The sequence below is a fragment of the Cupriavidus sp. 05T313 genome (genome assembly GCF_056396665.1).
The window spans coordinates 1-46,329 of the sequence record NZ_JBFTLX010000024.1; the positions used below are offsets into that span (position 1 = coordinate 1).

Sequence of the window (46,329 nt, forward strand, 5' to 3'; positions counted from 1 at the left end):
CGCCTACAGCGACCTGACGCGAGAGCGAGCACTGCCGGTCGCGATTTAGTCAGATACGAACAATGTTGAAGTCGGAATCCCAACCGGGCCTTTCGCTGAGTGACAGTCGTCGCGCGAAAAGTGAGAGGGCGACGGGCGTTCGTGTATCCAACGAAGGCCTGGATGCAAAGCTGCCCCCGTATCTCGGGAGGAGTGCGGCGCTATAGCGAGGATAAACAACAGGAACGCGGCCGGGCGCAAGGCAGTACGCCATCACCAGTCGCGCGGATGCCAGTGGCGGAACAAAAAACCGTTCTCGCCTTGGAATGGATCACGGCAAACACGAATGCGCGCGCCAAGGCTTTCCGGGCCTATATCGACAGGCCCACCGTCCCTTCCGCCCGCTGGCACGGCAGAATGCACACTATCCTCGCAGGCACGCGCGAGCCGGCGTAACGCCTTATGAAGGCCTCGCGCAGTGGACACGGTATCCGGCCATGGGTCCGCGCAACCTGTTTGGCGGCGGCGTAGTCGTGAGCCGCATCAGCGATACTTGCTATCGCGTCTTGCGAACATATCTTCAGCAGACTTCCGGGTGCCACTCGATAAGGCCGCTGCGATCTCGGCGCGCGGCGCCCTGTCCGCCACARTTCGCCAGGCGTATCACCACCCCGGATCACCTCGCATTCAATCGCGCCACGACACGTTCAGCGGCGATGGGCACGGTGCGGTCAGGCATCCGGGCCAGCCCGAGGTAAAGATCCATGTGCCTCCAGACGGCTTCCCAGGAGGACTCGTTGATCCACGGCAGGTTGAGCGCTTCATAGATCGGCACCCAGGTCTCTTGCCCTTCATGCCGGCGCCGCACCGACAACGCCGGGCTGAACTGATACCAGCCTTGCTCGAAGCGCTTGAACAGCATGCGGTTATACGCATAGTCACGGTCCACTTCGTTTCTCGCCAGGACGCCGGACAGGTGCTGGCGCTTGTTGCGCTCCGGCCGCACCACATGCGCGGGCAAGTGCTGCCAGGCCTCCAGCAGCGCCTGCGTTTCAAATGCACCGTTAGGCTTACGGTGGATGTGTGTGAATCGCGACTTGAACAATGCCCACATCGTCTGAAACAGGAAATACTCGGACAAATGCCGGTCGATGCGCACCAGCCGCTCACCGTTATTCACATCGATGCTCGGCGGCGCCAGCAATTCGTAGAGCGCCGCGAAAGGGCCTGCGGCAAACTGAGGCGAGCGGAACGCTTCCAGCATGGCCCAGTGCAATGCGTTGCGGCCATAGTGGTCAACGTTCTCGCGATCCGCGCCGCGCTCCAGCAAAGCCTCGACCAACGCCACATTGCCGGCGGCAGCGGCGGCCATGAGCGGCGTCTGGTTCATCGGCAAGCGGTGCTCAATGCCGTGGCGTTCGCATTGCCGCAGGATCTCCTTGAAATTGCCAGCAAAATAAGACGCAAAGCTCTTGCGTGCCAGGCCGCTGCGTTGCCCCGCAAAATGCTGTGCGGCGGCAAAGCCGGCCTCCTGCACGAGCCATGCCGCGAGCACCGGCTCATCGTGGCTGGCCGCAATCTCAAAGAGCTGCTGCTTGGGCTTGGCGCCCGGCGCCTGCTCCCGAAACACCTTGATCAGCAGTTCCTCCACCTTGGCCTGGTCAAACACGGGCCATGGCGGCGGCACCTCCTTGAGGATGCCGCGGCGGATCGCGTCGGCTTGTTCCTGCTTGCCCTGCAGTTCGAGCTTTCTTGCCTCCTTCTGCCAGTCTTCGAGTGTGGCCTGCCGCGCCTCCACCTTGGCCTGGCCGCCCTGGGCCAGTTCGAGCAAGCCGAACAGCGGATGCGCGGTATCGGACTCGATCAGGTAGAGGTTCTTGATCGCACGGGTAAGCGCCACATAGAGCGCGTTGACGAAAAACTTGTAGACCTCCAGCGATTTGTCGCTCTTGTCCTTGGCGCGCCGGTAGGCCAGCGTGTCCGCGGCCAGGTCTTGCTTGTCGACGCCCTCGGCAATCTCGGCAAACTCGCCACGCTGGTCGGAGACAAAGCGATAGAGCACGATATTCTCGTATTCCAGCCCCTTTGCCTCATGGATGGAAAACAGCAGGGGCGTGGAAAAGTGCTTTCTCGCCTCGGCCTTGTCCTCGTCGCGCAACACCAGCACGGCGCATTGCGTGGACTGGCGGATGCTCTGGTCAAGCTCACGCTTGACGTTGTCCTTGTCCGGCAGCAGCACCACCTGGCCAGCGTCGCCGCCTACCGCGTCGACCAGGAAGTTGCTCTCCCGGTCAATGGAACCGAAGCGGCGATGCTTGACCTTGAGCAGCGTGTTGGCAACACGCGTTGCCTCGCTGCCGTTGCGGAAATTGGCGGCAAGCACGCGCAGCGCCTGCTGCTCGGCAAGCTGCGGGTCATGCCAGAACAAGCTCTTGACCTGGCTCCAGCTGAAGAAGTTCGGGTGCACGATCTGGTTGGAGTCGCCGCACAAGAGGAACTGGCCTGGCTTCCTGAGGGTCTTGAGCACCAGCGCCAGTTGCACCATGGTGAGATCCTGGACCTCATCGATCACGATGAAATCGTACCTGGCATCCGCCAGCGGCTGCCACTCCCGGGCCACCAGATTGAGGTCGTAGAGGCCGCTTTGGGCCAGCCATGCGCGATACCGCTCGAACAGGTCGTAGATGCGCCCTCGCGCGTCCTGCGCGAAAATCGACTGCCGCACGCCCAGCGCCAGGTAAGCATCGCGATCCAGCACACCGTGCGCCCCGGCGGTGATCACACCGCGGATCTCCTCGAAAGCCTGATGCCCGTCAATCTCGCGGAAATGCTGGCGCTGGCGCTCAAACCACGCCGCGAAGTCCCGCCAGCCCGCCTCGCGGCCAGCCGGCATGCGGATCGACTCGACGAACTCCCGGTACGAGAGGAACTCCGCCTCCTGGGCTGGATGCTCGAAGCCGTTGGCGTAGTAGAGATCGCGGGCATTGCGGGCCAGATAGGCAGAGTGCGTGACATACAGCGTCGAGCCCTCCGCATGCTTGAGCTTTTCCAGGGTCAGCGCGGTCTTGCCGCTGCCGGCGGAACCGACCAGGACGAGCGGCGCAGGCTGGCGGTAGACAGACTCCTGGGCATCATCRAAGGAAATCGGCTTGTCCAGCAAGTGGATGTCGGTACGCTCAGGATGCAGGTAGCGCACAGGCACGGCCTCGCGCGCCGCCTCGGCCGCGTCGATGTCGGGGATCTTGCTTTCGTCGATCTCCGCGCCACGCAGAAAGCGGCTGTTCCGGTAATCGTGGTTCTCGATCACCTCAAGCATCAACGCACAGGCCTGCCCGTCGTGGCGCACCAGCGAGAACAACAGGCGATTGGCATCGTCCAGCCGGGCGCGGTAGAACTTGCCATGCGTGGGGCCGGTTAGCTTCTTGACCTGCGCCGCGCGGAAATCATCGCGGCCAATGGCTTCCGTGACCTTGCGGTAGCTGCTCTTGACCCGGGAGACGTCGAGGCCGATGTATTCGAGGATCTTCATAACGGTGCTGATGCCAGGGGCGCGAGCCCATCGGTTTGCCAAGGTTGGTATTTTAGAAGGAAGCAGGATCTCGAAGGGACATACAGACCGCATAGTGCACTTTCAGTGCAATTGTCCTCAGGCTGATGGTGGCGAGCAGGGCTCCCAGTACTTCACGATAGACATGCTCACCGGTGTCGAGATTCGCTCAATGCTGAACATTGTTCGCTTCACCTTGAACTCCCGCGGGCACGGTGGTCCGTGCCGGGCCAAGTGGCGCGGTCGCACTTCGTGGCGACGGTATCCGTACCGCAGTGCAGCTTGCATTCGCCGCGCCGTTGCCCTAGAAATAATTAAATATTTCCAAAAATATCGGCGGTAGTCATAGCCGCGTGGCCCCACCGGGGCTGCGGCCGCAAGCATGCCCCCATGCCAACGACCACGGAGTGCCGGCGACCCGCGACGGGCATCGCGATCGCATTCCGCAGGAGGGGGTGATCATGTCCATCACGCGCAGAGAGTTCCTGAAGGCCACCGGCGGCGCGGCCGCCGGCATTGGTGTTTCGGGAAGCTTGCCCACCCCGGCGCAAGCCGCGCCACCCCCCGCCAATCCGGGCCGGACGACGCTGCCTTTCACCCCTAAGGTGGTTGCGCACGTCGGACAGCTGCAGGTCAATACGCCGGTCAGTTTCCTCTACCCGGACGCGTCGTCGCCGTGCGTCGCCATCAAGATGGGGATGCCGGTGCCAGGCGGGGTCGGCCCCGACCGCGACGTGGTGGCCTACAGCACGCTCTGCACGCACATGGGCTGCCCGGTCGCCTACGACGCAGGCGCGCGCACCTTCAAATGCCCCTGCCATTTCAGCATCTTCGACCCCGAGAAAAGCGGCCAGATGGTGTCGGGGCAGGCAACCGAAAACCTGCCCATGGTCCAGCTGCAGTACAACGCCAGCGATGGCACGGTGAAAGCCATCGGTGTCGAGGGGCTGATCTACGGGCGTCAAGCCAACCTGCTGTGAAGGGGGCGTACTGCCATGGCAACCAACAAGGACCGGATGGCCCTGCCACCCGTGAATGCGCAGCGGACCAACCTGACCTGCCATTTCTGCATCGTCGGGTGCGGCTATCACGTCTACAAATGGCCGGAGAACATGGAGGGAGGCCGAGCGCCCGGCCAGAACGCGCTGGGGCTGGATTTTCGCAAGCAGCTGCCTGCGCTGGCGGTGGTGATGACGCCGAACATGCAGAACACCGTCACCGACCGGGACGGCCAGCGCCACAACATCCTCATCGTGCCCGACAAGCAATGCAGCGTGAACCAGGGCCTGTCGTCAACGCGAGGCGGCCAGTTGGCCAAGATGATGTACAACCCGGACGGCGTGGCCAGGGCCCGCTTGCGCAGCCCGCGCGTCTATATGGCCGACCAATGGGTCGATACCAGCTGGGATGACGCGCTGGCCCTTTACGCCGGCGTGACCAAGCGGATCCTGGATCGCGACGGGCCAGCCGGGCTGGCGTTCGATTGCTTTGACCACGGTGGTGCGGGCGGCGGCTTCGAGAACACCTGGGGAACCGGCAAGCTGATGTTCACGGCGCTCAAGACGCCGCTGGTCCGGATCCACAATCGGCCAGCCTACAACTCCGAATGCCATGCCACCCGCGAGATGGGCATCGGCGAGCTCAACAACAGCTATGAGGATGCCGAACTCGCCGATGTGATCATGGCAATCGGCTGCAACTCCTACGAGACCCAGACCAATTACTTCCTGGCGCACTGGCTGCCGAATCTGCAGGGCCAGACCATGGACAAGCGCAAGACGCGCTTCCCCGGCGAGAGCATCGCCGCGGCCAAGGTGATCTTCGTGGACCCACGCCGCACCACCACGATCGCGGTGGCGGAGCAGGCGGCCGGCAAGGACAACGTGCTGCACCTCGATATCGAGCCGGGCACCGACATTGCCCTGTTCGATGGGTTGCTGACCCATGTGGTTGACCAGGGCTGGCACGACAAGGAATTTATCGCGGGCTATACCAAGGGGTTCGACGCGGCGCTGCGCGCGAACCGGTTGTCGCTGGAGGACACCAGTCGCATTACCGGCGTCCCGGTCGACAAGCTAAGGCTCGCGGCGGAGTGGGCCTACAAGCCAAAGGCGTCCGGCCACCGGCCGCATACGATGCATGCCTATGAAAAGGGCATCATCTGGGGCAACGACAACTACCTCATCCAGTCGGCGCTGGTGGACCTGGTCCTGGCCACGCACAACGTCGGCCGGCGCGGCACGGGCGTGGTGCGCATGGGCGGGCACCAGGAGGGTTATGCCAGGCCGCCCTATCCTGGCAGCACGAAGATTTACGTGGACCAGGAGATCATCCACGGCAAGGGGCTGATCTACACGGCGTGGGGCGCCAACCCATTCCAGACCACACTCAATGCGCAGGAGCACCGCGCCGTGATCCTGCGGCGCACCGCGGTTGTGCGAGAGGCGATGGCACGCCAGCGCGGGGCCACCGTGGCGCAGATGGCCGATGCGATCTACGACGCCGTGAAGAGCAAGGGCGGGCTGTTCCTGACCAATATCAACCTGTATCCCACCAGCCTGGCCGACGCCGCCCACCTGATGCTGCCGGCCGCGCATCCGGGCGAGATGCACCTGACCTCGATGAACGGCGAGCGCCGGATGCGCTTGTCGGACAAGTTCATGGATCCACCGGGCACCGCGCGCCCGGACTGCCTGATCGCCGCCGATATCGCCAATACGCTCAAGCGCTTGTACGAGGCCGAGGGCAAAGGCGAGATGGCCGCGCGCTTTGGCGGCTTCGACTGGCGGACCGAAGAGGACGCCTTCAATGACGGCTTCCGCCAGGCGGGCCAGCCCGGCGCCGTCCCGATCGACAGCCAGGGCGGCACAACCGGTAACCTGGTCACATACGAGCGCCTGCGTGCGATGGGCAACAATGGCGTGCAACTGCCCACAAAGGAATATCGCAACGGCCAGCTGGTCGGGACCGAAATGCTCTACATGGACAGCAAGTTCGACACGCCCGACGGCAAGGCCGAGTTCAAGCCGGCGACCTGGCCCGGGCTGCCGAAGCCGGTCGCCGAGCAGAAGGCCAAGTATCACTTCTGGATCAACAACGGCCGGGTCAACGAGGTGTGGCAGACGATGTACCACGACCAGTTCAACGAGTTCGTGCGTGCGCGGGTGCCCATGGCCTATCTCGAGATCCATCCAGCGGACGCGCAAGCGCTGGGCGTGGCCTCCGGAGACGTGGTCGAAGTCTATAACGACTACGGCTCCACCTATGCCCTTGCCTACCTGGAACCAGACATCAAACGCAACCAGACGTTCATGCAGTTTGGCCATTTCAACGGGGTCATGGGGAACGTGACCACGCCGTGGACCGATCGCAATGTGGTGCCGTACTACAAGGGCACCTGGGCGGACCTGCGCCGCGTTGGCAGCATGCAGGACTTCAAGGACACCGTCAGCTTCAAGCGGCGACGGTTCGACCGCGCCTAGCGCAAACCCGGTTGGCGGCGCGCATGTTAAAGGGCGACGCTCAGCAGCCACCCGGCCGCTCCGCTGCAAATGACAACCAGCCACGGCGGAAGCTTCCAGAACATGAGCGCCACAAACGCGATCACCGCGAGCCCGAAGTCGGCGGGCCCGTGCACGGCGCTGGTCCACACGGGATGATAGAGCGCGGCCAGCAACAACCCGACCACACCCGCGTTTACGCCGGCAAGCGCCGCCTGCGTGCGCACGTTGCGGCGCAGCTGCTCCCAGAACGGCAACGTGCCGGCCACCAATAGAAACGACGGGACAAAAATAGCCACCAGGCACACCAGCGCACCGACCCACCCACTCGGCGCAACCGTCATGGACGCGCCGAGAAACGCCGCAAACGTGAAGAGCGGCCCCGGCACCGCCTGCGCTGCGCCGTAGCCCGCCAGGAAGGTGTCATTCGTCACCCAGCCGCTGGGCACAACCGCGGCTTGCAAGAGCGGCAGCACCACGTGCCCCCCGCCAAAGACCAGCGATCCCGCACGATAGAATGCGCCCGCTACCGCCAGCGTCTGATTGGGCCACGCTTGCACAGCGAGAGGCAGGCCCGCCAGCAGGATGAAGAAAACGCCCAGCAGCAAGCCCCCGACACGCCGGCTGATCGAGATCGGCAGCGGGTCGTGGGTTACATCGCGGGCTGGCTTGAACATCGCCAGGCCCACCACGGCGGACGCAGCGATCACGCCGACCTGTCCCCACGCATTCGGCCAAAGCAGGGCGACGCAGGCGGAGAACGCCGCAATGGTGATGCGGGTAGTGTCCGTGCACAGACTGCGGGCCATGCCCCAGACGGCCTGCGCGACCACGGCCACGGCCACCACCTTCAGGCCGTGCAACGCGCCCGCCGGTATCACATCGCCCCACGTGGAAATGCTGAGCGCGAACAGCACCAGGGCCACTGCGGACGGCAACGTGAACCCTACCCACGCCGCCACCGCGCCCATGAAGCCGGCGCGCGACAGGCCTATCGCCATGCCAACCTGGCTGCTGGCGGGACCGGGCAAAAACTGGCAGAGGGCAACCAGATCCGCGTAGCTGCGCTCGCTCAGCCAGCGCCGACGCGTGACGAACTCCGCCCGGAAGTAGCCCAGGTGGGCAATCGGCCCTCCAAAGGAAGTCAGGCCCAGCCGGAGGAAAGCGAGAAACACCGCCCAGGCATTGCCAATGGCATCCCCGTCCCTCTTGACCTCATTCTCGGTGGCTAGCATCCATTCAACTCCGCTTCGGTTGGCAAACAATCGATTTTCGCGATCGAAGATCGATCACCTTCCCATGCTAGCGACCCTGGATGACAAGCGTCAAACCACCGCGCCGGCGGGCACAGCCCACCGTCCAGCCGGCGTCGCCTATCGTCGACTTGGCGCCCACCTCGCCCACCTAGCCCGCATTCGTCGCCCTTGTTTTTGGCCAACACTTCCAATATTATGGAAATATGGAAGAAAACGATGCTATCCGCTCTCTCGCCGCCCTGGCCCATGGCCTGCGGCTACAGGTGTTCCGCTTGCTGGTGGTGGCCGGGCCATCCGGGTTGACGCCCGGCGCGATGACCGAACAGATTGGGGTGCCCGGCGCGACGTTGTCCTTCCACCTGAAGGAATTGATGCATGCCCGCCTGATCACGCAAGAGCGTGAAGGCAGGCACCTGATCTATCGCGCCGCGTTTGCGCACATGAATGACCTGCTTGGCTTCCTGACATCCAACTGCTGCCAAGGGGAGGCCTGTCTCGACAATGCCGCCACTACCGTTTGTGCCTGTTAAAGGGGAACTCCAATGAAGCGCTTTCATGTCCACCTCAACGTCCAGGACCTCGGCAAGAGCATTGCCTTCTACTCGAAGCTGTTCGCGGCCGAGCCCACGCGGGTCGAGAGCGACTACGCAAAGTGGATGCTGGAAGACCCACGCGTGAACTTCGCCATCTCCACCCGTGGCGGTGAGCCCGGCGTGGATCACCTGGGGTTCCAGACCGACGACGCGCAAGAGCTGGCGGCGCTGAAAGACCGCGCGGAGGCTGCCGATATGGCGCTGCTAGATGAAGGGCAGACAACGTGCTGCTACGCACGCAGCGAGAAGCACTGGGTCACGGATCCCCAAGGCATCGCCTGGGAGCATTTCCATACGCTCGGGAACGTACCGGTGTTCAGTGAAAGCCGGCCTGCGGAATCCGCCAACGCCGACTCGGCATGTTGCGCGCCGCGCGCCCCGCAGGGCAAGCCGATCGGCATCGCCGTGACATCCAGCAAGTCGTGYTGCTGAAGGCCATCATGGGCGAAAAGGTTCATCAGCCCTTCGGAGAGAATCGACCTCGCCGAATTCCCGGTGCAGATAGACAGCACGTTATGGGTCTACGACGCATCGAACTGTTCCTGTCCCTACCTATCCATAAACTCGATGCCGTTGCCCTTCAGAAGGCAGTGCGCTACATCGGGAAAAGCTGACCATCACTGGGCGGTTCCCATGACGACCAACGTTCTGATCCTTTGTACCCACAATTCGGCCCGCAGCGTGTTGAGCGAGGGCATGCTCAACCATCTGGCAAAGCAGCTTGACAAGGATGTCCGGGCCTACAGCGCCGGCAGCGCGCCGAGCGGCCGCATCAACCCGTTTGCGCTCGAAGCGCTGAGTCAGGCCGGCGTCGATGTGGACGGCTATCGTAGCAAGAGCTGGGACGAGTTCGTCGGCGATGATGCGCCCAAGATGGACATCGTGATCACCGTCTGCGATAGCGCCGCGGCCGAGGCGTGCCCATACTGGCCGGGCAGCCCGGTCAAGATGCACTGGGGGTACGCCGATCCCTCGCACGCGCAGGGCGGCGACGACGCAAAGCGCCTTGCGTTCGAGCTGACGCGACAAGCMATCGGCTACCGCATGCTGCAGCTGCTCATGCTGCCGCTTAAGACAATGGGTCATGCGCAACTGCAGGAAGCCTTGACCAAGATTGCGCGGAGCTAACTGCCATGATTGGTCTGCCACGCCAAATTGCAGGGGAAGTGATCGGTACCGCGTTGCTGCTTGCCGTGGTGATCGGCTCGGGCATCATGGCCGAGCGCCTGGCCGGCGGCAATATTGCCGTTGCCCTGCTGGCCAACACGCTAGCTACGGTAGGCGGCCTGTACGTGCTCATCGAGGTCTTCGGCCCGATCAGCGGCGCGCATTTCAATCCGGCCGTGAGCCTGGTGATGGCCGTGAAGGGCGAGCTGCCCCGGTCCGCCCTGGTCCCTTACATCGTCGCCCAGCTGGCCGGTGCGGTGCTAGGCGCCTGGCTGGCGCACGCCATGTTCGATATGAGCCTCCTGCAGTTCTCGGCCAAGATCCGCAGCGGGCCAGGCCAATGGATCGCGGAGACCGTGGCAACAGCCGGCCTGATCCTGGTCATCCTCCGCGCCCCCAACGGGCGCGCCCCGGCCATGGTGGCAAGCTACATCGGCGCGGCCTACTGGTTCACCGCCTCCACCTCCTTCGCCAACCCCGCTGCCGCCTTCGGACGGATGTTCAGCAATAGCTTCGCCGGCATTGCGCCCGCGAGCGTGCCAGGCTTCATGCTCGCCGAACTGCTCGGCGCCTGCATCGGGCTGCTGCTGCATACCGCATTGCTGCCGCGCGTGCAGGAACAGGGCCACCCAAACGTGATCGAGGCCTCAGGCCAACAGGAAGACGCGCGCGGAACGGGTGAGCCCATCTGAGGACAGGCGTCGATACGTGACGCCTGCCCGGCCAGATCCATCGTGGCAGGCTCGACAGCCTGCGCGATCCGCCGCGCAACTCACTCCGACCCAGCCGGGGCCTTTGTCCGCGCCGCACGCTTGGGCTTGCACGCAAAGGAAGGGACATCGCAGCCCTTCGGATCCCCTTCACAGCAGTGCGCCATCAGGAATCCAAGCAGCTCGTTCATCCGCTCGTAGCGCGCCTGGTAGATGACGTTCCGGCCCTCCTGCCGGCTCGCGACCAGCCCGGCATTGGCCAGCTCCTTCAGATGAAAAGACAAGGTTGCCGGCGGCAGGCCCAACGCCTCGCCAATCCGCCCGGCATGCATGCCGGCCGGGCCGGCCTGGACCAGCAGGCGGAAGATCGCCAGGCGAGATTGCTGCGCCAGCGCGGCCAGGGCTTTTACGGCGGTTTCGCTGTCCATCAGAAAGCTCGCGGTAGTGGTGCTACCGCGTATTCTCCGCCAGAACGAAGGCCAGCGGGCCGCATTCGGGAAGCCCATTCCTGCGCGGGACTTGCGCGTGGAAAGCTGCGCCGAAGGTTCGGTGCCACACAGATCACCTCCCGCACAAGAGAATAATCTTCACAAGCGCGGAGCCAGCGTGGCAGGACCCGACCACCTCACCAGAAGAGGGGGCAAAACAATATGCATCACCAAGCTGTGCGAGCCGCAAGGATTGCGGCCGTTGCCCTGTTTGCCGCTGCCGCAGCCTATGCGCAAACGCCTGCGAGCCAAGGCAACGTCAGCAAGGCGCAAAGGATGTCGGTCTGCCAGTGCGTAGCCGACCTCCTATTCATGGCCGCGCAACAGCGCGATACAGGGGTGCCCAGGCAAGATGTACTCACAAAGCTGAGTCGGGTTGGCGGGGACGACCCGATCTTTCTCTCCACCGCCACCGAGGCGACCAACATTGCGTACGACATGCCGCAGATATCGCCGGCGAAACTGAGAAAAATTCACATCGACAGGTGCAGGAAGGGGGGCGGATGAGGATCATGGACGCCAGATCTTGCCCGGTGAGCGGCGTGATCGTGTGCCGCGTCAGCGGTGCTTGGTCTTGTCCGCAGCGCGGTACTTGCTCTCCAGGCTCGCAAGCACAGCTTCAGCAAGCTTAGGGGTGCCACTTGCCATGCCCGCCGCAATTGCGGCGCGCAGCGCCTCCAGTTCGATGCCGTTTGACAAAGAGGCTACCGGGCGGGGAGAAGTCATCCAGCGCACGCCTAGCGAATCTGCGAGGTCGGTTCCGGACCTGGGCAGCAAGGGTGCGGACACCCCGGCATGAAATCGATATTTGCAAAGTTCGGCGCCAGCGATTTGCCTGGGTTGTGGCGGGCGATTTCCATGGAGATCATGCTCGCCGGCACACCAAATGTCGTCAGCAACTGCGTCAAGTGCGCTGTGCGCTTACGCGCGAGAACATGACTGACACCAAACGCGGGTGCCTCATACAGGGCGATGTGAAACTCCTCCTTGTTCTCATATTTCCCGGGAGAGTCGATCATCCATTCCGCCATTCTGCGAACTTCCGAAGCGGGCAGGCGATCCGCACCGGGCTCGAAATGGCTGTTGAAGGAAATATTGAAGCTGCAAGCCAGGACGGGCTGCGCCAAGATCGCTGCTGCTGCAGCAACCGTGTGGAAGTACTTGGACAATGACATAGGCGGCCACGTTGTCGGCATTCTCAATGCACTGCGGGTTCTTTGCCGCAGCCTGCCGTTTGACAACAGGCTGCCGGGCAGGGAGGCGTCATCTAGCGCATGCCTAGCGAATCTGCGAGGTCGGTTCCGGACCCGGGCAGCAAGGGTGCGGGCACCCCGGCATGAAATTGATATGCGCAAAATTCGGCGGCKCCGCCGACTTGCCAGGTTTGTAGCGGGGGATTTCCATGGAAATCATGCTCGCCGGCACGCCAAAGGTCGTCAGCCAATGCTCCAGGTGAGATACGCGCTTGCGCGCGAGCGCATTGCTGACACCAGCGGTGGGGGCCTCGTAGACAAGAATGTGAAACTCCTTCTTGTTCTCAAAGGCTGCCGGATCGTCGATCATCCACTCCGCCAATCTGCGAACTTCCGAAGCCGGCAAGCGATCCGAGCCGGGCTCGAAATTGCTGTTGAAGGAAATGTCGAAGCTGCAAGCGAGGGCGGGCTGCGCCAAGATCGCTGCTGCTGCAGCAACCGCGCGGAAGTACTTAGACAATGACATAGGCGGCCACGTTGTCAGCATTCTCAATGCACTGCGGGTTCTTTGCCGCAGCCTCCTGTTGGACGGTATATAGCTGATAGAAGAGATCCTTTGCCGCCATTGCATCATCGAAGTGTGCAACTTCATGCACCAGTGTTAACAGCTGCGAGTCGACACGGTCAGAGTAGGGCGATAAGTCGCAGAATTTCCGTGCAATGGCGATGGTGTGGGTCTTCGTATCCGGAGCACAGACTGCAGCCGCGATTCGCGGATTGTTGCGTGTTTTAGGCGTACAACCAATGTATTCCATCGCCTCGTCGGAGTATCGAACAAAGTTGTCGGCAGTCAGGCTCCTGAGGATCGCCTCAATACGGGGAATTCCCTCAAGCAGGCGTTGGCGGACCCTTTCATCGGATACGCCAAACCACGTCTCGACTCGCGCCCGATCCGCGTGGCCCCACCGTCGAAGCTCCACCAACCTCTTGCCGCAGCACAGAACCGCCGTGTCGCGAAGCCTGAGAACGAGGCTGCGAAACTCCGCATTGCTCATGTTCGCACAGATCCGCTCCGAATCGTCCACGAGGTGGCTTGGCCCGTCAGACAGCTTCTCGGCGGAGCTTGGTGCGTAAGTGCTTGGCGCAGCCGAAGGCTGGAGGCGGCCTCCCCGGTTCACCTGAATGATGAAATCCGCCTGTGACGGGATGACCAGTGGCTTGTCCGCGCATTGGCACATCACCCTGGCGCCCCGCACCAGAATCTGGCGCCCGTCCATGAGCGTGAAGTGCGGATAGGCGTCGTTCATCACCGGGCCACCCACCTTGCAAGCTGGACAGGTAGCGTGGTCGCCCTCCGCCGCGACGGCGACACCGTGATGCGCAAAATCAATCACCGTGGAAATCAGTACCCCGCCGGTGCCAGTCTTGTCGCCATGTTTCAGGGCCTCTCGCATATCGTCCATGCCATCCTCCGTTGTCAGGTCGCCGACACGCAACGTGGTCGGACACCTTGCCAATGTGCCCGCGGATCGCCTGATCGGCTTTGGGAAATTTCTGCAAGAACGCGAAGAACATTCCCTGAGTGAGCAGGAATGCGACATGAAGCTGGGAGGCGGGTTCTCATCCGGACGCCGCGCAGGGCGATGGCAGTGTTGGCTCAGCTTGCCGACTGCCCGATCCTCCCCGCCCGCCTTTTCCGTTTTCTAGTGCGCAAGCACTGCGCTGAGATTGAGTTCATCGGCAACTTTCTTCAATCGCTTGTCGCGCGTCCAGATGGTGACACCGGGTTGTAGGCGTGCAGACGCCAACAGCGACGTGTCTACAAATCCGATTCCACGATTGAACAATCCTTCGCGCTCGATCAGATAAAACGTCTCCTCCGGTGTGGCTACTGGCGCGCGCGGCAGATCGAGCAACGCGCCGAGCACGACGTCGCGGTCACGCAAACTACCGAGTGAGATCTCGCCTATCACATAGGGATGAGCCAGCACACGCCCCTCGGCAAGCAGGCTAATCAGCATCGGATCAGAAGCGTTGATATGGTCAATCCAGACCGACGTGTCGACAAGGATCATTCGACGTCCAACCGACGACGCGGCGCCCCCTTGATGCCCGGTTGGCTACCGCCAAGATTCGCGAGTCGTTTCGCGGCTTCACGCTGGATCAAGGCCTTTAACGCTTCGCGCACGAGTGCCGTTTTTTCTTCCACACCCGTATAAGCCTGAGCTTTGGCGATCAAGTCGTCATCAAGCGAAATCGTCGTACGCATGGGAGTCTCCTTAAGTGTGAGCACTCAATATAGCATCGTTTGATGCTTATAGCGGTGCGTTTCGTGGTCTCGTGGTGAGCGCATCTGCCGCGACATTGCGCCGAGTCTTGAAAGGAGTAAACGGCGCAGGCAAACGGATCGAGCGCATCGTGCATGCCTTCCTCCGCTTGTCAGGTCGCCGACACCCGGCGTGCTCGAACGCCTTGCCAATGTGCCTGCGGATCGCCTGATCGGCGTTGGGAAAGGTCCGTAGTGACGTGAAGAAATGTCACTTAGCACGGGAGCGAGTCGAGAATTTGAGAGGCGGGTTCTCATCTGGACGCTGCGCAAAGCGACGGCAGTGTTAGCTCGGCTTCCCGACTACGCCGCCATGCAACCTGCGCAACGTTGACGGCTGAGCGGATGCCGCCCAGCCATCGGCTCTCAGAACAACTCGTCGATACGATTCACGCTGGCGTCAAGCTGCTGCCGCAACGGCGCCAGCAGGCTATGCAGGCCAATGCAATCGATTGCCGCGTCGGCTTGCAGATCGAGCAGCGTCAGGATGGCGCCCAGGCCCGCGCTAACGCGCAGGAGTTCGTCGAAGCTCTGCATGATGGCTTCGCGCTTGGGGTCATCCGGCGGGGGTGTCGTTTCCTCCGGCAAGAGCGCTTGGGCAATCATGCTGATTGCGGATGCATCGGCGGTGGGAGCGAGTGTTTTCATGCGTGCGGCCATGGGATCACCTCTTTGGCGAATGACAGGGTGTGTTGATTGGTCGTCGCGCCCGTGCCGGCTTGCTGGGTTAGGCCGACCGGGCGAGGGGGCCGCGATTGCCTCGCGCCCCAGATGCTCAACAACCCAGTTCCCCGCCAAGGTACTGGCGAGGGCTGGGTACTGCGGTTACCCCGGTCATGTCCTGCAGGTCCCCTCTTGTGAGGGACTGCTGCAGGGATCCCGTTCTCGATTCAGTGGTAGCGATGTTGGCCAAGTGGGCCAACGGCATGATTTACGTGGCTACGCCGTGTGGCCGAAGACCCTGCCTACGTCGGGGCAGAAGCGGGCCGCGACGCAGGCGCGGATCGCGAGCGAACCCCGCAGGCCCGGGTACAGCGCCGGCACCGGTTCAATGCCTGGTCCAGCTGCTGCTTTAGCGGCATCAGCAAGGCACGCAGGCGGCTATCGCCCGCGTGCAGGTTCAGCAGCGTGATGACGGATTCCAGATGCGCGCTGATGCGCAGCAGTTCGTGGCAGCCTTGGTGGGTAGCCTCGTGGCTCGGATCCGCTTCGTTGTCCGGCGGCAAGGGCTCGGCGATCAGCCTGGCTTCCACGGCGGCTTCCCGCGCTGCGGCAGCGGTGCGCGGGCGACGTTGGCGGGCGGTCATGGGTACCTCCTGTTTTGTGATCGGGGTGCGGTCGGGGTGCAATCGCGGACATCGGTATGGCGATGGGCGGCGTTGGCGACCTTCGTCCCGGCACGCGGGGGCGGCGGGTGCTTGCCGCGATAGGCGTGTGACTCCCCGCCGCGTGCGGCCTTGCGGGCCGCGGTGCAGATGTGGGGAACGGGTGTGGCTCAGTACAGCGCTTGCACGCGGTTCACTGCCTGGTCCAGCTGCTGCTTCAGCGGCGCCAGCAGGGCATGCAGGCCGTTGTTGGCGGCTTGCTCGTCGGCCTGTAGCTCCAGCAGGAGCAGGAGGGATTCCAGGCCTGCGCTGACGCGCAGGAGGTCGTGGCAGGATTGGTGGATGGTTTCGTGGGGTGGGGCGGCTTCGCCTGCTCGGGCGAGGGGTTCGGCGATCAGCTTGGCTTCCGTGGCTGCCACTCTTGCTTCGGCGGCGGTGCGGGGGTGGCGTTGGCGGGCGGTCAAAGGCTTCTCCTGTTCCATAGGGGTAGTCGAGTAGTCCGGAAATGCAGTGCGTCTTCTGTTGCCGACGAGCGTGCGCCAAGCGGATAGGATCGCCGCATGGGCGATAATGCGACTGGCTATGCCTCTGACACCCGCCCGCGCACGCTCGCGCCGGTGGGCTTGATTGCTTTTTGAGAGCGCAAAAGCCCCTCACCTCGACAAGCTGTTGTCGAGTTTTCCGTTTTGCTACGCAAGTTCTGCTCGCCGTAGCTAGGTATTTGAGAAACAAGCGGCCTCGCCAACTGCTTTTGCTGCTGTGGGCTTATGCGGTTGAGCTCAAGTTCGGTGCAGCCTTAGCGGCACGGCCCAAGACCAAGGGCTGGCGTTAATTTAACCCGATGGCTTATTTTTAACCAATAGATATGCAGCATCGAGTCGCCGAACTGATAGATTTTGTGGCGGACAGCCATCGTCGGTTCAAGCACATGGAAGACCTGACCGGCGTCAAGGCGGCCAACTGGAAGAACACCTGCAGCACCCGGCAGCGCGTGACTCAAGAAATGGTTGAAGCCATTGGGCGGGTATGGCCTCAGTACGCGTATTGGCTCGTCACTGGGAAGACCGATGAGGAGCATGGGCATACTTCGCCGATCCGGGATCGGATTGTGCGGGATTTGGAGAAGGTTAGATCGGAGGAGGGATAGGGGTCCGCTAGGGACCTTCGTCGGGCTTCGATCTCCGTTTTCCGGTGAAGGCTGCACGGATCTTCAGGAAGAAGTAAGGGCGACCCCGATACCCCATAAGCCCTGGATCATGGTTGGCGCCCAGAGGCCATTGGCTGCGGACCAGAAACCAGGCAGGTAGGGTAGTCGCGGTCAAGGCCAGATGGCTCTGATCGACMGGTTGAATCCACAACCGGTTACGGCCGATCGCCCGTTGCATCACCGAGCGACCGAGTTGCCCGATACTCGGACGGCGGCAGCTAAGCGATCGGTCGTCAGCCTCTACCATTTTGTGTCGCCCTGCAGTACGCTAAAGAATCGGCTTAGAACACCAGTACGTCCACGGGGACGCCGCAGTTGTGTTCTGGAAAGCCCCAGAAAAGTAATGCTGGAGAGCGAGAATTCAGACCAATGCTTCAGCCCCAAAACGACCAACAAATCGCAGGATAAAATCAGTTTCCCTACAGAGCGTGAACTGAAGCCGCTCCGTTTCACGTTCATCCACGAGACGCAAAACTACGTGTCAGCGATCCAGCTCGTCCAGCAAGACCTCTTCAGAGTACACTAAGCTTTCCCGCATACCTCTGACTTCGTATGGATCAGTCGATGAAGCCAAGCACAGTAGACGATCTGCTTGATCGCTGTATTTCCGAAATCACGACGAAGGAACGACTCCTTCCATGGCTTCTGCGTAAGGCAGCGCACCGAAAGAACCTGAATATCGCGGATTTCGAGATTCAGCTGCTCGCCGACGCAATCCTCTGCGCGAACGGAAACAGTATCCAGATAGACATAGATCCTCCTTGCTCACTCGGGCAAACGGAGAAAGAAGTAGAGGAGTCCGTTCGGTCGCTCCTTGATGAGCTGAGAGATCGTGCGGAAAAGGATATAGCTACCATAACTACGGCCGTCACTGAAGCGATTCCGCAAGCTTTGGCAGCAACAGCTGGTGTAATTGGCGAGCGCCTTACGGAGCAATCCCTGGAACACGCCACAGAGTTGCAGAAGATCCGTTACGACCGCGCCAAAACTGTAGATAGACTTTGGGGTAAGACGCTCGACCACTTGGATTTTCTTAGACAGCTAGTGGTTGAATGGGCTTTTTCCGCCGAGCAGAATCAAAAGGGATCCTATTCGAAGCCACATACCGCTATTGCGCTCCATAAGCTAATAGAACGCGCCTTCGATGTGGTAGGCGAAGTTATCGTTCTCGCGCGCGCGGGCTATGCTGACGGTGCCCTCGCTCGATGGCGAACGCTACATGAGATTTGCGTGATTTCGGTGTTCCTATCAAGGCAATCCGACCAATGTGCTGAGATGTACCTCGCTCACCATGTTGTGGAAAAGCTAAAGCTGGTCGCAGATGAAAAGGCAGTTGCCACTGCGCTTACCATGGATCACCATCAGGATCGCTACGTTAGAGACCTTCGGACCATGGTATCCACATTGACGAATCGATTCGGAGTGGCATTCGCAGGTGACTATGGTTGGGCCTCAGTCGCTCTAGGAGCCAAGAAGACAACCTTCAAAGTTTTGGAGCAGCACGTAGGCCTTGATATCCTCAGGAAGGCATATAAGAAGGCAAACAGCACCGTGCATGGAGGGGCTCTCGCCTCCTTGACACGCATCAGTCTAGATCTCGCCGTTATTGAGAATACTGATATCCCTTTGGAGCATGGCTGCGAAATTGCGGCCAACTATGCGGCAGCATCCTTATCGATGCTTGTCGCTGAGCTTTGCTTGGACACTGAGAGCGCAGATCTACTTACCAAGAACATGGTGATCCAGAACTTCGCATCACATCTTCGGGAAGAAATCGAGAAGACCTGGCAGCGTCTATCCAACAGAACTCCGCGCGCTCGTATTCTCGAACGTAAGGCAGCGACTCGCAATGCGAGAACTAAGCGAAAGGTGGCAATTCATCGTTAGGGGCTGCGCGACATCTACTTGGTGGGGAACCATAGCGGCCTTCAGATGGGCATTTTTTTGGGCTAATTCTGGCGTTCGGTATGAAGGTGTCATGCGTCCGAGTAGGGGTGAAAGTGGTTGCCGGCGTGATTCGCGTCGTCGGCCCTTTTCGGCTAGTATCGTTCCTTGGCGCACGTCTGCGCGAACGTCCGGTGTTCGGTGAACGGTCATCCGTGGGATCGAAATCAAACGGCGAGACTGGTATATGGCTCCGATAGGAGTCTTTAGTTGCCAATTTCGGACCTGAGCCCATGAGTGCATCAATGCACTGATCGTCATTGGCTGCCATCGCACGAAGATCGCGAGCACGAACCGGAGCTGTTGGTCGGCCGCTAGCTTCGACTCCAGAAAAGGTGCCGCCGAAGTTCGCCATCCTAGATGACGCGAATTACAGCTCGGGTGGTTGACTCGATGTTACTAAGAATCCCCTCCCTCTGTTCCAACGATTCCGCCTTCTTCTGCATCTCCGGCGTCCAGACGTTTCTCGCCGCCATGCGAAACGCCCTTGAGGTCCGAGCGCTTTGCGCGTTTGGAATAGCGGCCGCGAACACCGTGTACGACTCAGGGAACTTGCCCATGGCGACAAGGATGTACTTCTCCAGTTCGTACCCGACAGTGGCCTCCAGCTCTTCATCGGAGACCTCACCTTCCACCTCAGGATAGATCAACCACAGATAGAGCACGCCAGGTTGATCTGCCGATTCCACCAATGTGCTCCAGAACGTTGATGGATGTTCCTGCAGCACGTCAGCGACAGCCAAACCGATCAGCATCCGCGCCATTCTTGGCTCCGCTGCCAAGACCTGAAACGCTGCAGCGTGATAAGCCAGCGCTTCATCCTGTCCTGCGAGCACTCTTCCAGCAAAATACTCGGACGCCAACTGCTCAATGACCTCATCAATCAAGTATGAAGGAGCAAGCAACTCCTTGCGCCGCAGAAAATTCTGGTCGGCGCGCAGCGAGGACCACACGCCGGTCGGGACGCTGCGCACACCGTCTTCCGAAACGTCGCACAACGCACCGAGCGGTGTGGCTCCGTCAGGACGTCGCTTGCGCATATACGCGCCGATCAAATCCTCTTCACCCTTAAGCCGTACATGCCCCCGAGCGAACAGGGTCTCCTTCGCGGTCAGATACTTGACCAAGTCTGCCGTGGTGTCAAAACACTCGAACAGCGCGTCAAGAGTAGTTCGATTGATCACATGCACGAACTCAGGGAAATGCACGCCGACTGTGAGCAGCACCCCACTGTCCGTCAGACGTGAATCCACGCCGAGACTGGGAACTCCGAACTGCCGGACGCACTCCCGTTCACTTCCATGGGCGACCGCTATTAGGTGGTAACGAGCGCGGCCCGCGTCGGGAAACTTCAGAGGAAAGGGCGACGAGATACGTGCATCCAAATGAATCGTCTCGGGCGACTTCTTGATCGTTTTCAAGGCACCCCGAAGTTGTGCCACGCTGGCTAACACTGCTTTCCGGTACCAGCGATTCCACGCTGTTCTTGCGTCTTTTTCTTCACTATAACTGATCACCTTGTCCGACATGATGATCACGTCATCGCCAAAGACGACGAGCACATCACACAGCTCCTTGCCTTCGTCGTAGAACGGGTTCTGATAAGCCCACATTGACAGGAACGCCTGTCGTGACAACTTCGCAAGTCGTGCCTCGGAATCATTTACGCTCATCTGTGAGCTCCCTTCATTTTGTGCTCGTTGTCGTTCAGGCCGATGTTGTTGGCGGTACTTGCACAATTGAGAGGAGAACAGATTGTGCTGAACCGCTACGGCGAATCACTATCTGCTTGCGTCGGGAAAAGCTGGTTGATCAATTCACATATAATCTCGAACGTGTGCAGTACGGTCGGATGAAGCATTTTTGAGCCATGTGCATACTCGTTGCGGACAGCCGGTAAGCCGTCAATGAAAACACTGAGCCAGTCGACTTGTAGATCCTCCTCTGTCGGCCGCACTCCAGAGTTGTCCACCTGCATCATCGTAAGACCAAGCCGATTCATCTCCTCGATCTGCTCAAGCTCAGTTCGGCTCCGCGCTCGAGCATGCGCCCATCGCGTGCGGAGCTGCAGCTTACTGCTCTCAAGCAGTCCGAGTTGCCTTGCCTCTCGCAATAGATTACTCAGTCCGCTCACTTTGAGCTTACCGGGGCTCATGGAGGCGTCAGCTTTTGCCTCTAATCGCGCACGCAGCGCGAACTCAAGTGTCCCCAAGGCATACTGCTCCGCGACCGCGTGAAAACGGTACACAAACCAGGCATAAACATAAAGATTCCTAGCTGTCTCAAAATTTACTCGTACTTCTTCCGGCACTGCGACTCCAAGAACAAACGGCAAAATCTCCGCCAAGTGATCTTCTGCCGTGCGTCGCCTGGATTGGCCGAGATCATTGACTTGAATGAAGCTAGAGCTTCTCGGATCTGCCTTCATCATGGCATCCAAATCACGAATCGAATCACAATGATTTATCGATGACAATTGGTTCTCCATAGTGAAATCACGAGCAGCGAAGGCTCATTAGCACCTTAACGCCTCTTTCTTGTCCATATAAGCAAGCCAGCCGACTCGCAACGCACGCGCATCGTAAAGCGCGGCGGCGGCGCTGTCCAGGTCCAGCTCGATGCCGTCGGCAATGGCGCGCAGGGCGTCGCTGTCCACGATGCGGGCCAGGCGGCCGATCACGGCTTCGGCCAGCTGGTACTGGCGGGCCAGCTCGGTCAGGGCGTCGCCGGCGACTTCGCTGCCGTCGGGGTTGACCAGGGCCGCCTTTTCCATGGCCAGGCGCAGCAGGTAGGCGTTGAGCTCGTTGTCGTCCTTGATATAGCGCTCTTCCTTGCCGTGCTTGATCTTGTACAGCGGCGGCTGGGCGATATACACGTGGCCGCGCTCGATGATGTCGGGCATCTGGCGGTAGAAGAACGTGAGCAGCAGCGTGCGGATGTGGGAGCCGTCCACGTCCGCGTCGGTCATGATGATGATGCGGTGGTAGCGCACCTTGTCGAGGTTGTAGTCGTCCTTGCCGATGCCGTGCCCAGCACGTCTCCCTAGAGATCCCGAAAGGGCAAGACAAAATCACGCTATCGCGGATGAGCGTTTTCATCACTCACCCAACACGGCAGGCTGACTCGATGACACCCCAGGACGTTCTAACAGGTGCCCCATACAACGGCCCTTGGCTCGTAGCGTATTGCTCGATTTTGGACGGAGAGAAGCCACGAAGCCACTGAAGTTGGTCTAGCCAGCGGAGTTGTACACACCAATACACTCCGCGCGGTTCCGGGTAGTCCATTGCAACCATGCCGGCCAAGGATATCTCTTCCGCATCAGACACGATCCGAGCGAGTGCAATCTGCTGCGTGGAGGGACAGTAGAGAAGAAGAAGTTGGCTGTGTAGTAGATCTGCACCAGCCTGGACTCCACCACTTCTGCCTTCCGCTCGAACATTGTAGGCCTTACGTTGCTCGATCCAGCGCCAATGCTCTCGGCTCTTCACGAACCCCAAAAGCACAGTGGTTTCGGGCGACGGCGTGGCGAGCAAGCGGGCAGATTGACCGGACAACGGTTCACCATACGCCTCCTCCAGCCAGTATCGCCCCCGCTCATGCCTGGTCAGGCGGGTTGCCACGTGATCAAGCACTTCACTGATAAACCGCTGCAATGCAGGTGCACCACTGGCGCTACCAATATCAGTTGGCCGAAGCGCAAAAGCACCGAGCCCTGGCAGTAGCTCATGGTATTCGAGATACTGATTGCTTCCTTCCTCGCCGTCGCCACCCGGATAGAGCACGTAGGCCCCTGCGGTCCGTCGGATGGCATCGCGGTAAGCATGCATCTTGAGGAGGTCTGCACGCAAAGCCCCCCCGCGTACCAGACTGACTGGCCCCTGTTGCAGGCCGGCATCCTCTTCCACGTCATCACCGGCGCCAAAGATTTCTTTGAGAAACTCGACCCGATACTTGGCGTCGAAATGAAGAGCGATCGGCTCAAAGGCGGCTGGCTCCCCTTCCGCCGGGCCAATCAGCAGAGAGTAATCTGGGCGCATTGGCCTTGTCCACGAAGCTACACCTCCCGAACCGGCGCGATAGGTCCGGTTAAAACAGAGCTCCACCACCATGCGCCGTCCAAAACGCTCTACCTCTCCCTTGAGAACAGTTTCAACGCCCGACTGAATCCCAACAGTAAGACCATCTTTACGCGACCGCACCAATGGCGTCATGTCAAATGTCTGTCCGACCAAATCGGCTACGACCTGCGCTAGCTGGATGAATGCCCAATATTCATAAAGTGTGGCGACATCCCTCAACCCCGCGCCATATTCCTCGGACGAATCATGCCRGGATAGGCGGGCTGCAAACTCAAGCTCAACATAGGCCTTAAAGATGTCCCTGTAACCCTCGCGCTTCTGCAGGACCTGATCATCAGCGGGAAATCGCACCATCTTACCCACCTCGGCAAACAGGTCGTGGTGCAGGATCTTCTCCAGCTGTGTCATAACAGCGGCGATTTCGCGGCGGCCCCGAGTAGTTGCCGGTGTCGGCTGCCCCATTGCAAGGCCTAGATCGATATCACCAAGAATCTGAGACCAATGTTCAAGGGCAAACTTCACGAAGCGATTGGGTGTTGTGTCATGCGTCGCCTCGGTTCGCCGGCGCTCAAGCCGTGAAGGCACGGAGGGAATGGTGCCGCCCGGCCATGCGGATCGTTGCCCGGCCTTGGCAAGCTGCCGTAGGACGTGAGAGTCCGCGCGCATTCCACTGCCAGGCCGAACAAATTCGCTGGCCACGTCCCACGCAGTGTGTGGCCGGCGAAGAACCTCTCGAATAGCCCCTTGAAAGCTCTCACTTTCTAACAAGGCTCGCAAGAACGTGAAGCGCTGATAGAGCGTCACCGCGTCTCGCGTATCATCCTGCTCAAATCGAGCGTCGCTGACCGCGAAGCGGTCCATCACAAGCTCCGTCATTCGCTCAGCGATATCGCGAAGCATCCAACGATACTCAGAGAGGTAAGTGAGCTTTCGGGAACGTACCTCGATCTCCTGCTGCCCCAGCACGACAGGACCCTCGCGGAGCACGACGCGAACGGTACCGGTCGATAGTCCGGGTCGGAGACGACCTGACAGCCCTTCGACAGTGTCGGGCTGAAAGATCTCCTCAGGGTCTGCGGTGATACTACATATACCCGGTGCAAGGTTCTTCCATGTGTATCGGTACTCCATTCCCTCCAGCAACTCCATGGCGCAGACAGTCTCATCGCCATACTGGAGCCCGGCTGAAGCCCAGAGCGTCGCGGGCGATGCGCTACCTCTCCGAGGCAACACCGCTACATTCAGTACGGCGACGGTCGCGCCAGACGGCGAAAGCAATGGAGTCGATGCTTCGGAAACGGTACGCACGACTTACTCTGTGAAGCTAGCGAATTGGTTTGCACGTAGGCTGCGGAGCATGCGAAGAATCTTCGCGTACGAAGTTGGTAGCTCAGCGCCTTGCGCCGGTATCTCTTCAACACCTGCGGTTTGCAGCTTGTCGTCACTCGTGATTGACGCGGGCAGATCACGACAGAACTGGGCGAGAGCCAGTAGTGGGAGTTCGAGGCGTCGCCGTGATCCGTGTAATCTAGGCAAAACCTTCTGCATAACGATCCGATCCAGGACTGCGTTCAGACCACTGATACCAGCTTCTTCTGCCAGCGATGCAAACCGAATCGCCTCATAGAACACTCGATGACCGAACTCAAGGTTATAGCGACTTAGCAGTTCGTGAAGGTGCTTCAGGCGCGGAGTAAGCTCATCAATTGAACCGCTTTGGTGAGTCAAATGCCAATCATCGTCTCGCGCGATGGTCAGCAAGCCTCTCACCAGCTCGGCATCGCCCGGAGCGCACGGCGTAGGCTTCCGCGCCTCAATCGATAGGTCGCTCGACTGCACGCGAAACTCAAAGGTGTTGGCACGATCCAGTACCTTTGGCGAGAACATATAGGTAGTTTCGTCAACGTTGACCGTGCCAACTATCCACAGATTGCGTGGGATTGGTACTCTTGCGTCCTCGCCGGCACGCACACGCCAACATCCATCCGTACCTCGTTGAAGATTTGGTAGGCAAGGTTTGTCAGACTCCATACCAGACAGCACGTCTGCGAAGTAGCGCTCTACGTGCGCAAGATTCATTTCGTCTAGCAGCAAGACGTATGGATGCTGCGGGTCTGCAACTGCCTTCAAGATGAATTCGAGTGGAGCAGGAACCGCCCAGGCTGGGCGTCCGTCGAGCTCCCGCTTTAGTGCATCTTCATAGCCAAACAAGGTCTCGGCGCCTGTCCAGTCAGGACGCACCGCTGCAACGTGGAGCCGATCGTCACCTAACCACTCACCAAATCGGATGGCGATTTGCGTCTTGCCAGAACCGGATAGCCCAGTCAGGATAACTAGCGGCTTTGTGACGATACTTGAGACGAAGGCGGAGACAAGCGTGTCATGCTGATCGCCGAACTTGACGCCGGAAGCTTGTAACGCTTCGCTAAACGCGAGCACCGCCTCCCGTAGATTGGCCCTAACCGGCAAAGGCATGTCCGGCTCCACGGGCTCAGTAGCCTCCATCGGCATATCGGTACTCCCGGCGGACAGTACCCCAGCATAGACATCGATCAGATCATCCAGCTCCTGCTGCAGTTCAGGAATTGGAAGTGGCTGAGAAATGTCATATGCAGCGCGGACGAATGAGGCGCCGTATCGATCGGGGCTGTGGCCGTAACGATCTTTGAACCACTCTCTTACTGTTTGTGCTCCGTCTAGGTCGCCCCAGCTCAACCGCGCCGCCCCCTCTTCACTCACGCCATAACAAAGCAATAGTTGCCGCTTATCCCTGAACAGCAGCAGCACGGGGTACACGCCCTCGGACACGGATTGCCCATCGCCGAGGAACGCAATCCATGGGATTCTTGCGAAATTTCCTTTTCCAAAACTCACACGTACTTTCAGTCCCTGGTATTCACGGAGGTAACCTTGCGCACTTAGTTCCTTACCTGACTCGGCTTGCTCTAGGAATCGCTGCATCAATTCTGCGATACCGCTCTCGGCCTCATCCTTGGGCTTAATTTCAAAGCCAAGGCGACGCAACAGACGGAAGGCTGACGACTCCTCACCACCGGAGAAATTGGCGCGATCCAAAGGCTCCCCGGTTGCATGCTTTACTGCAAGCGATAGCACCAATTTCGGTGGGTACCGATTTCCGTCATCCACAAGATCGTAGCCCGTCGATTCGGCATCCTGAGGCACACCGTCTTGCTGGATTTCCGCGATGGCTTGGCGGACATGCTCTGCCATCACGCTCTCCGTGGCTGCCGCAAAGGTCTCACTCCTCCACTCGCCCTTGAGTGGCGGCACGTAGTAGTCCAGCTGCGTGGTGCCCCGCTCGACTTCGAGACGCTTGCGTATCGATTGCAGCTCACGATCCAGCTGCACAGCATCCATTCGATTCACTTCTCGGCGATCCCGCTTTGAGTAGTGTCGAACGATGGTCTTCCGATCATTCTGGCCGAAGATGCGTTCGAAGTCGTCCGGGAAGAGAAGGAAGAGCAGCATGTGGCGGAGCTGCCTCGCTTCCCAATCGGGCACCTCCTTGAGCCATTCGTCGAACTTCCAACCGTCTTCCATCAGCCGCTGCCGCTCACCGGCATCTAGCTCACGGAAGCGACGCATGAAATTGATGAGGAACACAAGTTCGCGCCACTGATTCTGGTTGAATCCAGGGCCCGCACTTCCGACCCCCGCAAGGGCGTCATCATCTAGCCAGCGGGAATTCGTTGGGGCCTCTTCACTTGACCATGCCCATACGGTCTGCACGGTCTTCCGTTTATGTGCGGGAGTCAGGCTGCTTGGGCAGAGATACATAACCCACATCATCTCTGCCACGAGCTGTTTAGCGGCGCCGTCTGTCGGCGCTAGTTGCTGCTCTAGCTTCTGCAGGAACTTGCCATCGCCTACATCCGGTCGCCGAACGAAGTACTCGTCGAGAACATCGAGCAAAGACGATGTCCAGAGCTTATTGCTAGTAAGCACAGAGCCACCACCGAGCAGCGCGGAGTCGCGCCAATGGGCGGCAGCCTCGAGGATGGGCTTTGAATCATCGTCTCCACAGTACCGGCTCATGCCACTTCGCTCCTCGAAATATATACTCAGCAAATTCCTAGCCAAAATGACCGCGTATCAGCAATCTTTATGCTGACGGAATGGGGTCGTTTCGACAAGATCGTACCTTTTATGCTCACGTGGCGATACCCTAAGCATGAGGTACACGTCGGAAACGTGCGATAGCGAATCATCGATTTCCAGGCGGACGTTCCTGCGCTCGGCACCGTGTATCGGTTTGGCCCTCTACGATTGAGCAGCCTTCTTGCCGTCGTCAGCGAAATCAAGAGCTAGGCACTCCCTCTTCGCCAATCTAGCCGACATTGCATTGGCATTCACGCCGCACGAGACGTAAGCCAAGCACATAAGGGCGATAGTTGCAAGAAATCCAGAAATGAATGGGAGCATTACTCTCTGCAGCTGCACGTTTGTGCGCACATACTCCGACGCTCTCCCGTCGACGATAAGATCGCATATCGCGTCCACCTCGAAGCCTTTGAATTCAGTCGCAAGCGTGATAGCGGCGCGGTCTTCCTTGCACTGTTTCGTGCCAAATGAGACATCTGACCAAAGCATCACTGCATTGTCTTTCGATAGCAGAAAGGTAAGACCACTATCCTTTGTGCGCAAGATTGCGGACGATTGAATTGCCCCAACAGCAACTAGCAACGCGACAACAAAGAAGGTAATAAAGATTGTGAACAGAGGCCCTAGCGTCCATATTCCTGGCAACTTGGAAGGCTCTTTCAACCCAGGTCGCTCAATATCGAAGTACTCCCCACATGCTTTCACTGCATCAATGTTCTCGTTATGGGCACTCGTCCAATTGATCAGCTTGTGGGCTTGTGCGAGCGTCCTGGCAGGTACTCCAGTCGTGAATCTAAACTGCATTAAATTTGTCTGTCCGCTCAAGAACGTAGCAATAGCCTGATCGGTATTTTTTGAATTTCTGTCAAACCGAGCCCACAGCCTTGTCATTAGACTATGCGTTGATCTCGTCCGCCTCCAAACCAACCAGGCCACCAAGATGGAACCGAGCAATACCGACGAAATTCCTAGTGCTGTACCCAGGCTTGCTAGTCCCTTTRCCCCTTCAAATATTTCCAACTCACTCTCCTCTAAACGAGATCATCTGTATTTTCTCCGCAGATGTAGTTGAGATGCAGAAGCATCACTTTACGATGCATTGACAAAAAAAAGGCCAACCTCGATACGAGGTTGGCCTTTTTTTAATTAGAGATTTTTAGCGACGTTGTTCAAACATCAATATTCCGAGCCACCAAAGCATTAGACTCAATGAAGTTCCGCCGCGGCTCAACCTCATCCCCCATCAGCGTAGTAAAAATCTGATCCGCCGCAATAGCATCCTCAATCTGCACCTTAAGCAGTCGGCGCTGGGTAACGTCCAAAGTAGTCTCAAACAACTGCTCAGGATTCATCTCCCCCAGCCCCTTATAGCGCTGACGAGACACCCCACGCTCGGCCTCAGACAACAACCACTGCATGGCAGCGTGGAAGTCATTCACCGTCTGGTCGCGCAGCTTCTCGCCCTCGCCACGGCGCACCTTGGTGCCTTCCGCAATCAGGCCCTGGAAGGTCTTGGCGGCCAGCGACAGCGCAGCGTAATCAGCACCGTGGACAAAGTCAGCGTCCAGGTGAGACAGGCGCACATTGCCATGATGCCGGCGGGCGATCATCAGGCGGTGCTTGTCCGTCTTCTCATCAAACTGCGCATAGACATCCGCCGTGCCGTCGTCATTCACCGCGGCGCCCAGCAGCGTCTTGGCGTGCATTTCCGACAACTTGGCCTTCAGCGCGGTAGCTGAGGCCTCAGCAGCGGCAGCGCTGTCCAGGTCCAGCTCGATGCCGTCGGCAATGGCGCGCAGGGCGTCGCTGTCCACGATGCGGGCCAGGCGGCCGATCACGGCTTCGGCCAGTTGGTACTGGCGGGCCAGTTCGGTCAGGGCGTCGCCGGCGACTTCGCTGCCGTCGGGGTTGACCAGGGCGGCCTTTTCCATGGCCAGGCGCAGCAGGTAGGCGTTGAGCTCATTGTCGTCCTTGATATAGCGCTCTTCCTTGCCGTGCTTGATCTTGTACAGCGGCGGTTGGGCGATATACACGTGGCCGCGCTCGATGATGTCGGGCATCTGGCGGTAGAAGAACGTGAGCAGCAGCGTGCGGATGTGGGAGCCGTCCACGTCCGCGTCGGTCATGATGATGATGCGGTGGTAGCGCAGCTTGTCGAGGTTGTAGTCGTCCTTGCCGATGCCGGTGCCTAGCGCCGTAATCAGCGTGAGCACTTCCTGGCTGGAGAGCATTTTGTCGAAGCGGGCGCGTTCCACGTTCAGGATCTTGCCCTTGAGCGGCAGGATGGCCTGGAACTTACGATCGCGGCCTTGCTTGGCGGAGCCGCCTGCGGAGTCACCCTCCACCAGGAAGAGTTCGGACTGGGCGGGGTCTTTTTCCTGGCASTCGGCGAGCTTGCCGGGCAGGCCCATGCCGTCGAGCACGCCTTTGCGGCGGGTCATTTCGCRGGCCTTGCGGGCGGCTTCGCGGGCGCGGGCGGCGTCTACGATCTTGCCGCAGATGATCTTGGCGTCTACCGGGGTTTCCAGCAGGAAGTCGCCGAGGGCCTTGGCGACGAGTTCTTCCACGGGCAGGCGCACTTCGGAGGAGACGAGCTTGTCCTTGGTCTGCGAGCTGAACTTGGGCTCGGGCACCTTGACGGAGAGCACGCAGGCGAGGCCTTCGCGCATGTCGTCGCCGGTGGTTTCTACCTTGGCCTTTTTGGCGATCTCGTTTTCTTCGATGTACTTGTTCATCACGCGCGTCATGGCGGCGCGCAACCCGGTCAGGTGSGTGCCGCCGTCACGYTGCGGGATGTTGTTGGTGAAGCAGAGGACTTGTTCGTTGTAGCCGTCGTTCCACTGCATGGACACTTCTACGGCGATACCGTCTTTTTCGGTGTTGGCGTAGAAGATGTTGGGGTGCAGGGTGCTCTTGCCGCGGTTGATGTATTCAACGAAGCCTTTGACGCCGCCGGAGAAGGCGAAGTCTTCTTCCTTGCCGGTGCGCTGGTCGGCCAGGCGGATGTGCACGCCGTTGTTCAGGAACGAGAGCTCGCGGATGCGCTTGGCCAGGATCTCGTAGTGGAACTCGACGTTGGTGAAGATTTCTTCGTCGGCGAGGAAGTGGACTTCGGTGCCGCGCTTGTCGGTGGGGCCGAGGATCTTCATCGGCGAAACTTCCACGGGCACGCCGTCGGGGCCGGTCACGGTTTCCACCAGGCGGTTCTGCACGGCGCCTTGGGCGAACTCGAGCAGGTGGGCCTGGCCGTCGCGGCGCACGGTCAGGCGCAGCCACTTGGAGAGGGCGTTCACGCAGGACACGCCCACGCCGTGCAGGCCGCCGGAGACCTTGTAGCTGTTCTGGTTGAACTTGCCGCCGGCGTGCAGCTCGGTCATGGCGATTTCTGCCGCGCTGCGCTTGGGTTCGTGCTTGTCGTCGAACTTGACGAGCGGGGGAATGCCGCGGCCGTTGTCGGTGATGGAGATCGAGTTGTCGCTGTGGATGGTGACGGTGATTTCCGTGCACCAGCCGGCCAGGGCTTCGTCGATGGAGTTGTCCAGCACTTCAAATACGAGGTGGTGCAGGCCGGTGCCGTCGGACGTGTCGCCGATGTACATGCCCGGACGCTTGCGCACCGCCTCCAGGCCTTCCAGGATCTGGATCGAGCCTGCGCCGTAGCTGTCTTGCTGTTGCGGTTGCGATTGCGGTTGTTGCTCTTCGGTCATGTTCTCTTACTCAYGGCGAATGCGGCGATCTCTCGTCACGCCCGGATGGGCGCGCCCGGATCGGGCCGCATAGCGGGTTACATAAAAACGGCAAAAGGGGCGGATCTCGACGATCCGGCCCCTGGTGCGGCGGGTCTTGCGCGGGGCCCCTGGGGCGGCTGCGCAAGCCGTGGTGTGCCGTTAGATGCTCCGGTTTTGCGTATCTTGTGGTCCTTGTTACCGGCTCATCAAATGCGCATCGGCATGACGACGTACTTGAAGTTGTCGTCTTCCGGCACGGTGATCAGCGCGCTCGAATTGGAGTCGCCGAGGCTGACCTGGACTTGCTCGCTCTTGAGGTTGGCGAGCACGTCCAGCAAATAGGTCACGTTAAAACCGATATCGAGGGCATCGCCCGAATAATCAAGTTCGAGTTCTTCCTGCGCTTCTTCCTGGTCCGCGTTGGTGGAGCTGATCTTGAGCACGTGCGTATCCAGGATGCAGCGCACGCCCTTGAACTTGTCGGTGGTCAGGATGGCGGTGCGTTGCAGGGCTTGCTGCAGCTTGACGCGATCGATGGCGAAGGCGTTCTTGTAGCCCTTGGGGATCACGCGCTGGAAGTCCGGGAACTTGCCTTCGACCAGCTTGGAGATCAGCTCGATATTGGCGAAGGTGAACTTGACCTGGTTGGCGGCCAGTTGCACTTGCACGGGATCGTCGTTGTCTTCCAGCAAGCGTTGCAGCTCGAGGATGGTCTTGCGCGGGATGATCACTTCCTGGCGCGACGGGGCGCCTTCGCCGCTTGTGGCTTCGGTGTCCAGCTCCACGCCGCAGTAGGCCAGGCGGTGGCCGTCGGTGGCGACTGCCATGACCTTCTTGCCGTCCACCACCAGCAGCATGCCGTTGAGGTAGTAGCGGATGTCTTGCTGGGCCATGGCGAAGTGGACCATGGCGAGCAGGTGCTTGAAGGTCTTTTGCGGCAGGCTGACGGATGCGCCGAATTCGCTGGCTTCGGCTACCGTGGGGAATTCCTCGGCGGCCAGGGTCTGCAGCGCGAAGCGGCTCTTGCCGGACTGCACGGTCATGCGCTTGTCGTTGAGCGACAGGGCGACTTCGCCGTCGGGCATGGCGCGCAGGATGTCGAGCAGCTTGCGGGCGGCCACGGTGGTGGCCACGGTGTCGCTGCCCACACCACATTCGGCGTGCGTGGTGATCTGGATCTCGATGTCGGTCGAGAGGAAGGATACGTTGGACCCGGACTTGCGAATCAGCAGGTTGGCCAGGATCGGGAGTGTGTGGCGGCGCTCCACGATGCCGCTCACGATTTGCAGCGGACGCAGCAGATTGTCTCGCGAGGTTTTGACCAATTGCATTGAATTTATCCTTCGTCGTTTTGTAGTAAGCGACCGCGGGTGCGTATTGACGACTTGCACTAACTCGTATGCATTACCAAAATTACTTTGGAATCAACAAGTTAATTCGCCATTGTACCAAGGATAAGCCGCTGCGGTGAAGCGGGGGAAGCGCGACCGGAGGGTTAATTGTGCACCAAACACCACAATTTAAGACTTCTTCGACGGCTGGCGACTTTTGTCGCCGGCCACCCCCTCCGCCGCTCGTCCCGACTCACCGCAAAGCCTTAGCCCAGGCCGTTTTCATGGCAATGTTCCGGCAATGCCCCGGCGATGCTTCCGATTGATTCATGCGCCGGGCCATGCCCGGCGCGTACCCTACAGTATGCCAGCCCCGCGTGACGGGTCTGCTAAATGCTGATTCACTGCGATTTCACGCTCGGGGTTACCCCTTGAGCGTCTGTTCCAGCACGTGCAGCTCGTGGTTGAGCTGCGCGTCCTTGCTGCGCTCATCCGCGATCTTGCGCACCGCGTGCAGCACGGTGGTGTGATCGCGTCCGCCGAACAGCTCGCCGATTTCCGGCAGGCTTTTCTGCGTGAGTTCCTTGGCCAGGTACATGGCAATCTGGCGGGGCCGCGCGATATTGGCGGGCCGCTTCTTGCTGTACATGTCCGCGACCTTGATGTTGTAGAAATCCGCGCAGGTCTTCTGGATGTTCTCGACAGAAATCTGGCGGTTCTGCACCGTCAGCAGGTCCTTTAGCGCTTCGCGGGTGACATCGATGGTGATGTCCTTGCCGTGGAAGTTGGAGAAGGCCAGGATCTTGCGGAGCGCGCCTTCCAGCTCGCGCACGTTCGATCGCAAATGCTTGGCGACGAAGAAGGCGACTTCCTCGGGCACGCTGACGTTCTCGGCGGCGGCTTTCTTCATCAGGATCGCTACGCGCATTTCCAGCTCGGGCGGCTCGATGGCGACCGTCAGGCCGGAATCGAAGCGCGAGATCAGGCGATCGTCGATGCCGCTGATTTCCTTGGGGTAGGTATCGCTGGTGATGATCACCTGCGCCCGGTTGGCGATCAGGGCCTCGAAGGCGTAGAAGAACTCTTCCTGCGTGCGGTTCTTGCCGGAGAAGAACTGAATATCGTCGATCAGCAGCAGGTCGAGCGAGTGGTAGTAGCGCTTGAACTCGTCGAAGGCTTTTCGCTGGTACGCCTTCACCACATCGGAGACGTATTGCTCGGCGTGGATGTAGCGGATGCGGGCGCGCGGGTTCTCCAGCAACATGAAGTTGCCGATGGCGTGGATCAAGTGGGTCTTGCCCAGGCCTACGCCGCCATATAGATAGAGCGGGTTGTAGGACTTGCCGGGATTGTTGGCCACCTGGATGGCGGCGGCGCGCGCGAGCTGGTTGGCCTTACCGGTGACGAAGTTGTCGAAGGTCAGGATGTGGTTCAGGCGCGAGCGCTCGTGCACCGAGTCGTTCTGCTGCTGGCCGCCTGGCTGGTTGCCGGGGTGGCCCTGATGTCCCTGGTGCCCCTGGTGCCCTTGATGGCCGCCCTGCTGACCGGGGTGGCCGCCCTGCATGGGCTGCTGCGAAGGCTGCACGCGGTAGGAGCGGGCGCTGGCCTCGGCCGGGTCCAGTTGCGGCACGTCAATATCGACGAGCTCGCCACCCATGCCGCCCATATTGCCCTGGCCAGCATTGCCGGGATAGTTGCCGGGGTAGGGCGCTTGCCCGCCGCGCGGGCCGCCTTGCGGCTGCGCGCCGGCCTGGTTCATGGGGCCGTAGCCAGGCGCCCCCTGGCCCGGCTGCATGCCGGGCTGGCCGAAATTCTGCGACAGCGGCTGGCCGGACGGATAGCCGGGGCCGGCGTGCGCCGGCGCCATGCCGGGCTGCCCTTGCTGCGGATAGCCGGCAGCCGCCCGGCCCGACGCGGCGGGATCCAGGACGAAGTGAACGCTGACGTTGGCTTCCCAGTATTCGCAGGCGAGCGCGGTGATGCGCCCGGAGAACTGGCTTTTTACCCAGTCGAGCTTGAAGCGGTTGGGCGCGGCGATCCGCAGCGCGTGCGCTTCCTCGTCGAAGCCGACAGGCGCCAACGGCTTGATCCAGGTCTTGAACTGTTGCGGCGTCAGTTCGCGCTCGAGTTGCGCGGCTGCTGCCTGCCAGAAATCTTGCATTGTTTTGTTGTTCGGTTTTCGCCACGGGTACATGGTCAGTCCGGTCAAATGGACAACAGGCAAGGATCGATGTGGCATCCCTGCCGGCAGTCCGTAAACCCCGAAAAGCGACCGCAAAAGCGATCCGCAAATGACCCCGCAGCCCGGGCTCCCTGGTAATCGACGCRACAAGCGGGATCCGCTGACGAGACAGGTGGCGTAACCGCCGCCGCCCGTTGCGCGTCCGTTGTCCGGCATGCCAGGAGTAGTGCCCGGGTTGCGCTTGCGCCACGCAGCCCGTGTGGTGTTTGGACCCGGATTGTACCCCCCGCCCCAAGTTATCCACAAAGGATAAGTCTGTGGATAAGTTGTGAAAAAGCAGTGAATTGTTGTGCACAACCCCAGTTCTGGTGCGGGTTTCCGGGTAGGTAAAACGCAGGAAAAGCCTGACAAAACAGGGACTTCACTCACCCCCGCCAACCCTGGGTGCAACCCCCGCAATAAAAAAACTTACCCACTGGCGATTGTGGACAATGAAATACAACAGGCTGTTGCGTGTTCTTCAGGCAGGGGTGCCGCACACGTCTCTAAACCATCCGTAGTCTTGACACACCGCGCGAAACTCAGTTAAATGGCGGGTTCTGCGATGCCGCAGGGGATCACGTATGCGCATCGCCGGGTCTGACCTGTTCCGTGCGAGACTGGCGCGTTACCTCAGCTTTTCACTAAGCTGAAGCGTGCCGGAAATGGCTGGATTGGCCGGAACAGGCAGCGGGCCGAGCAGGCTGACGGGGTCGGAGCGGATGGGTTGATGAGATCCGGTCCGGCGAGATTCCCTCCCACACCTGCTTCGCGAGTGTCGATGTCCGATTCGTCGGTGCCTTCGATGCGCGAGACACACGGCCGGCAGCAAGATCACCACAGCAGTCGGCAACACCGCAAACCGCGGCAGCCCCATGCGAACCATACGCGGCGGCGCCCGGCTTAACGCCGGAAGCCGGGCGAGCCCAGATCAACCAGAGAGTGCAACATGAAACGTACATACCAACCTTCCGTTACCCGCCGCAAGCGTACCCATGGTTTCCGCGTGCGCATGAAGACCCGCGGCGGCCGTTCCGTCATCAACGCGCGTCGCGCCAAGGGCCGCAAGCGCCTGGCAGTCTAAGGGCCTGGCGACCGGCCACGGTGGCGCTGCAGTTTGCGCCGCCCTGGCCAACCGCCTCGCCTTTTGGACGGCCGGTAGCCTGCCGCCAAGCACAGCTTTTTCGCTAGCTTCGCCCAGCGTGTCTACTTTTGCCTACCCTAAAGCCGCGAGGCTCACAAAGACGGATGAGTTTTCATCCGTTTTTGCTTTGCGCCCGCGCCGCCGCAGCCAGCATTTCGTGCTGTATGTGGGCGAGAACAACCTGCCGCAAGCCCGCCTAGGTGTCGTCGTTGGCAAGAAGTTCGCGGCGCGTGCCGCCGAGCGCAACCTGGTGAAGCGCATGGTGCGGGAACTGTTCCGCCTTCGGCAGGACCAACTCGCGGGCCGCGATGTGTTGCTGCGCCTGCAGGCAAAGTTTCCGCGTGCGGAATTTGCCAGCCGCAGCGCCATACGCCGGGCGTGCCTGGCGGAGCTGACCGGCTTGTTCGAGGTAGCGGTCCGTCCGCTTGCCCCGCGCCCTGCTGCCCCTTCCGGGGTGTCGCCGCCGAAGTCCGCCGAGGCTGCGCCCACTGAAGTCCCGCCCTCGGGCGCTCCTGCCTGACCAGCCCGCTGCCATGAAGCGAATCCTGCTTGCCCTGCTGCGTATCTACAAGATCGCCCTGAGCCCGTTTTTTGGCTCGCAGTGCCGCTTCCTGCCTACCTGTTCCGATTACGCCCGCGAAGCGATCCTGTGCCACGGCGCCGGTCGCGGCAGCTGGATGGCCGCTTGCCGGCTGTGCCGCTGTCATCCGTTCACGGATGGCGGGTATGATCCGGTGCCACCGGCATCGGCAACCAAGCAAGACCGGGCTTCCGCCGCGGCTGGCCACCCGCCAGTCAYGATCCGGCTACCCCGCCCCTGATTTCCTCCGACCACAGCGAGACATGGATATCAAACGCACCATACTCTGGGTCATCTTCTCGATGGCCCTCGTGCTGCTCTACGACAACTGGCAGCGCGCCAACGGTCACCAGTCGATGTTCTTCCCGAGCGCGACGCAGCAGGCTCCGGCAACCGCCGGCGGCGCTTCCGCTCCGCAAGGCGACGTGCCCAAGGCCAATGCGACGGCCGGCACCGCCGCAGGCGCCCCGGTGACCGCACCGGCAGCCGCGGCCCAGCCGGGCGGCGAGAAGATCGTGGTGAGCACCGACGTGATGCGTGCCCAGATCGACACCGCCGGCGGCATCCTCACGCGCCTGGAACTGTTGAACCACCATGAGAAGGACGGCCAGCCCGTCGTGCTGTTCGAGCGCGACCAGACCCGTACCTACATGGCCCGTTCCGGCCTGATCGGTGGCGACCTGCCCAACCACACCACCATCTTCACCGCTTCGGCCGGTCCGCGCGACCTGGCCGGCTCGGACAAGGTGGCGGTGACGCTGACGGCGGAGAAGGACGGGGTCAAGCTGGCCAAGACCTATACCTTCCATAAGGGCAGCTACGTTGTCGACACGCAATTTGCCGTGACCAACGACAGCGGCAAGCCGGTCTCGCCGACGCTGTACATGGAACTGACGCGCGACGGCAGCAAGGTCGAGCAATCGCAGTTCTACAGCACCTTCACCGGCCCGGCGATCTACACCGATACGGACAAGTATCACAAGATCAACTTCGACGACATCGCCAAGGGCAAGGCTTCGGTCCCCGCGGCGGGTTCGAGCGGCTGGGTTGCGATGGTGCAGCATTACTTTGCCTCGGCCTGGATCCCGCAAGCCGGGAAGGAGCACAGCTTCTACGTCGAGAAGATCGACAACAACCTGTTCCGCGTGGGCGTGCAGCAGCCGCTGGGCGCGATCGCCCCGGGTGCCACGGTGACCACCGATGCGCGCCTGTTCGCCGGCCCGCAGGAAGAGCGCATGCTCGAGAAGATCACCCCGGGCCTGGAACTGGTGAAGGACTATGGCTGGCTGACCATCCTGGCCAAACCGCTGTTCTGGCTGCTGGAAAAGCTGCACGGCTTCCTGAACAACTGGGGCTGGTCGATCATCGCGCTGACGGTGCTGATCAAGCTGGTGTTCTTCCCGCTGTCGGCGGCCAGCTACAAGTCCATGGGCAAGATGAAGGACCTGCAGCCCCGCATGACCGCGATGCGTGAACGCCTGAAGGGCGATCCGCAGAAGATGAACCAGGAGATGATGGCGCTGTACCGCACCGAGAAGGTCAACCCGCTCGGCGGCTGCCTGCCCATCGTGATCCAGATCCCGGTGTTCATCGCGCTGTACTGGGTGCTGCTGTCGTCGGTGGAAATGCGCGGCGCGCCGTGGCTGGGCTGGATCCATGACCTGTCGGTACCGGATCCGTTCTACATCCTGCCGGTGGTGATGGCGGTATCGATGTTCGTGCAGACCAAGCTGAACCCGACCCCGCCGGACCCGGTGCAGGCCAAGGTCATGATGATCATGCCGCTGGTGTTCTCGTTCATGTTCTTCTTCTTCCCGGCCGGCCTGGTGCTGTACTGGGTTGTGAACAACGTCCTGTCGATCGCCCAGCAATGGCAGATCAACCGGATGCTCGGCAAGAGCAAGGCGAAGGCTGCCGTGGCGGTTAAGAGCTGAAGTTGAAACCGGGCCGCGGGTGGCAAACCCGCCGGCCCGGCACGTGCACCAAAGGGGCCGCCCGAAGCATCAATGGCGGCCTGACTGGAATCCCCCGCAGGTATCGGCTTGCGGGGGATTTTGCTTTTCCGAGGGGTGCTTTGTCAGGTGGTGTTGCCTTGGCAGCAAGGCTCCATGCAGAAGGTTTGCCAAATTTTGCCAAACTCGCTAGCATGAAACCATGAGCACCATGAATATTTCCCTGCCCGAAACGCTCAAGGCCTTTGTCGATGAGCAAGTCAACCGGCGCGGCTACGGCACCAGTAGCGAGTACGTGCGCGAGCTGATCCGCAAGGATCAGGATCGCCAGMACCTTCGCGGCCTGCTATTGGCGGGTGCCGATTCGGCGCCGACGGCGCCGGCCGATAGCGACTACTTCGACGCCCTGCGAGCGCGGGTGCGCAACGCGCGGGAATGAGGGCCAAACCTGTCATCCCAAGGGCGCTTGCCAGGCGTGATGTCGAGGAAGCGGTCACCTACTATCTGAATGAAAACGCTGAGCAGGCAGCACTTGGCTTCATTGACGCGCTGGAGCAGGCCTACGTGCACATTGGCAAGCATCCGGCCGCCGGCTCGCCCCGCTACGTACACGAGCTTGATCTTCCGGGCCTACGCACCTGGCCTCTGGCGCGCTACCCGCACATCGTGTTCTACGTTGAGCGCGATGACCACATCGATGTCTGGCGCGTCCTGCACGGCATGCGAGACATCCCCGCCTGGCTGCGTGACAGCGACGAGGTTCCCCGTTGACGCTTTCGCAGGCACGGCCAGGCGCAAGACGTAAGTGACCGTCGCGACCGTCGGACCGTCTCGTCAATCCAGCCGCTTGCCCGCCGTTTCCCGCACCATCGCCAGACCCACCAGCGAGACAATGCCGCAGCCGATCACATATAAAGCCGGCGCGTTGCGGCTGCCGGTCAGGTCGATCAGCCACGTTGCCAGGAACTGCGCAAACCCGCCGAACACCAGCACGCCGATGCAGTAGACCACCGACAGGCCGGTAGCGCGAATCCTGCGGGGAAACAACTCCGTCAGCAGTACGACCGAAGGCACCACATTGAAGACCAGCGTCAGCGCCAGCACGGCCACCGCGAGCAGCAGCACCTCCAGCGTGGGGTGCGCATTGATCAGCAGGAAGGCCGGATAGATCAGCAGCAGCATCGCCAGGCGCGACCACAGGATGGCCGGCTTGCGCCCCACGCGGTCCGACAGGCGGCCGGCACAGGCGGACAGCGACAACTGCACCAGCGCTGCCAGGCAGCCGGCGCCCATGCCGAGCGACAGCGGCATCTTCAGCACGGTCACGGCGTAGCTCGTCATGTAGTGCAGCACGATGTAGGTGGCGGAGGTGCCGCCGATGGTGATCAGCACCCCGGCCATCACCGCGCGGCCATGGCCGACGAATACTTCGGCCAGGCCCGCGCGCTCGCCGGCGGTGCCGTGGGCGCCCACGGTTGCGGGATCGGCTGTCTCGTCCAGATGCCGCCGGATGTAGAGGCCAACCGGGATCACCAGGATGCCAAGCAGGAAGGGCAGGCGCCAGCCCCAGCTTTCCAGCGCTGCGGGCGCCAACGTATTCGTCAGCAGCAGGCCAACCAGCGAGCCCAGCAACACGCTCACGCCCTGGCTGAACAATTGCCAGCTACCGAAGTAGCCGCGCGAGTTGTCGTCGGCGTATTCCATCAACAGGGCAGTGGACGCGCCCATCTCGCCGCCGATGGCAAAGCCTTGCACCAGCCGCGCCAGCACGATCAGCGCCGGCGCGAACAGGCCCGCCTGCGCATAGGTGGGCGCCACCACAAACAGCGCCGAGCCCAGCCCCATCATCCACAGCGTCAGGGTCATGGCTGGCTTGCGGCCGACGCGGTCGGCGTACAGCCCGATCAGCACGCCGCCCAGAGGCCGCGCCACAAAGCCCACGCCGAAGGTGGCCAGCGACAGCATCAGCTGCCCAAGCGCGCCTTCCACCGGAAAATACAGCCGTCCGATCATCACGGCAAAGAAGCTGTAGACGGTGAAATCGTAGAACTCGAGCCCGTTGCCGATGGTGATGGCGGCGATAGCGCGGCGCGTGGGCGCCGGCAATGCGGGCGCGGCGGCAAGCGGCTGCGCCGGTGCGGCGGTGGTGGACATGGTCAGGTCTCCTTGAATCGTTATTGCCGGGCATCCGCCCGGTCATGCCCGTGCGCGGTGGGGCTCAGGCCAGGAAGCGTTCGGCCAGCTTGACCCAATAGGTCGCGCCGAGCGGCAGGCAGGCGTCGTTGAAGTCGTAGCCGGGGTTGTGCACCATGCAGCCTCCCTCGCCATCGCCGTTGCCGATGATCAGGTAGCAGCCCGGGCGCTGCTCCAGCAGGAAGGCGAAGTCCTCGCTGCCGGTGAGCGGGACCATGTTGTCGATCAGCCCTTCCTCGCCCAGCCATTCGCGCGCCACCTCGCGGGCCAGTTCCGTCTCGGCGGAGTGGTTGACCAGCACCGGGTAGCGGCGGTCGTAATCGACTTCGGCGCGCGCGCCGAAGCTCTCGGCCTGGGCGTGGGCCAGCGCGGTGATGCGGGTCTGGAGCAGGTCGCGCACCTCGGCCTTGAGGGCACGCACGGACAGGCGCATCTCGGCGCTGTCGGGGATCACGTTAGGCGCCTTGCCCGCCTGGATGGCGCCGACCGTGACGATGGCCATGTCGAGCGGGTTCACGTTGCGGGCCACCACGCTCTGCAGCGCCATCACCATGGAGGCGCAGACCACCACCGGATCGATGGCCTTGTGCGGCACCGCGCCGTGGCCGCCGCGTCCGTTCACGCGGATGGTGACGGTATCGGACGAGGCCATGAAGGGGCCGGGCAGGAAGCCGAACTTGCCGACCGGATGGCCCGGCATGTTGTGCAAGGCGAACACGGCATCGCACGGAAAGCGCTCGAACAGGCCGTCGTTGAGCATTTCGCGGGCGCCGCCCATGCCTTCCTCGGCGGGCTGGAAGATCAGGTGCAGCGTGCCTTTGAAGGGCTTGTGCTCGGCCAGGTACCTGGCGGCGGCGAGCAGCGTGGCGGTATGGCCATCGTGCCCGCAGGCGTGCATCTTGCCGTCGAGCTTGCTGGCGTAGGGCAGGCCGGTGGCTTCCTGGATCGGCAGCGCATCCATGTCGGCGCGCAAGCCAAGCGCGCGGCCTTCGCCGTGGCGCAGCGTGCCGACCACGCCGGTGCCGCCCAGGCCGCAATGCACCGCGTAGCCCCAGGCCTGCAGGCATTCCGCCACCAGGTCGCTGGTGACGAATTCCTCGAAGCCGAGTTCGGGATGCGCGTGGATGCGGTGACGCAACGCGACCATCTCGGCTTCGATGGCGCGGATGCCGGGCAAAACCGGGGACATTGCGGATACGGGGGCTTGCGGCATGACAGGTCTCCTTGTGGGTACCGGGCGGCTGACGCCATGCTGGCGGCGCCCCCGTGGGACAGGGAACCGATCATAGGCAGCGTCCACCCGTCGCGGGAAGCCGCAATCTTGTTATCCTGACAACCGTTGGTTGTCGCTAGAGCGCAGCCCGCCTCCAGTCCACGCCGGTCCACCCGATTCCCCCACCTGTGAAACTGCATCAACTACAAGCCCTGGTTGCCGTTGCCGACGCCGGCAGCATCCGTGCCGCCGCACGCCTGCTGGCCCTTTCCCAGGCGGCCGTGACCAAGGCGTTGCGCGAGCTGGAGGCGGAACAGCGATTGCCGCTGCTGCTGCGCACCGCAGGTGGCGTTGGCTTCACGGAGACGGGGCAAAGACTGCTGGGCCACGCGCGCCTGGTAGTCGGCCAGCTCGAGCGCGCCAATGCGGAACTGGCGGAACTGCGCGGCGAGGTGGGCGGCCGGCTGTCGATCGGGGTCACGCCCTGGGTCATGCTGACCTTCCTGTCGGAGGCGATGCTGCATTTTCGCGAGCGCATGCCGGGAGTGCAGCTTGAGGTGTTCGAAGGCTTGACCGCAGTGGCGTTGCCGCGCTTGCGCGAGGGCCTGCTCGATTTTGTCGTGGGGCCGTTCACGCCGGCCATGTCCGGACAGGAGTTCGACTGCGAGCTACTGCTTGCCTATGACTCCTGCGTCGTGGCCAGCCGCGGCCATCCCTGCGCCGGCAAGACCGCGCTGCATCAATTGCTCGACCAGGACTGGGTGGTGAACTACACACCCGCCAGCTATCCCGCCATGATGCAGAACCTGTTCTGGCAGCACGGCGCCGACATCGAGCCGCGCCATCTGCATTGCGCCCATTCGACCTCGCTGCTGCTGGAAATGGTGCGGCATGCGGGCATGATCACCTATTGCCCGCGCCCGCTGATGGTCACCGAAGCGCTGCGCGGCTGGGTGCAGGCGGTGCCGGTAGCGGAACGCTTCGAAACCAGCCAGCTCGGCATCATYGCGCGCCGCAGCGCGATGCGCGGCGCGGCCGCGCAGTGCTTCGTGGATTGCCTGCTGGCAGTGATCCGGCGGCGCGCCCGTTCCGCCGCGCCGGCGGATCGCGAGTTGTTCGATTTGCTCAAGCTGTTGTTCTGAGCGCCGGCCCATCACGCAGGCACATGCAGGCACATGCAGGCTCACCCGGGCTCACTCAGGCGCGTGGCAAACCGCCTCGATATTGTGACCGTCCGGATCCAGCACGAACGCCCCGTAGTAGTTCGGGTGATAGTGCGGCCGCAAGCCCGGCGCGCCATTGTCGCGTCCGCCGGCCGCCAGCGCCGCCTTGTAATAGGCATCCACCTCCGCACGCGTGTTCGCGCGAAAGGCGATGTGCAGCGGCGGTTGGTTGGGCGTGCCGTTGCTGATCCAGAACTCGGGCTTGTCGGGCGGGCCGAAGCCGGCGACATCCGCATGGCCGGTCACGCTGGCGGGAAACTCCATATTCTTGATGAAGCCGAGCGAACCCAGCGCTGCGGTGTAGAAGGCCCGGCTCCTGGCGAAGTCGCTAACTACGACGCCTGTGTGATCGATCATCTTGTCGCTTCTCTCTGGTTTTGGGTTGGTTTTCTGAATCAGGCCAGGTCGAGCACGCTCATGGTGGCGTTGAAACGGCTGACCAGCACCGCCTCGCCGTGCACGCTGGCGAAGACATCGGCTTCGACCACGATGATGGCGCGTCCGGATTTCAGCACGTCCGCGCGGCAGGTCAGGCGCTCGCTGCGGGCGGCCCGGAGCAGGTTGATCTTGAACTCGGCCGTCACCACATGACGCCCGGTGTCGAGCATGGTGGTGGCGGCCGCGCCGGCGGTATGGTCAGCCATGGTCGCCTGCACGCCGGCATGCACGACGCCGCCGTGCTGCAGGTGGCGCGGCGTGACCAGCAACTCGCTCTCGCACCAGCCCGGCCCGCAATCCACCAGGTGTATGCCGATGTCGGTGACAAAGGCAGCCTGGCGAAAGCCGGCCTCGATGGTGTCCCGCAGCAAAAGACGCTCTTGTTCGGTGGACATGCGCTTCTCCTCGCACTGGGCGGTGGCCGGGTACGGCAAGCTCAGGGTGGCCGGATGGCCTTGCCAACACCCATTCCAACCCGAAGCCGGCAGGCTGTCAATGGAGTGCGGCGCAACCGGCACAATCGCCTACACTGGATAGAGATGTTCTGAACCTGGCCTCCGCCAGATCTGGTAGATACGCCATGCGTGCCGCCAACCTTCCCATCCAGTTGCACCCGCGCATGCGCGTCATCGATGCTTTCATGGCGCTGGCCGATGCGGGACTGGTTGCCGTTGCCGATCAACTCGATGCGCTGCACCGGCGCGACCATCCCGACGACGTCCATGCACTGCGGGTGGCGACGCGGCAGCTTCGCGCCATCTGCTGGGCATTCGGGCCCGCCCTGCCCAGGCCTGTCCGCGCGCGCTGGAACGATTGCCTGCGCCAGCTGGCGCAGGCTGCGAACGATGTGCGCGACTGGGACGTGTTCATCGCCGAGACCTTGCGGCCCGCGCTGGACAGGCAGCCGGAGGATCCGGTGCTGGCGGCGCTGCACGACACCGCCCTCACGCGCCGCCACTACGCACGCGCGACGATGGTGGCACAGCTCGCCGAATACCAGCACTGGCCGCTACCCGTGCTGCACCGCGATCTCACACACCTGAACCGCGCCGGCCCGCGTGGCGCGGGCGCCGCCGCGCGGGATCACCTGGCGGACTTCGCGCGCCGGCGGATACGCCGCGGGCGCAAGCGGGTGAGGGCGCTGATGCGCGCCGCCCGCTCGGAGGAGCTGGCACGCGTGCACCGCTTCCGGCTTGCCGGCAAGCGGCTGCGCTATGTCATCGAAGCCATGAAGCCGGTACTGGCCGAACGCTATGCCCGGCGCCTGCACCGCAAGCTGGTGAAGCGGCAGGGCAGGCTGGGCAGCTTGCTCGACGGCGCCGTGGCGCGCCGGCTGATGGTGGAGTGCCTGTACGCGCCCGTCGCGGAAGCGCCCGGCGCAGCCGACACTGCGCAAGCGGCAAGTGCGCCGGGTGCGGCACCCGCGCAGGATCGATCTGCGACAATATCGCCATGACCGCCATCACCTCCTCCCAGCCTCGTACCGCTTCCGCCGCCAACGCCACTCCCATAGCCGCCATCGCAACCGCGCCCGGACGCGGCGGCATCGGCGTGGTGCGCGTGTCCGGCCCCGATGTGAGCGCGATCGCGCTGGCCGTGTGCGGCCAGGCGCTCAAACCGCGCCATGCCACCTACCTGCCGTTCCTCGATGCCCACGGCAAGGCGATCGACCACGGCCTGGCGCTGTACTTCCCGGCGCCGCACTCCTACACCGGCGAAGAGGTGCTGGAGCTGCAGGGCCACGGCGGCCCGGTGGTGATGCAGATGCTGCTGGCGCGCTGCCTGGATGCGGGCCGCGGGATTGGCCTGCGCCTGGCCGAGCCCGGCGAGTTCACGCGCCGCGCCTTTCTCAACGACAAGCTCGACCTGGCCCAGGCGGAAGCCGTGGCCGACCTGATCGAAGCCAGCACCGAAGCCGCCGCGCGCTCGGCCGCGCGCTCCATGGAGGGCGTGTTCTCGCAGGCCATCCACGCGCTGGTGGAGCAGGTGATCCACTTGCGCATGCTGGTAGAGGCCACGCTGGATTTCCCCGAAGAAGAGATCGATTTCCTCGAAGCCTCCAACGCGCGCGGCCAGCTGACCAATATCCGCGAAGCGCTGAGCGGTGTGCTGGCGCAGGCCAGGCAGGGATCGCTGCTACGCGAGGGCTTGTCGGTAGTGCTGGCGGGGCAGCCCAATGTGGGCAAGTCGTCGCTGCTCAACGCGCTGGCCGGCGCGGAGCTGGCCATCGTCACGCCGATTCCCGGCACCACGCGCGACCGCGTGCGCGAGACCATCCAGATCGAAGGCATCCCGCTGCATATCATCGACACCGCCGGCCTGCGCGAAGACGCCAGCGACGAGGTCGAGCGCATCGGCATCGAACGCACCTGGGAAGCGGTAGGCCGCGCCGACCTGGTGCTGCACCTGGTGGATGCGGYCGATTACGTGGAACACGGCTTGTCCGAAATCGACGACGCCATCGACGACCGCCTCTCCGGCCACCTGCCGCCGGGCTCGCCGATCCTGCGCGTGGTCAACAAGATCGACCTGGCGCCGACGGTGGGCGAGCGCCACTTCGGCGCCGACCGCCCGCACGTAGTGGCGGCCATCGGCCCGAACCCGGCCGAGGTATGGATCTCGGCGCGTACCGGCGCCGGCATCGACCTGCTGCGCAACCAGTTGCTGCGGCTGGTGGGATGGCAATCGGGCAACGAAGGGGCTTTCCTCGCCCGCGAGCGGCACCTGACCGCGCTGCGCAATGCGCAATCGCATTTAGACCTGGCCGAGGAGCGCGCGGCGCAAGAGGCGCAGGCGCTGGACCTGTTTGCTGAAGAGCTTCGGCTGGCGCAGGACCATCTGAACAGCATCACCGGCGAGTTCAGCAG

41 protein-coding genes and 1 pseudogene are annotated in these 46,329 nt (G+C 61.8%); 16 read left to right on the forward strand and 26 right to left on the reverse strand.

Annotation, left to right across the window (positions count from 1 at the left end):
* Positions 1-655: 655 nt before the first annotated feature.
* Complete coding sequence (locus AC1DKD_RS08410) at positions 656-3,508, reverse strand: ankyrin repeat domain-containing protein (RefSeq protein ID WP_441630178.1); 2,853 nt, start codon at positions 3,506-3,508, stop codon at positions 656-658.
* A gap of 479 nt (positions 3,509-3,987) precedes the next feature.
* Here AC1DKD_RS08410 and AC1DKD_RS08415 point away from each other — a divergent pair, with 479 nt between their 5' ends.
* Positions 3,988-4,506 (forward strand): arsenate reductase (azurin) small subunit, encoded by a 519-nt coding sequence (locus AC1DKD_RS08415; RefSeq protein ID WP_441630180.1) that lies wholly within the window; start codon positions 3,988-3,990, stop codon positions 4,504-4,506.
* 15 nt (positions 4,507-4,521) lie between these two features.
* The gene (locus AC1DKD_RS08420; RefSeq protein ID WP_441630182.1) at positions 4,522-7,008 is read left to right on the forward strand and encodes an arsenate reductase (azurin) large subunit; all 2,487 of its coding nucleotides are present in this window, start codon (positions 4,522-4,524) and stop codon (positions 7,006-7,008) included.
* Positions 7,009-7,034: 26 nt separating this feature from the next.
* Here the strand turns inward: AC1DKD_RS08420 and chrA are convergent, their stop codons facing one another.
* Positions 7,035-8,261 (reverse strand): chromate efflux transporter, encoded by a 1,227-nt coding sequence (gene chrA, locus AC1DKD_RS08425; protein ID WP_441630184.1) that lies wholly within the window; start codon positions 8,259-8,261, stop codon positions 7,035-7,037.
* Between the two features lie 224 nt (positions 8,262-8,485).
* Here chrA and AC1DKD_RS08430 point away from each other — a divergent pair, with 224 nt between their 5' ends.
* From AC1DKD_RS08430 to AC1DKD_RS08445, 4 genes are all read left to right on the forward strand, one after another.
* A complete protein-coding gene (locus AC1DKD_RS08430) occupies positions 8,486-8,812 on the forward strand; it encodes an ArsR/SmtB family transcription factor (protein WP_441630186.1) in 327 nt (108 codons plus the stop codon).
* Positions 8,813-8,824: 12 nt separating this feature from the next.
* Complete coding sequence (locus tag AC1DKD_RS08435; RefSeq protein WP_441630188.1) at positions 8,825-9,307, forward strand: ArsI/CadI family heavy metal resistance metalloenzyme; 483 nt, start codon at positions 8,825-8,827, stop codon at positions 9,305-9,307.
* A gap of 201 nt (positions 9,308-9,508) precedes the next feature.
* Entirely contained in the window at positions 9,509-10,003 is a 495-nt protein-coding gene (locus tag AC1DKD_RS08440; protein WP_441630190.1) for an arsenate reductase ArsC, read from the forward strand.
* Between the two features lie 5 nt (positions 10,004-10,008).
* Positions 10,009-10,734 (forward strand): aquaporin, encoded by a 726-nt coding sequence (locus AC1DKD_RS08445; protein WP_441630192.1) that lies wholly within the window; start codon positions 10,009-10,011, stop codon positions 10,732-10,734.
* An 80-nt stretch (positions 10,735-10,814) separates the two neighbouring features.
* On the opposite strand, the gene AC1DKD_RS08450 is transcribed toward AC1DKD_RS08445, so the two are convergent.
* The 11 genes from AC1DKD_RS08450 to AC1DKD_RS08500 form a co-directional block, all read right to left on the reverse strand.
* Positions 10,815-11,180, reverse strand: a complete 366-nt coding sequence (locus AC1DKD_RS08450) for an ArsR/SmtB family transcription factor (RefSeq protein WP_441630194.1) — start codon at positions 11,178-11,180, stop codon at positions 10,815-10,817.
* 618 nt (positions 11,181-11,798) lie between these two features.
* Positions 11,799-11,966, reverse strand: coding sequence for a hypothetical protein (locus tag AC1DKD_RS08455; RefSeq protein WP_441630196.1), 168 nt, complete (start codon positions 11,964-11,966; stop codon positions 11,799-11,801).
* Between the two features lie 11 nt (positions 11,967-11,977).
* The gene (locus AC1DKD_RS08460; RefSeq protein WP_441630198.1) at positions 11,978-12,415 is read right to left on the reverse strand and encodes a hypothetical protein; all 438 of its coding nucleotides are present in this window, start codon (positions 12,413-12,415) and stop codon (positions 11,978-11,980) included.
* Between the two features lie 103 nt (positions 12,416-12,518).
* A complete protein-coding gene (locus AC1DKD_RS08465; RefSeq protein WP_477143174.1) occupies positions 12,519-12,959 on the reverse strand; it encodes a hypothetical protein in 441 nt (146 codons plus the stop codon).
* Entirely contained in the window at positions 12,946-13,896 is a 951-nt protein-coding gene (locus AC1DKD_RS08470) for a M35 family metalloendopeptidase (protein WP_441630202.1), read from the reverse strand. The genes AC1DKD_RS08465 and AC1DKD_RS08470 overlap by 14 nt, the downstream gene beginning before the upstream one ends.
* A 240-nt stretch (positions 13,897-14,136) precedes the next feature.
* Positions 14,137-14,508, reverse strand: a complete 372-nt coding sequence (locus AC1DKD_RS08475) for a type II toxin-antitoxin system VapC family toxin (protein WP_441630204.1) — start codon at positions 14,506-14,508, stop codon at positions 14,137-14,139.
* Positions 14,505-14,702: a type II toxin-antitoxin system VapB family antitoxin gene (locus tag AC1DKD_RS08480; RefSeq protein ID WP_183035768.1), complete on the reverse strand. Its 198-nt coding sequence runs from the start codon at positions 14,700-14,702 to the stop codon at positions 14,505-14,507. The genes AC1DKD_RS08475 and AC1DKD_RS08480 overlap by 4 nt, the downstream gene beginning before the upstream one ends.
* A 423-nt stretch (positions 14,703-15,125) precedes the next feature.
* Entirely contained in the window at positions 15,126-15,407 is a 282-nt protein-coding gene (locus AC1DKD_RS08485) for a DUF1484 family protein (RefSeq protein WP_441630206.1), read from the reverse strand.
* A gap of 317 nt (positions 15,408-15,724) precedes the next feature.
* Entirely contained in the window at positions 15,725-16,066 is a 342-nt protein-coding gene (locus tag AC1DKD_RS08490) for a DUF1484 family protein (RefSeq protein WP_441630208.1), read from the reverse strand.
* Between the two features lie 188 nt (positions 16,067-16,254).
* Positions 16,255-16,548: a DUF1484 family protein gene (locus AC1DKD_RS08495; RefSeq protein WP_441630210.1), complete on the reverse strand. Its 294-nt coding sequence runs from the start codon at positions 16,546-16,548 to the stop codon at positions 16,255-16,257.
* A gap of 332 nt (positions 16,549-16,880) precedes the next feature.
* Positions 16,881-17,162: a hypothetical protein gene (locus AC1DKD_RS08500; protein WP_441630212.1), complete on the reverse strand. Its 282-nt coding sequence runs from the start codon at positions 17,160-17,162 to the stop codon at positions 16,881-16,883.
* A gap of 693 nt (positions 17,163-17,855) precedes the next feature.
* On the opposite strand from AC1DKD_RS08500, the gene AC1DKD_RS08505 reads away from it, so the two are divergent.
* Complete coding sequence (locus tag AC1DKD_RS08505; RefSeq protein WP_477111987.1) at positions 17,856-19,178, forward strand: DUF5677 domain-containing protein; 1,323 nt, start codon at positions 17,856-17,858, stop codon at positions 19,176-19,178.
* 413 nt (positions 19,179-19,591) lie between these two features.
* On the opposite strand, the gene AC1DKD_RS08510 is transcribed toward AC1DKD_RS08505, so the two are convergent.
* The 9 genes and pseudogenes from AC1DKD_RS08510 to dnaA all read right to left on the reverse strand — a co-directional run bounded on the left by AC1DKD_RS08510 (position 19,592) and on the right by dnaA (position 34,659).
* Positions 19,592-20,908: a hypothetical protein gene (locus tag AC1DKD_RS08510; protein ID WP_441630216.1), complete on the reverse strand. Its 1,317-nt coding sequence runs from the start codon at positions 20,906-20,908 to the stop codon at positions 19,592-19,594.
* 95 nt (positions 20,909-21,003) lie between these two features.
* On the reverse strand, positions 21,004-21,723 hold the full coding sequence (locus AC1DKD_RS08515) for a hypothetical protein (protein WP_441630218.1): 720 nt from the start codon (positions 21,721-21,723) through the stop codon (positions 21,004-21,006).
* Positions 21,724-21,798: 75 nt separating this feature from the next.
* Positions 21,799-22,266 (reverse strand): annotated as a pseudogene (locus AC1DKD_RS08520) (toprim domain-containing protein); the annotation flags it as partial.
* Between the two features lie 70 nt (positions 22,267-22,336).
* Complete coding sequence (locus tag AC1DKD_RS08525) at positions 22,337-24,466, reverse strand: DUF2357 domain-containing protein (RefSeq protein WP_477143175.1); 2,130 nt, start codon at positions 24,464-24,466, stop codon at positions 22,337-22,339.
* Between the two features lie 162 nt (positions 24,467-24,628).
* Positions 24,629-27,373 (reverse strand): McrB family protein, encoded by a 2,745-nt coding sequence (locus tag AC1DKD_RS08530; RefSeq protein WP_441630221.1) that lies wholly within the window; start codon positions 27,371-27,373, stop codon positions 24,629-24,631.
* 225 nt (positions 27,374-27,598) lie between these two features.
* Entirely contained in the window at positions 27,599-28,459 is an 861-nt protein-coding gene (locus tag AC1DKD_RS08535) for a DUF6216 family protein (protein WP_477143176.1), read from the reverse strand.
* A 149-nt stretch (positions 28,460-28,608) separates the two neighbouring features.
* Positions 28,609-31,146, reverse strand: a complete 2,538-nt coding sequence (gene gyrB, locus AC1DKD_RS08540) for a DNA topoisomerase (ATP-hydrolyzing) subunit B (RefSeq protein ID WP_477143177.1) — start codon at positions 31,144-31,146, stop codon at positions 28,609-28,611.
* 227 nt (positions 31,147-31,373) lie between these two features.
* Entirely contained in the window at positions 31,374-32,498 is a 1,125-nt protein-coding gene (gene dnaN / locus AC1DKD_RS08545; protein ID WP_174424425.1) for a DNA polymerase III subunit beta, read from the reverse strand.
* A 424-nt stretch (positions 32,499-32,922) separates the two neighbouring features.
* On the reverse strand, positions 32,923-34,659 hold the full coding sequence (gene dnaA / locus AC1DKD_RS08550; RefSeq protein ID WP_441630228.1) for a chromosomal replication initiator protein DnaA: 1,737 nt from the start codon (positions 34,657-34,659) through the stop codon (positions 32,923-32,925).
* 1,009 nt (positions 34,660-35,668) lie between these two features.
* On the opposite strand from dnaA, the gene rpmH reads away from it, so the two are divergent.
* The 6 genes from rpmH (at position 35,669) to AC1DKD_RS08580 (ending at position 39,166) form a co-directional block, all read left to right on the forward strand.
* Positions 35,669-35,803, forward strand: coding sequence for a 50S ribosomal protein L34 (gene rpmH / locus AC1DKD_RS08555; protein WP_017229861.1), 135 nt, complete (start codon positions 35,669-35,671; stop codon positions 35,801-35,803).
* A gap of 118 nt (positions 35,804-35,921) precedes the next feature.
* Positions 35,922-36,383: a ribonuclease P protein component gene (rnpA, locus tag AC1DKD_RS08560; RefSeq protein WP_081862109.1), complete on the forward strand. Its 462-nt coding sequence runs from the start codon at positions 35,922-35,924 to the stop codon at positions 36,381-36,383.
* A gap of 13 nt (positions 36,384-36,396) precedes the next feature.
* Complete coding sequence (gene yidD, locus AC1DKD_RS08565) at positions 36,397-36,684, forward strand: membrane protein insertion efficiency factor YidD (protein WP_477143178.1); 288 nt, start codon at positions 36,397-36,399, stop codon at positions 36,682-36,684.
* A 22-nt stretch (positions 36,685-36,706) separates the two neighbouring features.
* Positions 36,707-38,377 (forward strand): membrane protein insertase YidC, encoded by a 1,671-nt coding sequence (gene yidC, locus AC1DKD_RS08570; protein WP_441630232.1) that lies wholly within the window; start codon positions 36,707-36,709, stop codon positions 38,375-38,377.
* Between the two features lie 220 nt (positions 38,378-38,597).
* Positions 38,598-38,834, forward strand: coding sequence for a type II toxin-antitoxin system ParD family antitoxin (locus AC1DKD_RS08575; RefSeq protein ID WP_477143179.1), 237 nt, complete (start codon positions 38,598-38,600; stop codon positions 38,832-38,834).
* Positions 38,831-39,166 carry a type II toxin-antitoxin system RelE/ParE family toxin gene (locus AC1DKD_RS08580; protein ID WP_441630236.1) on the forward strand — a complete coding sequence of 112 codons (336 nt, stop codon included), beginning with the start codon at positions 38,831-38,833 and terminating at the stop codon, positions 39,164-39,166. Before AC1DKD_RS08575 ends, AC1DKD_RS08580 begins: the two co-directional genes overlap by 4 nt.
* Positions 39,167-39,229: 63 nt before the next feature.
* Here the strand turns inward: AC1DKD_RS08580 and AC1DKD_RS08585 are convergent, their stop codons facing one another.
* Together AC1DKD_RS08585 and AC1DKD_RS08590 are read right to left on the reverse strand one after the other, a co-directional pair.
* Positions 39,230-40,549, reverse strand: a complete 1,320-nt coding sequence (locus AC1DKD_RS08585) for an MFS transporter (protein WP_441630238.1) — start codon at positions 40,547-40,549, stop codon at positions 39,230-39,232.
* Positions 40,550-40,613: 64 nt separating this feature from the next.
* Positions 40,614-41,777 carry a M20 aminoacylase family protein gene (locus tag AC1DKD_RS08590; protein ID WP_441630273.1) on the reverse strand — a complete coding sequence of 388 codons (1,164 nt, stop codon included), beginning with the start codon at positions 41,775-41,777 and terminating at the stop codon, positions 40,614-40,616.
* Between the two features lie 212 nt (positions 41,778-41,989).
* Here AC1DKD_RS08590 and AC1DKD_RS08595 point away from each other — a divergent pair, with 212 nt between their 5' ends.
* The gene (locus tag AC1DKD_RS08595; RefSeq protein WP_441630240.1) at positions 41,990-42,943 is read left to right on the forward strand and encodes a LysR family transcriptional regulator; all 954 of its coding nucleotides are present in this window, start codon (positions 41,990-41,992) and stop codon (positions 42,941-42,943) included.
* Positions 42,944-42,994: 51 nt separating this feature from the next.
* On the opposite strand, the gene AC1DKD_RS08600 is transcribed toward AC1DKD_RS08595, so the two are convergent.
* Together AC1DKD_RS08600 and AC1DKD_RS08605 are read right to left on the reverse strand one after the other, a co-directional pair.
* Positions 42,995-43,381, reverse strand: coding sequence for a VOC family protein (locus AC1DKD_RS08600; protein ID WP_441630242.1), 387 nt, complete (start codon positions 43,379-43,381; stop codon positions 42,995-42,997).
* Positions 43,382-43,419: 38 nt separating this feature from the next.
* Positions 43,420-43,857 carry a PaaI family thioesterase gene (locus tag AC1DKD_RS08605; RefSeq protein ID WP_441630244.1) on the reverse strand — a complete coding sequence of 146 codons (438 nt, stop codon included), beginning with the start codon at positions 43,855-43,857 and terminating at the stop codon, positions 43,420-43,422.
* 185 nt (positions 43,858-44,042) lie between these two features.
* On the opposite strand from AC1DKD_RS08605, the gene AC1DKD_RS08610 reads away from it, so the two are divergent.
* Both AC1DKD_RS08610 and mnmE read left to right on the forward strand, forming a co-directional pair.
* Positions 44,043-44,918, forward strand: a complete 876-nt coding sequence (locus AC1DKD_RS08610; RefSeq protein ID WP_441630246.1) for a CHAD domain-containing protein — start codon at positions 44,043-44,045, stop codon at positions 44,916-44,918.
* The coding region (gene mnmE, locus AC1DKD_RS08615) for a tRNA uridine-5-carboxymethylaminomethyl(34) synthesis GTPase MnmE (protein ID WP_477143180.1) at positions 44,915-46,329 on the forward strand (1,415 nt) is incomplete at its 3' end. The genes AC1DKD_RS08610 and mnmE, both read left to right, overlap by 4 nt.

Coding starts and splice junctions, on each gene's coding strand:
- AC1DKD_RS08500 (WP_441630212.1), bottom strand. CDS start 17,162: ATGCTCCTCATCGGTCTTCCCAGTGACGAGCCAATACGCGTACTGAGG.
- dnaA (WP_441630228.1), bottom strand. CDS start 34,659: ATGCAAGATTTCTGGCAGGCAGCAGCCGCGCAACTCGAGCGCGAACTG.
- AC1DKD_RS08610 (WP_441630246.1), top strand. CDS start 44,043: ATGCGTGCCGCCAACCTTCCCATCCAGTTGCACCCGCGCATGCGCGTC.
- AC1DKD_RS08510 (WP_441630216.1), bottom strand. CDS start 20,908: ATGAGCGTAAATGATTCCGAGGCACGACTTGCGAAGTTGTCACGACAG.
- AC1DKD_RS08485 (WP_441630206.1), bottom strand. CDS start 15,407: ATGAAAACACTCGCTCCCACCGCCGATGCATCCGCAATCAGCATGATT.
- AC1DKD_RS08475 (WP_441630204.1), bottom strand. CDS start 14,508: ATGATCCTTGTCGACACGTCGGTCTGGATTGACCATATCAACGCTTCT.
- AC1DKD_RS08600 (WP_441630242.1), bottom strand. CDS start 43,381: ATGATCGATCACACAGGCGTCGTAGTTAGCGACTTCGCCAGGAGCCGG.
- rpmH (WP_017229861.1), top strand. CDS start 35,669: ATGAAACGTACATACCAACCTTCCGTTACCCGCCGCAAGCGTACCCAT.
- yidC (WP_441630232.1), top strand. CDS start 36,707: ATGGATATCAAACGCACCATACTCTGGGTCATCTTCTCGATGGCCCTC.
- dnaN (WP_174424425.1), bottom strand. CDS start 32,498: ATGCAATTGGTCAAAACCTCGCGAGACAATCTGCTGCGTCCGCTGCAA.
- AC1DKD_RS08430 (WP_441630186.1), top strand. CDS start 8,486: ATGGAAGAAAACGATGCTATCCGCTCTCTCGCCGCCCTGGCCCATGGC.
- AC1DKD_RS08445 (WP_441630192.1), top strand. CDS start 10,009: ATGATTGGTCTGCCACGCCAAATTGCAGGGGAAGTGATCGGTACCGCG.
- AC1DKD_RS08530 (WP_441630221.1), bottom strand. CDS start 27,373: ATGAGCCGGTACTGTGGAGACGATGATTCAAAGCCCATCCTCGAGGCT.
- AC1DKD_RS08415 (WP_441630180.1), top strand. CDS start 3,988: ATGTCCATCACGCGCAGAGAGTTCCTGAAGGCCACCGGCGGCGCGGCC.
- AC1DKD_RS08490 (WP_441630208.1), bottom strand. CDS start 16,066: ATGACCGCCCGCCAACGTCGCCCGCGCACCGCTGCCGCAGCGCGGGAA.
- AC1DKD_RS08455 (WP_441630196.1), bottom strand. CDS start 11,966: ATGACTTCTCCCCGCCCGGTAGCCTCTTTGTCAAACGGCATCGAACTG.
- AC1DKD_RS08505 (WP_477111987.1), top strand. CDS start 17,856: ATGAAGCCAAGCACAGTAGACGATCTGCTTGATCGCTGTATTTCCGAA.
- AC1DKD_RS08585 (WP_441630238.1), bottom strand. CDS start 40,549: ATGTCCACCACCGCCGCACCGGCGCAGCCGCTTGCCGCCGCGCCCGCA.
- AC1DKD_RS08580 (WP_441630236.1), top strand. CDS start 38,831: ATGAGGGCCAAACCTGTCATCCCAAGGGCGCTTGCCAGGCGTGATGTC.
- AC1DKD_RS08470 (WP_441630202.1), bottom strand. CDS start 13,896: ATGGACGATATGCGAGAGGCCCTGAAACATGGCGACAAGACTGGCACC.
- AC1DKD_RS08605 (WP_441630244.1), bottom strand. CDS start 43,857: ATGTCCACCGAACAAGAGCGTCTTTTGCTGCGGGACACCATCGAGGCC.
- AC1DKD_RS08450 (WP_441630194.1), bottom strand. CDS start 11,180: ATGGACAGCGAAACCGCCGTAAAAGCCCTGGCCGCGCTGGCGCAGCAA.
- AC1DKD_RS08480 (WP_183035768.1), bottom strand. CDS start 14,702: ATGCGTACGACGATTTCGCTTGATGACGACTTGATCGCCAAAGCTCAG.
- AC1DKD_RS08590 (WP_441630273.1), bottom strand. CDS start 41,777: ATGTCCCCGGTTTTGCCCGGCATCCGCGCCATCGAAGCCGAGATGGTC.
- AC1DKD_RS08460 (WP_441630198.1), bottom strand. CDS start 12,415: ATGTCATTGTCCAAGTACTTCCACACGGTTGCTGCAGCAGCAGCGATC.
- chrA (WP_441630184.1), bottom strand. CDS start 8,261: ATGCTAGCCACCGAGAATGAGGTCAAGAGGGACGGGGATGCCATTGGC.
- AC1DKD_RS08515 (WP_441630218.1), bottom strand. CDS start 21,723: ATGGAGAACCAATTGTCATCGATAAATCATTGTGATTCGATTCGTGAT.
- AC1DKD_RS08420 (WP_441630182.1), top strand. CDS start 4,522: ATGGCAACCAACAAGGACCGGATGGCCCTGCCACCCGTGAATGCGCAG.